Raw genomic sequence first — 57,671 nt, 5'->3', positions numbered from 1 at the left:
ATGGCGGGCGGCGAGCCCGGCGCGCTGGGCGCCAACCGGGTGGAACGGGCCGACGGCACCGTCACCGCGCTCGCCGGCAGCGACTCCGCGGACGTCGGTCCCGGCGACGTACTCGTCATCGAAACCCCTGGCGGCGGGGGCTACGGCCCACCGTCCCACCATCCCCATCAAGCAGGAGAAGAGATCGATGATCTTCGGGCGTTCTGAGCGCGGGAAGTCTCCGGTCGAGCCCGTCACGCTCAAGATCCTGGTGGCCGGCGGCTTCGGCGTGGGCAAGACCACGCTCGTCGGCGCGGTCAGCGAGATCCGGCCGCTGCGCACGGAGGAGCTGCTCACCGAGGCAGGACGCCCGGTCGACGACACGACCGGAGTGGAGGGCAAGCGCACCACCACGGTGGCCATGGACTTCGGCCGCATCACGCTGCGCGAGGACCTGGTGCTGTACCTGTTCGGCACGCCCGGCCAGGAGCGGTTCTGGTTCATGTGGGACGAGCTCTCCGAGGGCTCCCTGGGTGCCGTCGTGCTCGCCGACACGCGCCGCCTGGAGGACTCCTTCGCCGCCGTCGACTACTTCGAGCGGCGCTCCATACCCTTCGTCGTCGGCGTCAACTGCTTCGAGGGAGCCGCCCGCTACCCGGTGGAGGACGTCCGGCGGGCCCTCGACCTCGATGCGGACGTGCCGCTGCTGCTGACCGACGCCCGCGACCGGGAATCGGTCAAGGAGGTCCTGATCGGCGTGGTGCGGCACGCGATGGCCCAGGCGTCGGAGCGCCGGGAGACGGTCGGCACCTGACGGATGCGCGCGAGCGCGGCCCGTACCCCCGCCGACCGGGGTACGGGCCGCTGTCATCGGCACGCGCGTGTGTCTAGTCTTCGTCCTCCGCCCAGCCGAAGCTCTTCTCCACGGCCTTGTGCCAGTTGTGGTACTCGCGGTCCCGCACCGACGCCTCCATGGAGGGCGTCCACTCGGCGTCCTTCTGCCAGTGGGCCTTCAGCTCGTCGAGGTCGTTCCAGACCCCGGTGGCCAGGCCCGCGGCGTAGGCGGCGCCCAGGCAGGTCGTCTCGGAGACCTTGGGGCGGACCACGGGGACGTCGAGGACGTCCGACTGGTGCTGCATGAGCAGGTTGTTCTTGGTCATGCCGCCGTCCACCTTGAGGGTGGTGATGTGCACCCCGGAGTCCTGGTACATGGCGTCCACGACCTCGCGGGTCTGCCAGCTCGTAGCCTCCAGCACGGCGCGGGCCAGGTGCGCCTTGGTGACGTACCGGGTCAGTCCGGTGATCACACCGCGCGCGTCGGAGCGCCAGTAGGGCGCGAACAGGCCGGAGAAGGCGGGCACGATGTACGCGCCGCCGTTGTCCTCGACGCTCGCCGCGAGCGGCTCGATCTCGTCGGCGGTGCGGATGATGCCCAGCTGGTCGCGGAACCACTGGACGAGCGCGCCGGTGATCGCGATGGAGCCCTCCAGGCAGTAGACCGGCGCCTCTCCGCCGATCTTGTAGCCCATCGTGGTCAGCAGGCCGCTCTTCGACGCCACGGGCCGGTTGCCCGTGTTGAGCAGCAGGAAGGAGCCCGTGCCGTAGGTGTTCTTCGCCGTGCCCACGTCGTAGCAGGCCTGCCCGAACACGGCGGCCTGCTGGTCACCGAGCGCCGAAGCCACCGGTACCCCCGCGAGCTGGCCCACCGCGGTGCCGTACACCTCCGCCGAGGACTTGATCTCGGGCAGGACGGCCTCCGGGATGTTCATCGCGGAGAGGATGGACGGGTCCCACTGGAGGGTCTCCAGGTTCATCAGCATCGTGCGGCCGGCGTTGGTCACGTCGGTGACGTGCTGCCCGCCGTCGGTGCCGCCGGTGAGGTTCCAGATGAGCCAGGAGTCCATGGTGCCGAAGGCGATCTCGCCGTTCTCGGCGCGCGCCCTCAGGCCCGGCACGTTGTCCAGCAGCCAGGCCGCCTTCGGCCCCGAGAAGTAGGTGGCCAGCGGCAGCCCGGTCTGCTCGCGGAAGCGGTCCTGCCCGTCCGAGCCGCCGAGCTGCCTGGTCAGCGCCGCGGTCCGCGTGTCCTGCCAGACGATGGCGTTGTGCACGGGCTTCCCTGTCGCGCGGTCCCACAGGAGCGTGGTCTCGCGCTGGTTGGTGATGCCCATGGCGCTGAGCTGGTCGGCGCGCAGCCCCGCCTTGGCGATCGCTCCGGCGACCACCGCCTGCGTTTTGGACCAGATCTCGGTGGCGTCGTGCTCCACCCAGCCCGGCTTGGGGAAGATCTGGCGATGCTCCCGCTGGTCGACGGCGACGATCGCGCCGTCCTGGTTGAAGACGATGCAGCGGCTGGATGTGGTGCCCTGGTCGATGGCGGCGACGAACTTGTCCGTCATGACGTCCCCTTCGTCGTTCCCTGCAGTACGGCGCCGGAGAGGATCAGGATCGCCGTGCCGTTGACCTCACCGACGAATGTCTTTGCGCATGGCGGCGAGCGTGCCGTCGCTGCCGAATCACCCGCGGGGGAGTGGCCTGCCCTTCAGGCTGTTTTGCGGTGTTTGCCTGGTTACAGCGTGTTTGTACGGCGATGTCGACCTACACCGGAAGTGTTCACCGGCACCATCAGAGCGTCAAGCGCGCGGACGGCAACGGTGACATGCTCGCGCTCCGCTCAGCCCGTCGGAGCGGGCGCCGCATGCGCGCCGCGCAGCACCTCCAGCCCCTGAAGTCCGGCCCGGCCCAGCACCCAGCTGGCCCCCCGCAACGCCTTCGCGGCCTTCTTCAGCGGCGCCAGACAGGCGGCGGCCTCCCGGTGGTCGCGCACACTGCCCGGCGGGCACAGGACGGTCGCCAGGGACAGCGTGACCGGCAGCCCGCCCGCCGACCAGGGCGCGTCCAGCACGGCCGCCGCCAGCGGCCCCAGCCGCTCCGGATCGGCGAGCACCAGGAAGTCGTCCCCGCCGATGTGCCCCACCCGGGTGGTCCCGGACGCCGCGCCCTGCAGTGTCCGGCCCACGGACCGGATCAGCTCGTCGCCCGCCGCGAACCCGGCACCGTCGTTGACCTGCTTGAAGTGATCCACGTCCAGCCAGCTGAGCGCGAACGTGCGCCCTTCGGCGATGCACCGGTCCACCTCGCCCGTGATGGCGTCCGAGCCGGGCAGCCGCGTCAGCGGATTCAGCCCGACCGCCTCCTCGACCCGGCTCTCCGCCAGCGCCCGCACCAGGTCGGCCAGGCGTACGACGCCCACGCACCGCCCGAACGAGTCGACCACCGCCACGTCGTCCGAGGTGCGCTCCCGCCCGCCGACCGCCAGCACGTCCAGGACCTCCCACGCGGTGGCGTCCGCGCCCACCGTGCGGGGCGGGTCACCGAGCCTCGCGGCGGGCCGGTCGGCGTACAGGGCGTGGCCGTAGCGCCCCGACATCGACAGCAGGAAGCGCGAGCGGTGCACGGACCGCACCGGCACCCCCTGGGCGTCCACGAGGAGGACTCCGGAGACGTCGGGCGAGCCGGTCAGCAGCGCCCGCACCTGCCCCGCCGAGGCGGTCGCCGGCAGCAGCGCGGCGGGCCGCACGAACTCCCGCACGGACGGCCCCGACCGCGACGACGGCGCCATGGCGCCGGGGGAGCGGGGCGGAACGTACACGTCCGCCGCGGGCAGCCGGGCCGGCGGCGCGAACAGCGCTCCCTGGGCCAGCTGGGCCCCGGCCGACACGGCCGCCGCGCACTGCAGTTCCGTCTCCACGCCCTCGACGGACAGCAGCGCTCCCAGCTGCTCGCACAGTGTCCGCATCGCCCGCGTCGCGGCCGGCCGGGACAGCAGCGAGGCGTCCAGTTTCACCAGGTCGGGCTCGAGATCGGCGAGCAGGCGCAACGGCACGTCCCCGTCGCCGACACCGTCCGCGCTGATCCGGAAACCCTGCGTCCGCAGTACGCCGACCGCCTCCAGCAGCGCCTGCTGCGGCACATGCGTGTACGGCGGTCCGATGTCGACGGTCACCTCCCACGGCAGTCGCCCCACCGCCCGAACGGCGTCGTGCAGCGGGGTCAGGCCGCCGAGGTCGGCGAGGGTGCCCGCGAACACGTTGACGTGCAGCGGCAGCAAGGTCTCCCGGCGCGCGGCCGCCCGGACCGCCAGCACCGCGAGGCGGCCGTCGAGTTCGGGGTCGCGGCGGGCCTCGGCCAGGATGTCTCCGGTCTCGGGGCGGGCGAGTATCTCCAGCCCCGCGACCCCTCCGGTCGCCAGGTTGACCACCGGTTGGAAGGCGAAGCGGAGAGTGTCCGTCCAGGAGCGCACGGGAGCATGATGGCTCCGCGGGCGTGCGCGCACAGGCCCAGTTCATGAGACGTTCACGCAGGATTCCCGGGTGATCACACAGCGTGCGGGAAAGGGCTTGCTCCGCGCCCACCACAGCGGAGGGCGTGTCGTCCGCTCACCGCACGGCGATCACCGACGACCCGTGCCCGAACAGCCCCTGGTTGGCCGTGATCCCCACGCGCGCCCCCGCGACCTGCCGGTCACCGGCCTGCTCCCTCAACTGCCAGGTCAGTTCGCACACCTGGGCGATCGCCTGGGCCGGAACCGCCTCGCCGAAGGAGGCCAGCCCGCCACTGGCGTTGACCGGTATGCGCCCGCCGAGGCTCGTCGTGCCCTCCCGCAGCAGCTTGGCGCCCTCGCCCTCCCCGCACAGCCCCAGGTCCTCGTACCACTGCAACTCCAGTGCCGTGGACAGGTCGTAGACCTCCGCGAGGGAGAGGTCCTCGGGGCCGATGCCGGCCTCCTCGTACGCCGCCCGGGCGATCGACTCCCGGAACGTGGCGTCGGAGGGCGCCACCGCCGCCCAGGAATCCGTCGCGATGTCCGGGAGGTCGAGCACGGTGTTCGGGAAGCGCGGTGTCACCGTCGACACGGCCCGGATGCGCACCGGCCGCGTCGCCCCGTGCCGGCGCGCGAAATCCATACCGGCCAGCACCAGCGCCGCCCCGCCGTCCGAGGTCGCGCAGATGTCGAGCAACCGCAACGGGTCGGCGACCACCGGGGAGGCGGCGACCTCCTCGGCGCTCACCCGGGTGCGGTAGCGCGCGTTGGGGTTCAGCGCGCCCGCGGCCGCGTTCTTCACCTTCACCTGCGCGAAGTCCGCCGGGCTGTCCCCGTGGACGGCCATGCGGCGGCGTGCGTACAGCCCGAAGTACGTGGGGTTCGTGGCCCCGAGCACCCTGAACCGCAGCCAGTCCGGATCGTCCGGCCGCTCGCCTCCCGCGGGCCGGAAGAACCCCTTCGGTGCCGCGTCGGCGCCCACGACCAGGACGACGTCCGCGAGGCCGGACAGGATCTGCGCCCGCGCCGCGCCGACGGCCTGGGCTCCGGACGCGCACGCCGCGTACACGCTGGTGACGCGGGCGCCCTGCCAGCCCAGCGCCTTCGCGAAGGTCGCTCCGGACACATAGCCCGGGTAACCGCCACGCACCGTGTCCGCGCCGACGATCGAGTCGATGTCACGCCACTCCAGTCCGGCGTCGGCGAGTGCCGCGCGCGCGGCCGCCACGCCGTACTCGACGAACCCTCGCCCCCACTTGCCCCACGGGTGCATGCCCGCGCCGAGCACCGCCACGTCCCCCGTCATGCCCGCACCCCCGTCGGCCGCCAGTGCCATGTCGTCCACGCCGTCTCCGCGTCCTCGTGCAGCACCCCGGGGACGACCTCCACCTCCATGCCCACCGCCAGATCGGCGACGGTGATGCCGGGAGCCGCCTGCCCCAGCACCACGATCCGCTCGGCCTCCAGCTCCACGGCGATCAACGCGTACGGCTCCCACGGAAGTCCGGGATCGCTCACATAGGGTGACGGAGGGCGGTACCGGCTGTCCGTGAACGACCAGACGCGCCCCCGTCGCGACAGCGGGACCTCGTCGAGATCGCCGCCGTGGCATCCGGGATTGCGGCAGTGCGTCTCCTCCCGGGGGAAGAACACCGAGCCGCAAGCCGTGCACCGGGTGCCGAGAAGCCGGAAACCCTCCCCCGCCCCGGCGAACCATCCGTCGACCACGGGCGTTCGAGTGCGAGACATGGCCCCTCCTTGCCACGACATCTGACGATGCGTCAGAAGTGTGTCACGGGCCGGCGGAATTGGGCAGTGCAGGAGACATGACACGACTCACCCGCGCAGTACGCGGTCTCGTCACCGCCCTCGCCGCCGTGCTGGCCGTCACCGCCTCTTCGGCCACCGCCCGGGCGGAGACCGGCCCCAGGGCACCGAAGGACTTCGTGGCCCTGAGAACCGTCGACCCGACGATCCTGCAGGAGATGCGCTACTTCACCCCGCACAACTTCGTCGGCGAGCGCATCGACGGCTACGAGCAACCGATCTGCATCCTCACCCGGCCGGCCGCCGAAGCCCTCCACCAGGCCCAACTGAAACTGCTGCGCAGGGGATACACCCTCAAGGTCTACGACTGCTACCGGCCGCAGCGCGCCGTGAACCACTTCGTCCGCTGGGCCGAGGACCTCGATGACCAGGCGATGAAGGGCGAGTTCTATCCGAACGTCGACAAGACCCGCCTCTTCGAGGACGGCTACATCGCGGAGAAATCCGGCCACAGCCGTGGCTCGACGACGGACCTCACGATCGTGAAGCTCCCCGCGAGGCCGACCCGGCCCTACCACCCGGGACAGCCGCTCGTGCCGTGCTACGCGCCCCAGGACGAACGCTTCCCCGACAACTCCGTCGACATGGGCACCGGATTCGACTGCTTCGACACCCTCGCCCACACCCTCGACCCCCGTGTCCAGGGCGAACAGCGCGCCAACCGCCTGCTGCTCAAGAGCACCCTGGAGGGCCTGGGATTCGTGAACCTCGCCGAGGAGTGGTGGCACTACACCTACAAGCCCGAGCCCTACCCGGACACCTACTTCGACTTCCCCGTCTCCTGGAAGTCCCTCGCCGGCCGCCATTGAGCAGCCTCCGGAAGACGCCCCTCCACTGATCGGATACAGTCCGCCGCGTGTCCGAAACTCAATCCATCCCCAACTCCGCCCCGGGCTCGCATTGTTCGAGCTGCGGAGCACCCTATGGAGAGGGCGTCTCCGGCTGGCCGCGCACCTGCCCGGCCTGCCACGCCGTGGCCTACCGCAACCCGCTGCCGGTGGCCGTCGCACTCCAGCCCGTGTACGACACCAAGGGCACGGCCCTGGTCGTCATCACCCGAACCGTCGCCCCCGCCAGCGGCGGCATCGCGTTGCCCGGCGGCTTCATCGACGACCGCGAGGACTGGCGGCACGCCGTCGTCCGTGAACTGAAGGAAGAGACGGGCATCGACGCGGCGAGCCGCGACGTACGGCTCGTCGACGCCATGAGCTCGCCCGACGGGCATCTGCTGCTGTTCGGAGTCCTTCCGGAACGCCCGGCCGACGGGCTGCCCCAGTCCGCCGCCACGGACGAGACGGAGGGCTGGCACCTCCTGCGCAGGCCGGAGGAGCTGGCCTTCCCGCTGCACACCCTGGCGGTACGCGCCTGGTTCGAAGGCCGCTACATCTGAGCTCAGCGCTCCCCGAGTCCCCGCAGACGCACCGGGTAGGGCGGTTCCGACGAGCCGCCCTCACCCGCTCGCTCGACCACCAGCCGCTTCCCCCTGCTCTTCCAACGGGCCACGTAGCGCTCCAGTTCCGGCTCGTCCCAGCCGTCGCCCGCGTCCGGGACCACCAGCCCGCCCCCGCTGCGGCCGCGAGCCGGTGCCCACACCTCCAACTCCAGCCCGCCGTCGTCCCCGCGCACGGGGATGACGGCCCCCGCGCGTGCCAGCACCGGTATGCGCGACAGGGGAGCGTCCACGAGCACCTGCGCCGGCCCCTCGTACACCTGCTCCGTGACCGTGTCGTACCAGCGCCCCCGCGGCAGCTGCACCGCACGCCGGTCGGCTCCCGGGTCCAGCACCGGCGCCACCAGCAGGCCGTCGCCCAGCAGGAACGCGTCCTCCCAGTCACGCAACGCGCGGTCCTCGGGCGCGTTCCACCACAGGGGACGCACGTACGGCGCTCCGGTGCGCCGGGCCAGATGCGCCAGGGTCACGAAGTACGGCAGCAGCCGACGGCGTTCGACGAGCGCCACGCGCGCGTGCTCCAGCACGTCGGCCCCGAACTCCCACGGCTCCCGGCGCCCCGCCCGCAGGCTCGCGTGGGTGCGGAACAGCGGCAGATACGCGCCCAACTGGAGCCAGCGCAGGTACAGCTCGGGCGACGGACTGCCGTCGAAGCCGCCCACGTCCGGTCCCGAATAGGGCACTCCGCACAGCCCGAGCCCCAGGACCAGCGACAGCGACGCCCTTAGACCGGGCCAGCCCGTCGCCACATCACCGGACCAGCTCCCGCCGTACCGCTGCATACCGGCCCAGCCGGAGCGGGAGAAGACGAACGGCCGCTCCTTGGGGGCCAGTTCGTGAAGGCTCTCGTACGCCGCCCGGGCCATGCCCAGGGCATAGACGTTGTGGGCCTCGCGGTGGTCCCCGCCGCGGCCCTCCAGGGCGTGTCTCGCCGAACGCGGCAGCGTCGACTCCCCGAACGCGGCGAACGAGGTGGGTTCGTTCATGTCGTGCCAGAAACCGGAGAACCCCTGGGTGAGCCGCTCCTCGTAAAGACCACCCCACCACTCACGCACGCGCATGTGCGTGAAGTCGGGGAAGACGACCTCCCCGGGCCACGCCACACCACGCACGAGCTGTCCCGAAGCGTCCCGCACGAACGCGTCCACGGCCGTCCCGCCGTCGTACACCGCGTTGCCCTCCGCGGCCTTCACGGCGGGGTCGACGATCGACACCAGCCGGATACCGTCGCCGCGCAGCTCCTCGGCCAGCAACGGCAGCTTGGGGAAGCGCTCCTGGTCGACGGTGAACACCTGGTGCTCGTCGAGGTGGTCGATGTCGAGGTGGACCGCGTCCAGCGGCAGCCCCCGCTCCTGGTAGCCGGAGACGATCCGGCGCACCTCCTGCTCGCTGCCGAAGCCCCAGCGCGCGTGGTGGTGGCCCAGCGCCCAGGTGGGCGGCAGCGCCGGCGCACCCGTCAGCGACGCCCAGGTGAGCAGCACGCGCGCGGGGGTGCCCACCATCACCCAGCAGCGCAGCGGACCGCCCTCCACCCGAAGCTCGCTCGTGCCCGTCCTGTCGTGGCCGGAACCGGCGCCCTCCTCGCCCTCCCGCAGGGTCACCGTGCCGTCCCACGTCGTGTCGTGGAAGACCAGGTGAGTGGCCGCGTCGGACACCACCAGCTGCACCGGCATCGTGACGTACAGCGGATCGTCGCCAGGGCCGAAGGCGCGTCCGGGGTCCGTGTTCCACAGGCGGTAGGTCCCGGCGCGCAGCCGCGGGCCGGACGCCCGTCCTCCGAGCCCGAAGAAGCGGGCGTCGGCGGGCACCTCCGAGCGCTGCATCCACCGCGCGACCCCGCCTCCGACGGGCTCCCACCACCGGGGCGGCAGATCACGGCGGAGTGTGACGCCTCCGGGCGTGCGCACCTCGACCGCGCCGTGCCGGGAGACGACCACCGTCACCCGCTCGGCCACCACACGCCAGCCGCCGTCCTTGTCCGGCTCCAGGACCGCCCGCGGGTCCGCCTCCGGGCAACGGCCCGGGAGCGCGTACGACGGCTCCGGAGCGGCCCCGTCCCAGCCCCAGAAGACCGCGCCGTTCACGGCGACCAGGATGCGCAGGTCCGAGCGGTTGAAGCGGATCACGCCGCCGCCCGGACCGGGCTCCACCTCCCGCACGGGCCCGGGCACCCGCGCGCGCTCCGGACCCCGCGGCGGCAGCGCGTCCGCGTCGGCCCGCCTCCTGCGCCACGCCGCCTTCACGGTACGCAACCTCTGGGCCGCCCCCACCGAACCGACCACCCTCACCGAACGCACCAGGTCACGACCGTCCATGCTGCTCACCCTGCCATTGACCGCGCCGAACAGGGGTGTCGTTCAACTTCCGTTCACCCGTGCTGGGACCACATCTTCACGACACGGACTATGTGGGGCGCACCCTGGTGCAGAAGTCGATCACATGGCATCGTCCGTGTCATCGCGTCACGCGCACACCCCAGCCCGTGCGCGACAGACGCACACGAAGCGCAGAGTCCGGGAGCCGCCCCATGTCGACCGTGAACCCCCAGCCGCTCTGGCAGCCAGATCCGGAACGCATCGCCCAGGCACAGGTCACGAAGTTCCAGACCTGGGCGGCCCGTGAGCACGGGGCTCCGGCCGAGGGCGGCTACGCGGCCCTGCACCGGTGGTCCGTCGACGAGCTGGACACGTTCTGGAAGGCCGTCGCGCAGTGGTTCGACGTGCGGTTCTCCACGCCCTACGCGCGCGTGCTCGGCGACCGCTCGATGCCCGGCGCCCAGTGGTTCCCCGGGGCGACGCTGAACTACGCCGAGCACGCCCTGCGCGCGGCCGCCACCCGGGCGGACGAACCGGCCCTGCTGTACGTCGACGAGACCCACGAGCCGCGCCCCGTCACCTGGTCCGAACTGCGCCGCCAGGTCGGCTCCCTGGCCGCCGAGCTGCGCGCGCTCGGCGTACGCCCCGGGGATCGCGTCAGCGGCTACCTCCCGAACATCCCCCAGGCCGTCGTCGCTCTCCTCGCCACCGCCGCGGTGGGCGGTGTGTGGACCTCCTGCGCCCCCGACTTCGGTGCCCGCAGCGTCCTCGACCGCTTCCAGCAGGTCGAACCCGTCGTCCTGTTCACCGTCGACGGCTACCGCTACGGCGGCAAGGAGCACGACCGCCGCGAGATCGTCGCCGAACTCCGCCGTGAGCTGCCCACGCTGCGTGCCGTCGTCCACATCCCCCTGCTGGGGACGGAGGCCCCCGAGGGCGCCCTGGAATGGTCGGCGCTGACCGGCGCGGACACTGAACCGGTGTTCGAGCAGGTGCCCTTCGACCACCCGTTGTGGGTGCTGTACTCCTCGGGCACGACCGGCCTGCCCAAGGCCATCGTGCAGTCCCAGGGCGGCATCCTGATCGAGCACCTCAAGCAGCTCGGCCTGCACTGCGACCTCGGTCCCGAGGATCGCTTCTTCTGGTACACGTCCACCGGCTGGATGATGTGGAACTTCCTCGTCTCCGGCCTGCTCACCGGCACCACGATCGTCCTGTACGACGGCAGCCCCGGATACCCCGACACCGGCGCCCAGTGGCGCGTCGCCGAACGCACCGGAGCCACCCTCTACGGCACCTCGGCTGCCTACGTCATGGCCTGCGCCAAGGCGGGCGTCTACCCCGGGCGCGATTTCGACCTCTCCAGGGTGCGGTGCGTCGCCACCACGGGATCACCGCTCCCGCCGGACGGATTCCGCTGGCTGCACGACGAGGTCCGCGACGACCTGTGGATCGCCTCCGTCAGCGGCGGCACGGACGTGTGCTCCTGCTTCGCGGGAGCCGTACCGACCCTGCCCGTGTACATCGGCGAACTCCAGGCGGCCGGCCTGGGCACCGACCTGCGGTCCTGGGACCCGAACGGCGAATCCCTGACCGACGAGGTCGGCGAGCTCGTCGTCACCAACCCCATGCCGTCCATGCCGATCCGCTTCTGGAACGACCCCGACGGCAGCCGCTACCACGACAGCTACTTCGACACCTACCCCGGCGTGTGGCGCCACGGCGACTGGATCACCATCACCTCGCGCGGCTCAGTCGTCATCCACGGCCGCTCCGACTCCACGCTCAACCGCCAGGGCGTGCGCATGGGCTCCGCCGACATCTACGAAGCCGTCGAGCGACTGCCGGAGATCAAGGAGTCCCTCGTCATCGGCATCGAACAGCCCGACGGCGGCTATTGGATGCCCCTCTTCGTGCACCTCGCCCCCGGTGCCACTCTGGACGATGCGCTCCTGGACCGCATCAGGCGGACCATCCGCGAACAGCTCTCACCGCGTCACGTGCCGGACGAGATCATCGAGGTTCCCGGAGTCCCGCACACGCTCACCGGCAAGCGGATCGAGGTCCCGGTCAAACGCCTCCTCCAGGGCACGCCGCTGGAGAAGGCGGTCAACCCGGGCTCCATCGACGACCTCGACCTGCTGCACTTCTACGAGGACCTCGCCCGCAAGCGCTCCTGAGGCGGCGCCTCAGCCCCCGTAGGTGGCCTCGGACTCGCCGAGCACGGCGGCGAAGTCCGAGGCCAGCCGCGCCGCGTCGGCCGGCTCGAGCTCGGCGACGGAGATCCGCACGCCCGGCGCCGACGACAGCCGGAACCTCGCCCCTCCGGCCACCCACCAGCCGTACGACCGCAGCCCGTTCACCACGGCCGACTCGTCCCGCACGGGCACCCATACGTTCATCCCGCTCGAACCGTGCGCCCCGATCCCACGCCCCCCGAGCTCGTCGACGAGAGCCCCGCGGCGCCGCGCGTACGTCTCACGCGCGCGCGCCACCAACGCCCGCGTGTCGTCGTCGGTCAGCAACCCGTGGACGATCTCCTGAAGGAGATGGCTCACCCAGCCCGAGGTCAGCAGCAGCCGGCCGTCGTGGCGGGCCAGCGTGGTCGCGTCGCACGCCGCCGCGGCCCACCGCAGATCGGTGCCGAGGAACTTGCTGACCGTGCGCACATGCACCCAGCGACGCAGTCCTCCCGCGGTGAGTGTGTGCAGCGGCGCGTTCGCGACGGCGGAGGCATGGTCGTTCTCGACGACCAGCACATCCGGCCGCTCCCGCAGTACGCCGACCAGCGCGTCCCGGCGTGCCGCGGAGAACCGGCCGCCGTACGGATTCTGCGCCCGCGGACTGCACACCACGGCACGCGCACCGGCCCGCAGCGCCTCGTGCAGGGCATCGGGGCGCATCCCCTCGTCGTCCACGGCCACCGGTACGCTGCGCAGCCCCAAAGCCGTGACCAGATCGAGGAGATGGTGATAGCCGGGGTCCTCCATCGCCACGGCGTCGCCGGGACGCAGCTCCACGGAGAGCAGCCGCCCGATCAGATCGAGTGCCCCATGGGCGAACGTCACGTGTTCCACCGGCACACCGTCAGGCCCGATCCACTCCCGAACGGCCTCCTCCAGCCGCGTCAGCCTGGGCGCCGAGCGGTGCGCCCGCACCCCGGGAGACAATCGCGAGGGCGGTACGAGAGCGGGAAGCCGCGCGGGATCGGGGTGACCGCCGGAGAGGTCCCGCAGACCCTCCGGGACTCTCGGGGGCCGCCGCGACGCCACGGCAGGAGCCGGGGCCACCACGGTCCCGCCCCTCCCGCGCGTGACCACGATCCCGCGCTGCCGCAGTTCCTTGTAGGCCGTCGCGACCGTGCCGGGACTGACCCCGAGGTCGTCCGCGAGCCGCCGCACGGGAGGCAGCGCGGCCTCCGGCCCCAAGGCGCCCTCGGACACGGCCCGTTCCACGGACGCCGCAATCCCCTTGGCTGTCGTACCGGTGATCCCATATTGTGTTGCCACGTTGGAAATTATGTATCGATACATAATCGAAGGCAAGGGGGAGCAGTGCATCCGATGTGCCGCGCAGCCGCATGGTCGAGCCGGATACCCGGAGGGCGGGACGGGCGCAGAATGCTCGTCATCGCCCTCGTGGACCGCGTCGGCAGCGGCCTGTGGGCCTCCGTCTCCGTCCTGTACTTCACCTACGTCTCAGGGCTCTCCCTCGGCCAGGTCGGCACGCTCGCCGCGACCGCCGGAGCCATCGGTATCGCCGGAGCGCCGCTCGGCGGCCGCGTCGCCGACAGGTTTCCGCTCACCCGGGTCCTGATCACCGTCCAACTCCTGCGCGCCCTCAGCTCCCTGGCACTGCTGACCACGCACGACTACACCCTCCTGGTCGCCTTCGCCGCCGTCGGCGGCCTCGGAGACCGCGCGTCCAGCGTCCTCACCAGGCTCTACGCCACCCGGGCAGCCGGACCGCAACGCGTCCGCTACCAAGCCGTCCAACGAACCGTGGCCAACGCCGGCTGGGCACTCGGCGGCCTCACGGCCGCAGCCGCCCTGGCCCTCGGCAGCACCGCCGCCTACCAGTGGCTCCTCGCCGGCGACGCGCTGTCCTTCCTCGTCTCCGCGCTCCTCACCCTCCGCTGCGCGGAACCCCCTTCCGCCTCGCGCACCGTCGCCACCTCGAAGGACCCGGCCCCCAGGACCAAGACGCCCAGCCCCTGGCGTGACCGCACCTACCTCGCCTACGTCGCCACCGAGACCGTCCTCTTCCTCGACGACTCCGTCTTCAAGGTCGGCCTGCCCCTGTGGATCGCCCACGCGACCCACGCGCCGCACGGCCTCGCTCCCTTGCTGCTGGTCCTCAACAACGTGATGGTGGTGGCCCTCCAGGTCCCCCTCGCCCGGTTCGGAACCACGACCACGGCCGCCCGCGCCCTCCTCCTCCCGCTCGCCGCCGCCTTCGCCCTCGCCGGCGTCGCCATGACCCTGTCGGCCACCGGCGGAACCGTGACCGCCGCCCTGCTCCTCACCGCGGCCGCCACCGCCTTCACCCTCGCCGAGATCCTGCACGCCACCGTCTCCTGGGAACTGTCCGTCGCCCTCGCCCCCGACACCGCGCAGGGCACCTACCTCGGCGTCCACGGCCTGGCACAGTCCGCCCAACGCAGCGTCGGCCCACTCGCCGTCACCGCGGCCATCGCCACCGGTCCCGTCGGATGGAGCGTCTTCGGCGCCGGCATCGCCCTGACCTGCGCCATCCAGCACCGCCTGGTCCGCGACCGCCTCACCCGAACCGCGTTGTCAGTGCCCCCGGTTACTGTGAGTGAGCATTGATCGACCGTGCTCAGGGGGAAACATGGCGCACACCGACCACCAGACCCTGCGACGCGTCCTGCGCCGCGAAATCGCCGGAACCATCGGCCTGCTGACCGACGAACACGACTTCCGAGCCATGCGGCGCTACCGCAGCTTCACCTTCGACGACCACCAGATCTACCTGCGACAGGTGGAAGCCCTCCTGAAAACCCGCGCCTCCCAGGGCAGCCACACCACCGTGGCCCTCTTCGACCCCCAGGAGTACGCCGACTACTGCGCGGAGACAGGCCTCGACCCCGACACGCCGTCCAGCCGCACCCGCTTCACCGCCGAACTGGCGACCACCGGCCCCACCGTCCCCTACCGGGGCCAGCCCCTGGCCGACCTCGTACCGGTCCTCGTAGACGAAGCGGTCCGGCAGGCCACCTGGGAGTACGCCTCCACGCTGCTGGCCCGGCTCGGCGCCTGCGCCTCCTGCGGCGAGGACATCGGCCGCGCCGCCTTCACCCGCGCCTCCGACCTCCTCGTCCGCATCCTCGACACCGCGGGACCGGGCAACCGACACCTCGTCTGCAGCGTCTCGGCGATCCCGGAAACACTCCTCGCCGTCCTCCACGCGGACCAGGACAATGACGGCGCTCTGCGACTGGACGACGCAGAGGCCCTCGAATTCACCACCGTCCTGGCACTGGGCATCGCCACCAAGAGCCCCGGCGGACTCGTCATGCGCACCAGTGCCCCCGGCACCGGCGACCGCGTCTACGGCTGGCGCCTGCGAGGCGAAGGCCTGACCCCGCTCACCGCCGGCGAGGTCTTCGACGCCTACTGCACCGACGTCGAGACCGGCGACCTGATCTCACCGGAGTCCGACGTCGACTACTGCGTACCGCCGGACCTCGGAGAGGAGCGAGAGACGGGCGGCCACCACCACTGAACGCCGAAGGGGCGCCCCACCCGCAGGTGGAGCGCCCCTCAGGAACCGAAGAGCCGGACCCTACTCGCCGGACAGCACCGCCTGAGCCGCGCTGCGCGCCTCCTCGGCGCTCTCCGTGGCACGAGCCGCGGCAGCCGCACGCTCGCACTGGGCCAGCGTGTACTTGGCCAGCGTCGCCCGGACATAGGGAATCGACGCCGCACCCATGGAAAGCGAGGTGACACCGAGACCCGTCAGCACGCACGCCAGCAGCGGGTCGGACGCGGCCTCACCACAGACGCCGCAGCTCTTGCCCTCGGCCTTGGCGGCCTCCGCCGACAGCGCGACCAGATCGAGCAGCGCGGGCTGCCACGGGTCCTGCAGACGGGACACCGCACCCACCTGACGGTCGGCGGCGAATGTGTACTGCGCGAGGTCGTTGGTGCCCAGCGACAGGAACTCGACCTCCTGCAGGATCGAACGCGCCCGCAGCGCGGCCGACGGAATCTCGACCATCGCTCCGAACTTCGCCCGCAGCCCCGCCTCACGGCACGCGTCGGCGAACGCCTTGGCGTCGGCACGGTCCGCCACCATCGGTGCCATGACCTCGAGATAGACCGGAAGCCCCTCGGCGGCCTTCGCCAGCGCCGTCAGCTGAGTGCGCAGCACCTCCGGGTGGTCCAGCAGGGTCCGCAGACCACGCACGCCCAGCGCCGGGTTCGGCTCGTCGGCCGGGGTGAGGAAGTCCAGCGGCTTGTCCGCGCCCGCGTCCAGCACGCGCACGACGACACGCCCCTCGGGGAACGCCTCGAGCACCTGACGGTAGGCCTCGACCTGCTTCTCCTCCGACGGCGCGTTCTTGCTGTCGTCCAGGAAGAGGAACTCGGTGCGGAACAGACCCACACCCTCGGCCCCGGCCTCCACGGCGGCGGGCACATCCGCTGGGCCACCGACGTTGGCCAGCAGCGGCACCTTGTGCCCGTCGGAGGTCGCCCCCGGCCCGGTCGCGGCGGCCAGCGCCGCCTTGCGCTCGGCGGCCGCGGCCTGAAGCTGCGCCTTCTTCTCCGCACTCGGGTTCACGAAGATCTCACCGGTGCTGCCGTCCACCGCGATCACCGTCCCCTCGGCGAGCTCACCGGCACCCGGCAACGCCACCACGGCCGGCACCCCGAGGGCCCGCGCAAGAATCGCGCTGTGGCTCGTGGGCCCACCCTCCTCGGTGACGAAGCCGAGAACCAGCGTCGGGTCGAGCAGAGCCGTGTCCGCCGGCGCGAGATCGCGCGCGATGAGCACGTACGGTTCGTCACTGTCGGGGACGCCCGGCATCGGCACCCCGAGCAGCCGGGCGACGATACGGTTCCGCACGTCATCCAGGTCGGCCACCCGGCCGGCGAGGTACTCCCCGGCACCGGCCAGCAGCGCCCGGTACGCGGCGAACGCGTCGTACACGGCACGCTCCGCCGTGCTCCCGACGGCGATGCGCCGCTCCACATCCGCCATCAGCTCGGGGTCCTGGGCCATCATGGCCTGTGCCTCGAGCACCGCCTGGGCCTCGCCACCCGCCAGATTGCCCCGCGCCATCAGATCGGCCGCCACGGCTTCCACCGCCTGGCGGGCACGCCCCTGTTCGCGCTCCGCGTCCTCGGGCGGTATCTGCTTGGCAGGCGGCTCGAGCACCGCCGTTCCCATGTGCCGAACCTCGCCGATCGCCACCCCGTGGCTCACGCCGACGCCTCGCAGCGTTGTCTCCATCTCACCCGTCTCCGATAGTGCGGCGGGTCCCGCCGCCGCGGTGGTTGTCGTACTTGCCGTCATAGGACGGTGCTGACGTCACTTCCAGAGGAAGAGACTGTCGCCGGCCTTCACGTCGCCGTCGTCGCGGAGATCGAAGAGCGCCTCCGCCGTGGCCTCCAGCGCCACGACCGGGCAGATCGCGGACTTCCCGGAGGCCTCGACCGCGGCCGGGTTCCAGCGCACGACGCCCTGGCCGCGGGTGACGGTGTCGCCCTTGTTCACGAGCAGCTCGAAGCCCTCACCGTTGAGCTGCACGGTGTCGATGCCGAGGTGGGTGAGGACTCCGTGCCCGTGCTCGTCGACGATGACGAAAGCGTGCGGGTGGAGGGAGACGATGACTCCGTCCACAGGAGCGACCGCGTCGGAGGGCTCACGGACGGGATCGATGGCTGTGCCCGGGCCGACCATGGCGCCGGAGAAGACAGGGTCAGGCACAGCCGCCAGCCCGATGGCGCGTCCTGCCAGAGGGGACGTCACGGTGGTCATGGGAGCCTCCCAGGGGTGGAGATTCATATACATGTCGTCACTTTCTGTCCCTGACGACGCACTGTGCAGCAGCGTATGTCAGATGAAGTGACGGTTCCGCATGGAAGATACCGGCAAGAGGTCTAGACCACCAGCCCAATGGATTTGCACCGGCTTCCGGGCCCCATGTACAGTCGTACTCCTGCTTGAGACCGAGCGGCGCGACCAAGCGTCCTTGATCGGCAGGACCCATAACTCGTCAGATCCTATCCAGGGATCACCTTCTGCATGTCCGCAGGACGGTGGTCAGGGAGACGGAAAAACACTGATAGAGTTTGGAACACCGAAGGGGAGCCCGGAGGAAAGCCCGAGAGGGTGAGTACAAAGGAAGCGACCGTTCCTTGAGAACTCAACAGCGTGCCAAAAGTCAACGCCAGATATGTTGATACCCCGACACCGGGATTTCCTGGTGGCGAGGTTCCTTTGAAGAAAACACAGCGAGGACGCTGTGAACGGTCGGGCCTATTCCGCCTGACTGTTCCGCTCTCGTGTGTGTCGACCGGATTACCGGTAAACATTCACGGAGAGTTTGATCCTGGCTCAGGACGAACGCTGGCGGCGTGCTTAACACATGCAAGTCGAACGATGAACCACTTCGGTGGGGATTAGTGGCGAACGGGTGAGTAACACGTGGGCAATCTGCCCTTCACTCTGGGACAAGCCCTGGAAACGGGGTCTAATACCGGATAACACTCTCGCAGGCATCTGTGAGGGTTAAAAGCTCCGGCGGTGAAGGATGAGCCCGCGGCCTATCAGCTTGTTGGTGAGGTAATGGCTCACCAAGGCGACGACGGGTAGCCGGCCTGAGAGGGCGACCGGCCACACTGGGACTGAGACACGGCCCAGACTCCTACGGGAGGCAGCAGTGGGGAATATTGCACAATGGGCGAAAGCCTGATGCAGCGACGCCGCGTGAGGGATGACGGCCTTCGGGTTGTAAACCTCTTTCAGCAGGGAAGAAGCGAAAGTGACGGTACCTGCAGAAGAAGCGCCGGCTAACTACGTGCCAGCAGCCGCGGTAATACGTAGGGCGCAAGCGTTGTCCGGAATTATTGGGCGTAAAGAGCTCGTAGGCGGCTTGTCACGTCGATTGTGAAAGCCCGAGGCTTAACCTCGGGTCTGCAGTCGATACGGGCTAGCTAGAGTGTGGTAGGGGAGATCGGAATTCCTGGTGTAGCGGTGAAATGCGCAGATATCAGGAGGAACACCGGTGGCGAAGGCGGATCTCTGGGCCATTACTGACGCTGAGGAGCGAAAGCGTGGGGAGCGAACAGGATTAGATACCCTGGTAGTCCACGCCGTAAACGGTGGGAACTAGGTGTTGGCGACATTCCACGTCGTCGGTGCCGCAGCTAACGCATTAAGTTCCCCGCCTGGGGAGTACGGCCGCAAGGCTAAAACTCAAAGGAATTGACGGGGGCCCGCACAAGCGGCGGAGCATGTGGCTTAATTCGACGCAACGCGAAGAACCTTACCAAGGCTTGACATACACCGGAAACGTCTGGAGACAGGCGCCCCCTTGTGGTCGGTGTACAGGTGGTGCATGGCTGTCGTCAGCTCGTGTCGTGAGATGTTGGGTTAAGTCCCGCAACGAGCGCAACCCTTGTTCTGTGTTGCCAGCATGCCCTTCGGGGTGATGGGGACTCACAGGAGACCGCCGGGGTCAACTCGGAGGAAGGTGGGGACGACGTCAAGTCATCATGCCCCTTATGTCTTGGGCTGCACACGTGCTACAATGGCCGGTACAATGAGCTGCGATACCGTGAGGTGGAGCGAATCTCAAAAAGCCGGTCTCAGTTCGGATTGGGGTCTGCAACTCGACCCCATGAAGTCGGAGTCGCTAGTAATCGCAGATCAGCATTGCTGCGGTGAATACGTTCCCGGGCCTTGTACACACCGCCCGTCACGTCACGAAAGTCGGTAACACCCGAAGCCGGTGGCCCAACCCCTTGTGGGAGGGAGCTGTCGAAGGTGGGACTGGCGATTGGGACGAAGTCGTAACAAGGTAGCCGTACCGGAAGGTGCGGCTGGATCACCTCCTTTCTAAGGAGCACTTCTTACCGAGTTCGCTCGGTCAGAGGCCAGCATGCGGGCGAACGTCTCGCACTGGTTGCTCATGGGTGGAACGTTGACTACTCGGCACACTTGATCGTCTTCTCCTTCTAGTACTGCTCGCAAGAGCGTGGAACGTCGAGGGGAGCGGGGAGTGTGTCGGGCACGCTGTTGGGTGTCTGAGGGAATGGTTTTCCTCAGTCGCCGGCCCCAGTGAACTCGAGTGGAAGCTCGGGGTGATGGGTGGCTGGTCGTTGTTTGAGAACTGCACAGTGGACGCGAGCATCTGTGGCCAAGTTTTTAAGGGCGCACGGTGGATGCCTTGGCACCAGGAACCGATGAAGGACGTGGGAGGCCACGATAGGCCCCGGGGAGTCGTCAACCAGGCTTTGATCCGGGGGTGTCCGAATGGGGAAACCCGGCAGTCGTCATGGGCTGTCACCCTTGCCTGAACACATAGGGCAAGTGGAGGGAACGCGGGGAAGTGAAACATCTCAGTACCCGCAGGAAGAGAAAACAACCGTGATTCCGGGAGTAGTGGCGAGCGAAACCGGATGAGGCCAAACCGTATGCGTGTGAGACCCGGCAGGGGTTGCGCATGCGGGGTTGTGGGATCTCTCTTCTGTCGTCTGCCGGCGACAGGACGAGTCAGAAACCGTTGATGTAGGCGAAGGACATGCGAAAGGTCCGGCGTAGAGGGTAAGACCCCCGTAGTCGAAACGTCAGCGGCTCGTTTGAGAGACACCCAAGTAGCACGGGGCCCGAGAAATCCCGTGTGAATCTGGCGGGACCACCCGCTAAGCCTAAATATTCCCTGGTGACCGATAGCGGATAGTACCGTGAGGGAATGGTGAAAAGTACCGCGGGAGCGGAGTGAAATAGTACCTGAAACCGTGTGCCTACAAGCCGTGGGAGCGTCGGACATCAGCTTGCTGGTGTCTCGTGACTGCGTGCCTTTTGAAGAATGAGCCTGCGAGTTTGCGGTGTGTTGCGAGGTTAACCCGGGTGGGGAAGCCGTAGCGAAAGCGAGTCCGAATAGGGCGATTCAGTAGCACGCTCAAGACCCGAAGCGGAGTGATCTAGCCATGGGCAGGTTGAAGCGGAGGTAAGACTTCGTGGAGGACCGAACCCACCAGGGTTGAAAACCTGGGGGATGACCTGTGGTTAGGGGTGAAAGGCCAATCAAACTCCGTGATAGCTGGTTCTCCCCGAAATGCATTTAGGTGCAGCGTCGTGTGTTTCTTGCCGGAGGTAGAGCACTGGATAGGCGATGGGCCCTACCGGGTTACTGACCTTAGCCAAACTCCGAATGCCGGTAAGTGAGAGCGCGGCAGTGAGACTGTGGGGGATAAGCTCCATGGTCGAGAGGGAAACAGCCCAGAGCATCGACTAAGGCCCCTAAGCGTACGCTAAGTGGGAAAGGATGTGGAGTCGCACAGACAACCAGGAGGTTGGCTTAGAAGCAGCCACCCTTGAAAGAGTGCGTAATAGCTCACTGGTCTAGTGATTCCGCGCCGACAATGTAGCGGGGCTCAAGCGTACCGCCGAAGTCGTGTCATTGCAGCAAATACTCCCAACGGAGGCTGTGATGGGTAGGGGAGCGTCGTCTGCCGGGTGAAGCAGCACCGGAAGGTAGTTGTGGACGGTTGACGAGTGAGAATGCAGGCATGAGTAGCGATTCACACGTGGGAAACGTGTGCGCCGATTGACTAAGGGTTCCTGGGTCAAGCTGATCTGCCCAGGGTAAGTCGGGACCTAAGGCGAGGCCGACAGGCGTAGTCGATGGATAACCGGTTGATATTCCGGTACCCGCTGTGAAGCGTCAAACATTGAATCCAGTGATGCTAAGCCCGTGAAGCCGCCGGCTGAGTCTTCGGACGAGGTCGGAGTGGTGGAGCCGGTGACCCGAGCTGGTAGTAGGTGAGTGATGGGGTGACGCAGGAAGGTAGTCCATCCCGGGCGGTGGTTGTCCCGGGGTAAGGGTGTAGGCCGTGATCTAGGCAAATCCGGATCACTTAAGGCTGAGACCTGATGCCGAGCCGATTGTGGTGAAGTGGATGATCCTATGCTGTCGAGAAAAGCCTCTAGCGAGTTTCATGGCGGCCCGTACCCTAAACCGACTCAGGTGGTCAGGTAGAGAATACCGAGGCGTTCGGGTGAACTATGGTTAAGGAACTCGGCAAAATGCCCCCGTAACTTCGGGAGAAGGGGGGCCACACTCGGTGATCCGTTTTACACGGTGAGCTGGGGGTGGCCGCAGAGACCAGCGAGAAGCGACTGTTTACTAAAAACACAGGTCCGTGCGAAGCCGTAAGGCGATGTATACGGACTGACGCCTGCCCGGTGCTGGAACGTTAAGGGGACCGGTTAGTCACATTTCGGTGTGGCGAAGCTGAGAACTTAAGCGCCAGTAAACGGCGGTGGTAACTATAACCATCCTAAGGTAGCGAAATTCCTTGTCGGGTAAGTTCCGACCTGCACGAATGGCGTAACGACTTCTCGACTGTCTCAACCATAGGCCCGGTGAAATTGCACTACGAGTAAAGATGCTCGTTTCGCGCAGCAGGACGGAAAGACCCCGGGACCTTTACTACAGTTTGATATTGGTGTTCGGTTCGGCTTGTGTAGGATAGCTGGGAGACTTTGAAGTCCATACGCCAGTATGGGTGGAGTCGTCGTTGAAATACCAGTCTGGTCGTGCTGGATGTCTAACCTGGGTCCGTGATCCGGATCAGGGACAGTGTCTGATGGGTAGTTTAACTGGGGCGGTTGCCTCCTAAAGAGTAACGGAGGCGCCCAAAGGTTCCCTCAGCCTGGTTGGCAATCAGGTGTTGAGTGTAAGTGCACAAGGGAGCTTGACTGTGAGACCGACGGGTCGAGCAGGGACGAAAGTCGGGACTAGTGATCCGGCGGTGGCTTGTGGAAGCGCCGTCGCTCAACGGATAAAAGGTACCCCGGGGATAACAGGCTGATCTTCCCCAAGAGTCCATATCGACGGGATGGTTTGGCACCTCGATGTCGGCTCGTCGCATCCTGGGGCTGGAGTCGGTCCCAAGGGTTGGGCTGTTCGCCCATTAAAGCGGTACGCGAGCTGGGTTTAGAACGTCGTGAGACAGTTCGGTCCCTATCCGCTGCGCGCGCAGGAATATTGAGAAGGGCTGTCCCTAGTACGAGAGGACCGGGACGGACGAACCTCTGGTGTGCCAGTTGTTCTGCCAAGGGCATGGCTGGTTGGCTACGTTCGGGAGGGATAACCGCTGAAAGCATCTAAGCGGGAAGCCTGCTTCGAGATGAGTATTCCCACCCACTTGATGGGGTAAGGCTCCCAGTAGACGACTGGGTTGATAGGCCGGATCTGGAAGCACGGTAACGTGTGGAGGTGACCGGTACTAATAGGCCGAGGGCTTGTCCTCAGTTGCTCGCGTCCACTGTGTTAGTTCTGAGGCAACGACCGTGTTTTTTCCGGTCTAACTTCATAGTGTTTCGGTGGTTATAGCGTGAGGGAAACGCCCGGTTACATTCCGAACCCGGAAGCTAAGCCTTACAGCGCCGATGGTACTGCAGGGGGGACCCTGTGGGAGAGTAGGACGCCGCCGAACTTCTTTTAGAGCTCTGGCTCTTGGGCAATCAAGCCCAAGAGCCAGAGCTTTTTTGCGTTGAGGTAGGGTCAGGGGGCATCGTTGGCTCGTTTCCCACAGGAGGCCCCCGGGTGGAGGTCCAGGAGACCCGTGTTCAGACGGACCGGGTCCTCACCATCCCCAACATCCTCAGCATGGCGCGTCTCGTCGGCGTGCCGATCTTCCTGTGGCTGATCCTGAGGCCTGAGTTCGGAGGCCCGCAGAGTGACGGGTGGGCGCTGCTGGTACTCGCTCTGAGCGGCGTCAGCGACTATTTGGACGGCAAGCTGGCACGACGCTGGAATCAGGTCAGCAGCCTTGGCCGGCTCCTGGACCCCGCGGCCGACCGGCTCTACATTCTCTCGACATTGGTCGGTCTCACCTGGCGCGAGATTCTCCCGATCTGGTTGACCGCTGCACTTGTCGCGCGAGAGCTCCTCCTGCTGGTGATGGTGGGCATCCTCAGGCGGCACGGCTATCCGCCGCCGCAGGTGAACTTCCTCGGGAAGGCCGCCACCTTCAACCTGATGTACGCCTTCCCGCTGCTCCTGCTCAGTGACGGAACTGGCTGGCTGCCGTCACTCGCTGCTATTTTCGGATGGGCGTTCGCCGGATGGGGTACAACGCTGTACTGGTGGGCAGGAGTCCTCTACGTGGTACAAGTCCGCCGCCTGGTCCGTGCGGACGCCATGGCCGACTGAACTCACTGATTGCTGCCGCCCTAGCGGCTGGATGGCCCCCGCCGGGAAAGTGCGGGACAATCTGGACGGGTGAAGTCGGCTAGACCGTCGTCTCTTGAGGAGGACGCTTCCGACATGAAGGCCGTCGTGATGGCCGGAGGCGAAGGCACCCGCCTTCGCCCCATGACTTCGAGTATGCCCAAGCCGCTCCTGCCCGTGGCGAACCGCCCGATCATGGAGCACGTGCTGCGGCTGCTCAAAAGGCATGGGTTGAACGAGACCGTCGTAACTGTCCAGTTCCTGGCCTCATTGGTCAAGAACTACTTCGGTGACGGCGAAGAGCTCGGTATGGAGCTTTCCTATGCCAACGAGGAGAAGCCACTCGGTACCGCCGGGAGCGTGAAGAACGCCGAAGAGGCGTTGAAGGACGATGCTTTCCTTGTCATCTCCGGCGATGCGCTGACCGACTTCGACCTCACGGAGCTGATCAATTTCCATAAGGAAAAGGGCGCGCTCGTCACCGTGTGTCTGACGCGTGTGCCCAATCCGTTGGAGTTCGGCATCACGATCGTCGACGAGGAAGGCAAGGTCGAGCGTTTCCTCGAAAAGCCGACCTGGGGTCAGGTCTTCTCCGACACCGTGAACACCGGGATCTACGTGATGGAGCCCGAGGTCTTCGACTACGTCGACCCCGATGTGCCCGTCGACTGGTCCGGTGACGTCTTCCCGCAGCTGATGAAGGAAGGCAAGCCGATCTACGGCTATGTCGCCGAGGGCTACTGGGAGGACGTCGGCACGCACGAGAGCTATGTGAAGGCGCAGGCCGACGTCCTGGAGGGCAAGGTCGACGTCGAGATCGACGGCTTCGAGATCTCCCCGGGCGTCTGGGTCGCCGAAGGTGCCGAAGTGCATCCTGACGCGGTTCTGCGCGGGCCCCTGTACATCGGCGACTACGCGAAGGTCGAAGCCGGCGCGGAAATCCGTGAACACACGGTCGTCGGTTCCAACGTCGTCGTGAAGAGCGGCGCCTTTCTGCACAAGGCCGTCGTGCACGACAACGTGTACGTGGGACAGCACAGCAATCTGCGCGGCTGTGTCGTCGGCAAGAACACCGACATCATGCGTGCTGCACGCATCGAGGACGGCGCCGTCATCGGTGACGAGTGCCTGATCGGTGAAGAATCGATCGTGCAGGGCAATGTGCGGGTCTACCCGTTCAAGACGATCGAGGCCGGTGCCTTCGTCAACACCTCGGTCATCTGGGAGTCCAGGGGCCAGGCGCACCTGTTCGGCGCCCGTGGCGTCTCGGGCATCCTGAACGTCGAGATCACCCCCGAGCTCGCCGTCCGCCTCGCCGGCGCCTACGCGACGACCCTCAAGAAGGGCTCGACGGTCACCACGGCCCGCGATCACTCCCGCGGTGCCCGGGCACTCAAGCGCGCGGTGATCTCGGCGCTGCAGGCCAGCGCCATCGACGTACGCGACCTGGAGAACGTGCCGCTGCCCGTGGCCAGGCAGCAGACGGCGCGGGGCAGTGCCGGCGGCATCATGATCCGGACCACGCCCGGAGTGCCGGACTCGGTGGACATCATGTTCTTCGACGGCAACGGCGCGGACCTGTCGCAGGGCAGCCAGCGCAAGCTGGACCGGGTGTTCGCGCGGCAGGAGTACCGGCGGGCGTTCCCCGGCGAGATCGGCGACCTGCATTTCCCCGCCAGCGTGTTCGACTCCTACACGGGGTCGCTGCTGCGGAACGTCGACACGACCGGCATCAGCGAGTCCGGGTTGAAGGTCGTCGTGGACGCGTCCAACGGCAGTGCGGGGCTCGTACTGCCCAGCCTGCTCGGCAAGCTGGGCGTGGACTCGCTGACCATCAATCCCGGTCTCGACGAGGCCCGGCCCACGGAGACCGGCGACCAGCGGCGGTCCGGGCTGGTGCGGCTCGGCGAGATCGTGGCCTCGTCCCGCGCGGCGTTCGGCGTGCGGTTCGACCCGGTGGGCGAGCGGCTCTCCCTCGTCGACGAGAAGGGCCGGATCATCGAGGACGACCGGGCCCTGCTGGTCCTGCTCGACCTGGTCGCCGCCGAGCGGCGCAGCGGGCGGGTGGCGCTTCCGGTGACCACGACGCGGATCGCCGAGCAGGTGGCGGCGTACCACGGGACGCAGGTGGAGTGGACGACGACCTCGCCCGACGACCTCACCCGGGTCGGAGGCGACGAGACGACCATCTTCGGCGGTGACGGCAAGGGCGGATTCATCGTCCCGGAGTTCAGCAGCGTCTTCGACGGCACGGCAGCCTTCGTCCGGCTGATCGGGCTGGTGGCGCGGACACAGCTCACACTGAGCCAGATCGACGCGCGGATCCCGCGTGCGCACGTCCTCAAGCGGGACCTGGCGACTCCGTGGGCCGTCAAGGGACTGGTGATGCGGCGGGTCGTTGAGGAGGCCGGAGACCGCTTCGTGGACACCACGGACGGCGTGCGGGTCGTCGAGACCGACGGCCGCTGGGTGATGGTGCTGCCCGACCCGGCCGAGGCCGTCACCCATCTGTGGGCGGAAGGACCGGACGACGCCTCCGCGCAGGCCCTGCTCGACGAGTGGTCGGCGGTCGTGGACAGCGCCGGACGCTGAAACACGCTGCACGAGTGCGTGCCGGACAAGTGTCCCCAAGGGGGCCTGTCCGGCACGCCGGTGGGGCCATTCGGAGGTAGTGGCCGCAACGTGCGACGATGTGCGGCATGCCGCAGCAGCCCCCCATTCGGAGCACACCGACGCGCCCTTCGCGGCCGGACGCGTCCATGTTCCTCCTCACCAACGTCATGGACCACAGCCTCGACGACGGCTACGCCGAGGCGGCCGCCCGGAAGAAGGCCGCGGGCGCCGGAGGTATGCCCAGGACGCTGCGGGCCAGACTCGGCCTCGCGGCCGGGCTGGTGCTCGCGGCGCTGGTCGTGACGGTGGGGGCGGCGCAGGCGCGGGTGGCGGCTCCCGTCGTCGCCAAGGAGCGCGAGGAACTGATCGACCGCATCGACCGTGAGACGGCGACCGCGGACAAGCTGGAGCACTCCGTCGACACGCTGCGCGACGACGTGAACGCCCGGCAGCGGGAAGCCCTGAAGAAGAGCGGCGACGACGACCAGGCGGAGCTGGTGGGGTTGCTCTCGGGCGCGGTCGAGGTGCACGGACCCGGTGTGCGGCTGGTCGTGAACGACGCCAAGGAAGCGACCTCCGGGGGCAACGGCAACCCGCGAGAGACCTCGGACTTCTCCGACACCGGCCGGGTCCGCGACCGGGACATGCAGCGAGTGGTGAACGGTCTGTGGGAGTCGGGGGCGGAGGCCGTCTCCATCAACGGGCAGCGGCTGACCGCGCTGTCGGCGATCAGGGCCGCGGGTGACGCGATACTGGTCGACAACCGGCCGCTGGTGCCGCCCTATACCGTGCTGGCCGTGGGCAACGGGAAAAAACTGAGCACCAGGTTCCAGAACAGCGCCGACGGGTTGTACCTGCACGCCCTGCAGGAGAACTACGGCATCAGGACCAACATCTCGGTGCAGGGCGATCTTCGGCTGCCCGCCGCGCCGAGTGTGATCGTACGTACAGCACAGCCGAAGAACGAGAAGACGGAGAAGGGCACATCGTGATCGCCGTACTGGGCCTCGTCGTGGGAGTCGTGGCCGGATTGTTGGTCCGGCCTGAGGTTCCGGCGGTCGTCGAGCCTTATCTGCCGATCGCCGTGGTCGCGGCGCTCGACGCCGTCTTCGGCGGTCTGCGGGCCATGCTGGACGGCATCTTCGACGACAAGGTCTTCGTCGTGTCGTTCTTGTCCAACGTGGTCGTGGCCGCGCTGATCGTGTTCCTGGGCGACAAGTTGGGCGTGGGAGCCCAGCTGTCCACCGGCGTCGTCGTGGTGCTCGGAATCCGCATCTTCTCGAACGCCGCGGCGATCCGTCGGCACGTGTTCCGGGCGTGAGGCCGATGAGCGACGAGAAGGACGCGAAGGACGCGAAGGACGAGCCCGGGAACAGGCTGCGCAAGGAGCTGCCCGAAGAGGTGCCCGCGACGGCCCCCGAGGCAGCCGCGGAGACGTCCGAGGAGAAGCCCCGCCTTACCGGCCGGCAGCGGTTGGTGCAGGGGCTGTGGCCGCCGCGGGTGAGCCGTGCCCAACTGATCGTCGCGGTGCTGCTGTTCGGCCTCGGCTTCGGCCTCGCCGTGCAGGTGGCGTCGAACAGCGACAGTGACAGCGCGCTGCGCGGAGCGCGTCAGGAAGATCTTGTTCGCATCCTCGATGAACTCGACGACCGTACTCAACGTCTTGAGGACGAGAAGCAGGGGCTGCAGAAACAGCGCGACGAGTTGGAGAACAGCTCCGACCAGGCCGAGGAGGCCCGCAAGCAGACGGTCGAGAAGGAGAGGCAACTCGGCATTCTGGCGGGCACGGTGGCGGCGCAGGGGCCCGGCATCACGATGACGATCGACGACACGAAGGGGACGGTCCAGGCGGACATGCTGCTCGACGCGGTCCAGGAGCTGCGCGCGGCCGGGGCGGAGGCGATCCAGGTGAACGGCGTACGCGTCGTGGCCAGCACCTATCTCTCGGACTCCGGCAAGAGCGTGAGCGTCGACGGGAACAAGATCAACGCGCCCTATCGTTTCAAGGTCATCGGCAAGCCGGAGGACCTCGAGCCGGCGCTCAACATCCCTGGAGGCGTGGTGCAGACTCTCGAGAAGGAGCAGGCCACCGTCACTGTCGAGCGATCGAACAAGATCGTCGTGGACGCCTTGCGAGCGGCGAAGCGGCCTGACTACGCTCGGTCGTCCTCCCAGTGAACCGGCGGTGCATGGGGGGCGACCGGCAGGGGCATCAGGTTGCGGGGGGTCGGCGCACCGATTGGGTGGTGCGTGGTGGAAACTGTCTGGTGGATACGGACGTTGTGAGGATGTCCGGGTCGGCCGGCGTATTGAGTCAGGGTTCGTCCTGCCCCACGGGCGGGTCTGTTTCGGTCAAGGGGAATCGCCCGTGAAGTTGTTTGCGAAGTTGTTCGGCAAGAGCGCGCGAGAGGGCAGCGACAATGCCACTGCTCGTCATCGCGCACAGCCCGACGCGGAAGGCCAGCGTCCCCTCTTCCGGGACCAGGTCGCTGGGCCGGGCGGTGACATTTCCGGAGGTCAAGGCGCGCCGTCGGTTGACCCTGCGCAGTCCGGCGGCATAGGTTTCGGGCAACCGTCAACCTCAAGTACGGGTGGAGGGTTTTCCCCTATGTCGGCCCTGGTGTGTACGAGGTGCGGTAACCGCAACGCGGAGAACAGCCGCTTCTGCTCCAACTGCGGTGCCCCGCTGCGCGGTGGAGCCGCGGCCGAGCGGCCGTCCGAGACGACCTCCACGATCTCCATCTCCGGCATCGAGGCCTACGACGCCGAGGTGACCGGACAGACGCAGTTGCCGGCGCTCTCTCCCGAGGCGCAGGCGGCCGTGGACGCGCTGCCGCTTGGTTCCGCCCTGCTGGTGGTGCGCCGCGGACCGAACTCGGGCAGCCGCTTCCTGCTGGACGGTGACCTGACCACGGCGGGCCGCCATCCGCAGAGCGACATCTTCCTCGACGACGTGACGGTCTCGCGTCGTCACGTGGAGTTCCGCCGCGGCGCGGACGGCACGTTCACGGTGGCCGACGTGGGCAGCCTCAACGGCACGTACGTCAACCGAGAGCGGATCGACCAGGTCGCCCTGAACAACGGCGACGAGGTGCAGATCGGCAAGTACCGGCTGGTCTTCTACGCGAGCCAGCAGGGCTACTGACCACTCCCGGACTCCGTCCGGGGGACCCCAGGGAATGTCCATGCTGCAAACACCGAGCGGTGGTGCCGGCCACGGCACCGCCGCCACGGACCGTGGTCTGATGAGCATCGGCGCAGTGCTGAACGTGCTGCGCGAGGAGTTTCCCGAAGTCACCATCTCCAAGATTCGCTTCCTGGAGTCGGAAGGGCTCATCGAGCCCCAGCGAACCCCGTCCGGGTATCGCAAGTTCACGGTGGGCGACGTCGAGCGCCTCGGTCACGTGCTGCGGATGCAGCGCGATCACTACCTGCCGCTCAAGGTGATCCGTGAGCACCTGGACGCCATGGCGCGGGGAGAGGCCGTGGCGCTGCCCGCGGTGGGCCGTCAGCGGGAGGGTGAGGCCCTCCTGGAGCCCCTGGAGGGGCCGACGGCCGCCCGCATCGGACGGGACGAGCTGCTCGCCGCCGCCGAGATCGGCGAGGAGCAGCTCAAGGAGTGGGAGTCGTACGGGCTGCTCACTCCGATGGCGGACGGGGCGTACGACGCCGAGGCGGTCACCGTCGCCTCGCTCGTCCTGGAACTGGGGCGGTTCGGCATCGAGCCGCGGCACCTGAGGGCCATGAAGGCCGCCGCCGACCGTGAGGCGGGGCTCGTGGACCAGGTGGTGGCCCCGCTGAAGCGGCACCGCAATCCGCAGACCAGGGCCCACGCGGAGGCCCGTACGAAGGAGCTCGCGGCGCTCACGGTGAAGCTGCACGCGGCTCTCGTGCAGACCGCGCTCGGCGTGCGACTGCCCTGAACCCGGCACGCGTCGCGAGGCCGGATCGTCCCCCCGTTTCCTGCCCGACTACCCAAACGTCCCGGGCACGTCCTAGGGTTGCTGTGTGAACGAGCTCGATGTCGTAGGTGTCCGGGTCGAAATGCCCTCCAACCAACCGATCGTGCTCCTGCGTGAAGTGGGAGGCGACCGCTACCTCCCCATCTGGATCGGGCCGGGGGAGGCGACGGCGATCGCCTTCGCCCAGCAGGGCATGGCCCCCGCCAGGCCGCTGACGCACGACCTGTTCAAGGACGTGCTGGAGGCCGTAGGCCAGGAGCTCACCGAAGTACGCATCACCGACCTGCGTGAGGGCGTCTTCTACGCGGAGCTGGTGTTCGCCAGCGGAGTCGAGGTGAGCGCCCGTCCGTCGGATGCCATAGCGCTGGCGCTGCGCACCGGAACGCCGATCTACGGCAGTGACGGCGTGCTCGACGACGCGGGCATCGCGATCCCGGACGAGCAGGAGGACGAGGTGGAGAAGTTCCGCGAGTTCCTCGACCAGATCTCGCCGGAGGACTTCGGCACCAGCAGCCAGTGAGCCGGAACCGGCCCGGCGGGCCCCGGTGTTCCGTGCGCGGCCGGTTCGCAGGCGATCACGGGTCAAATGCCCGCATTTGCCGGCGGCCCGTGCGAGCGTCCTGCGGCTTGCTTCGAGCGCATTCGGCTAGCCTTTCCCCGCGGTGGGGCACGGGAAACCACTCTCAGGGTGATTATCACTCGGCGTGCCGAGTGTGGCGGTCGTTGACGCACCCCTGGTGGCTGCCTACCGTCGAGGAGGCAGGTCAAGGACGGAGGTCGGCGTGAGAAGCAGCGGCGACGGTACGGCTGGGGGTGCCCCCGGACGAGGTTCCGGGGACAGCGGACCGTACCCTCCCCCAAGCTCTCAACTGCGTTCGAGTTGGGGGGACCCCCATCAGAGCAACGCGGCCGATCACGTCCCGCAGCGACCTGCGGCCGTGCCGAGCAGCGGAGGGGCGGCGTCGATGGCGTCCGAGGAGATCGGCTACCGGGGGCCCACGGCCTGCGCGGCCGCCGGCATCACCTACCGGCAACTGGACTACTGGGCGCGCACCGGGCTCGTCGAGCCGAGCGTGCGCCCCGCGTACGGGTCGGGGACGCAGCGCCTCTACAGCTTCCGGGACGTCGTCGTCCTGAAGATCGTCAAGCGCTTCCTGGACACCGGCGTGTCGCTGCAGAACATCCGCACCGCGGTGCAGCACCTGCGGGAGAGCGGCTTTCGGGACCTGGAGCGCATGACGCTCATGAGCGACGGCGCCACGGTCTACGAGTGCACCTCGCCCGACGAGGTCCACGCACTGCTCCAGGGCGGCCAGGGCGTCTTCGGGATCGCCGTCGGAGTGGTGTGGCGGGACGTGGAGAGCGCGCTGTCGCAGTTGCACGGCGAGCGCATCGACACCGGCGAGACCCTGGTGGGCCCCAACCCGGCCGACGAGCTGGCGCGGCGGCGCAACCGGGCCGTCTGAGGCGGGAGCGACGGCGGTCCGGCCGTCGTACGGGTGCATTGTCAGTGCCGTAGGGCAGCATCGGACATGTGAGAAACGCGCCCACGATCCTGCATCTCGACATGGATGCCTTCTACGCCTCGGCGGAGCAGGCGTCCAAGCCGAGTCTGCGAGGGAAGGCCGTGGTCGTCGGCGGACTGGGACCGCGCGGGGTCGTGGCGACGGCCTCGTACGAGGCGCGGGTGTTCGGGGTGCGGTCCGCGATGCCGATGGCCCAGGCGCGGCGGCTGGCGCCGAACGCCGCGTATCTGGTGCCGCGCTTCGGGTTCTACCGGGCGATCAGCGAGCAGGTCATGGGCCTCCTGCACGCCCTGTCGCCCCTGGTGGAGCCGCTGAGCCTGGACGAGGCGTTCGTGGACCTGGAGGCCGGTGAGGCGGCCTGGGACGCGACGTCGGCGCGGCTGGTGGGGGAGAGGCTGCGGGCGGACATACGGGCCGTCACGGGGCTGACCGGGTCCGTGGGGCTCGCGGCGTCCAAGATGCTCGCGAAGATCGCCTCCGAGGAGGCGAAGCCGGACGGGCTGGTGCTGATCGAGCCCGGGACCGAGCGGGCGATGCTCGGGCCGATGTCGGTGCGGACCCTGCCGGGGGTGGGGCCGGCCACCGGCGACCATCTGCGGCGGGCCGGGATCACCACGGTCGACGACCTCGCCGAGGCCGGCGAGGACGAGCTCGTACGGCTGCTGGGCAAGGCGCACGGGCACGCGCTGCACGCCATGGCCCTGGCCCACGACGACCGGCCCGTGGTGGCCGAGCGGGAGGCCAAGTCGGTGTCCGTCGAGGACACCTACGACGTCGACATCCACGACCGGCTGCGAGTGGGGCTGGAGGTGCAGCGGCTAGCCGACCGGTGTGTGCGGCGGCTGCGGGCGGCGGAGCTGTCGGGGCGGACCATCGTGCTGAAGGTGCGGCGGTACGACTTCTCCACGCTGACCCGGTCGGAGACGCTGCGGGGGCCGACCGACGATCCCGCGGTGGTGCGGGAGGCCGCCGCCCGCTTGCTGGATTCCGTGGACACGACCGGGGGTGTGCGGCTGCTGGGGGTCGGGGTGAGTGGGCTCGCCGACTACACGCAGGAGGACCTGTTCGCCCAGGCGGCCGGGGAAGGGGCTGTGGAGCAGGTCGCGGAGGAGGGGGACCGGCCGGAGGAGCCGGCCGAGGAGCAGGCGGTCGTCGAGCGGCGGTGGCCCGCGGGGCACGATGTGCGGCACGCCGAGTTCGGGCACGGGTGGGTGCAGGGGAGCGGGCTGGGCCGGGTGACCGTGCGCTTCGAGACACCCGTGTCGGAGCCGGGGCGGGTGCGGACGTTCCGGGTCGACGATCCCGACCTGGAGCCGGCCGATCCGTTGCCGCTGGTCGAGGATGCGGCGGGGGTCTCCGCGGAGGGAGTCGGTGCGTGACGGGGCGCGTGGCCGGCTTCAGGCGTCCGCGTCCTCCGTTCCCGCCAGCTTGCCGAAATCGTGGTCCGGGAAGGGAGGCGGGGGTGCCACGTCAAGGCCGTAGTGGTGGTAGAGCTGCAGTTCCTGTTCCGGGGACAGGTGGCGGCCCACGCCGAAATCGGGGGCGTCCTTGATGAGGGAGCGCTCGAAGGGGATGTGGAGGATGCCCTCGACGAGTTCGCTGGGCGCCAGGGGGACGAAGGCATCGCGGGAGAACACGCCGGTGCGTATCGCCGCCCACTCCGGCACGCCGGTCGCGTCGTCGAGGTAGACCTCGTCGACGGTACCGATCTTGGTTCCGTTGCGGTCGAACGCCTTGCGGCCGATCAGGTTGCGCGGATCGATGTCGGTCTGCACGTGCCCTCCTGTTGCTCGCAACTCGTCCTAAGCACTACAAAAGAGCACAACGGGACGTGCGGCCACTCGAAAACACCTGCGACGTGCCCGCTGGTAGGCTGGCAGTGGCTGCTGACCCCGTGCGGGAGAGTCCTCCGGTGAACACCGGAGGCGCCGAAGGAGCAAATCCTCCCCGGAATCTCTCAGGCTCACGTACCGCACGGACGAGGTCACTCTGGAAAGCAGGGCGGGTGTCGACGGCTTCCGCTCTCACCGACGGTGAAAACCGGGCGCCCTCGGGTGGTCCGGTGAAGCTCTCAGGTTGAGATGACAGAGGGGGAGGCCGTCCGGGTACCCGAGCCGTGGTGCCCCTCGAAGGTCGCGTCAGACCAGGAGGCCTCCGCAATGACCGCCCACCGCATTCCGCTCTCCGAGCTCGAACAGGGAATTCCCTTCGAGCAGCGCCACATCGGCCCCGACCACGAGGCACGGGCCAAGATGCTCGCGCAGGTCGGGTACGGCTCGCTGGACGAGTTGACCGCCGCCGCGGTACCGGACGTGATCAAGAACGCCGACGCGCTCGATCTGCCGGGCGCGCGGACCGAGGCCGAGGTGCTCGCCGAGCTCCGTTCGCTCGCCGACCGCAACCAGGTCCTCGACTCCATGATCGGCCTCGGCTACTACGGCACCTTCACCCCGCCGGTGATCCTGCGGAACGTGATGGAGAACCCCGCCTGGTACACGGCCTACACGCCGTACCAGCCGGAGATCTCCCAGGGCCGCCTGGAGGCCCTGCTGAACTTCCAGACCGTGGTCGCCGAATTGACCGGACTGCCCACCTCCGGTGCCTCCCTGCTCGACGAGGGGACGGCGGCCGCCGAGGCCGTGGCGCTGTCCCGGCGCATGGGGAAGAACAAGAAGGGGCTCTTCCTCGTCGACGCGGACACGCTGCCGCAGACCATCGCGGTCATCGAGACCCGTGCCGAGCCCGCGGGCGTGGAGGTCGTGGTCGCCGACCTGAGCGACGGCATCCCGGCGGAGATCGCCTCGCGCGAGATCAACGGCGTGCTGCTCCAGTACCCCGGCGCCTCCGGTGCCGTACGTGACATCAAGCGGGTCATCGACCAGGCGCACGAGCTCGGCGCGCTCGTCACCGTGGCCGCCGACCTGCTCGCGCTGACGCTGCTGAAGTCGCCCGGCGAGCTCGGGGCGGACATCGCCGTCGGCACCACGCAGCGCTTCGGTGTGCCGATGGGCTTCGGCGGGCCGCACGCGGGCTACATGGCCGTACAGGAGAAGTTCGCGCGCAGCCTGCCCGGGCGGCTCGTCGGCGTGTCCGTGGACGCAGACGGGCACAAGGCGTACCGGCTGGCGCTGCAGACCCGTGAGCAGCACATCCGCCGGGAGAAGGCCACCAGCAACATCTGCACGGCACAGGTGCTGCTCGCCGTCATGGCCGGCATGTACGCCGTCTACCACGGGCCGGACGGCCTGAAGGGCATCGCGCGGCGCACCCACCGGTACGCGGCCGTCCTGGCCGAGGGGCTGAGGGCCGGAGGCGTGGAGGTCGTGCACGCCTCCTACTTCGACACCGTGACCACGCGCGTCCCCGGGCAGGCGGCCGAGATCGTCGCCGCCGCGCGGGAGAACGGCGTCAACCTGCGGCTCGTCGACGCCGACCACGTCTCCGTCGCCTGCGACGAGACCACCGGCCGGGCCCAGCTGCGCGCCGTGTGGAGCGCGTTCGGCGTCAAGGGCGACATCGAGGCGCTGGACGCCGTCGTCGAGGACGCCCTGCCGGGCGAGGTGCTGCGCGACGACGACATCCTCACCCACCCCGTCTTCCACCAGCACCGCTCCGAGACCGCGATGCTGCGCTACCTGCGCCGCCTCGCCGACCGGGACTACGCGCTCGACCGCGGCATGATCCCGCTGGGCTCCTGCACCATGAAGCTCAACGCGACCACCGAGATGGAGCCGGTCACCTGGCCCGAGTTCGGGCAGCTGCACCCCTTCGCGCCCGCCGAGCAGGCCCAGGGCTACCTGACGCTCATCCGCGAGCTGGAGGAGCGGCTGGCCGAGGTCACCGGGTACGACAAGGTGTCGCTCCAGCCCAACGCCGGCTCGCAGGGCGAGCTGGCCGGCCTGCTCGCCGTCCGCGGCTACCACCGGGCCAACGGGGACGAGCAGCGCACCGTCTGCCTGATCCCGTCGTCCGCGCACGGCACGAACGCGGCCAGCGCCGTCATGGCGGGCATGAAGGTCGTCGTCGTCAAGACCGCCGAGGACGGCGAGATCGACGTCGAGGACCTGCGGGCGAAGATCGAGCAGTACCGCGACGAGCTGGCGGTGCTGATGATCACCTACCCGTCGACGCACGGTGTGTTCGAGGAGCACGTCGCGGACATCTGCGCCCAGGTGCACGACGCCGGCGGCCAGGTGTACGTCGACGGCGCCAACCTCAACGCGCTCGTCGGGCTCGCCAAGCCGGGCCACTTCGGCGGCGACGTCTCGCACCTCAACCTGCACAAGACCTTCTGCATCCCGCACGGCGGCGGCGGCCCGGGCGTCGGCCCGGTCGGTGTGCGCGCCCACCTGGCGCCGTACCTGCCCAACCACCCGATGCAGCCGGCCGCCGGGCCGGAGACGGGCGTCGGCCCGATCTCCGCCGCGCCCTGGGGCTCGGCCGGCATCCTGCCGATCTCGTGGGCCTACGTCCGGCTCATGGGCGGCGAGGGGCTGAAGCGGGCCACTCAGGTGGCCGTGCTCTCCGCCAACTACATCGCCAAGCGGCTCGAACCCCACTACCCGGTGCTCTACACCGGCCCCGGCGGGCTGGTCGCGCACGAGTGCATCATCGATCTGCGGCCGCTGACCAAGGCGACCGGCGTGAGCGTGGACGACGTCGCCAAGCGGCTCATCGACTACGGCTTCCACGCGCCGACGATGTCCTTCCCGGTGGCCGGCACCTTGATGATCGAGCCGACCGAGTCCGAGGACATCGGCGAGCTGGACCGGTTCTGCGAGGCCATGATCGCCATTCGCGCGGAGATCGAGAAGGTCGGCGCGGGCGAGTGGCCGGCGGACGACAACCCGCTGCGGGGCGCTCCGCACACCGCCGCCGCGCTGGGTGGGGAGTGGGAGCACGCCTACTCGCGTGCGGAGGCCGTCTTCCCCGCCGGGGTCTCGGCCGCCGACAAGTACTGGCCGCCGGTGCGCCGGATCGACCAGGCCCTACGGCGACCGCAACCTGGTCTGCTCCTGCCCGCCGCTCGACGCGTACGAGGACTGAGCCGACAGGCTTGGAGGAGGGCCCCGCTCCGGCGGGGCCCTCTCGCATGTGCGGGGGTCTCGTGTATGTGGCCGTCAGGTGGTGGCGAGCGAGATCTCCGTCGCCTTGATCAGGGCGACCACCGAGGTGCCGGACGCCAGGCCGAGGTCCTGTGCGGCGTCCGCCGTGATCGCGGACGTGAGTTCGGCGCCCTGGACGGCCACCTTGACGGAGGCCATGGCGCCGCCGGTGGCGAGGCCGGTGACCGTCCCGGGCAGCTGGTTGCGGATGGACAGGCCCGAGACCGGGGCGGTGGCCAGGGAGATCTCGGTCGACTTCACCAGGGCGCGGACGGCGGTGCCGTCAGCGAGGCCCAGGTCCTCGACGGACTCCCGGGTGATCGCCGCGGTGATGTCCTGGCCGCCGGTGAGGCGCACCTTGACGGTCGCCATCACTTCGCCGGGGGTGACGGCGGTGACCGTGCCGGGGATCTGGTTGCGGATGCTCAGGGTCATGGGCAAACCCTAGGGCCGGACGTCCGTCATGCCGGGTATGCGTGCGTCTGCGTCGCCTTGACCGTCGCCCAGACTACCGAGCCGGGGTGCAGGTCGAGTTCGGCCGCGGCGACCGTGGTGAGGTCGGCGGCCAGCGGGACTTCGCCGGTGAGGTCGGCGCGGATCTGGTCGCCGTGGGTCTCCAGGCCGGCCACCTCGCAGCGCCAGTGGTTGCGGGCGCTGGAGCCGGTGGGCGGGTCGCGGAACAGGGTGACGGCGCTGGGCGGGAACGCGACGAAGACCGGGCCGGACAGGTCCTCGGTGGTCGTGATGGCGGGCCCGGCGTCCAGGCGGACGGTGTGCCCCTCTGCCCGGCCCTTGTAGAGGTTCAGGCCGACCAGCCGGGCGATGTAGTCGGTACGGGGGTGACGGGCGATGTCGGACGGGCTGCCTTCCTGGACGACTTCGCCGTGCTCGACGACCACCAGCCGGTCGGCGAGCACCATGGCGTCCAGTGGGTCGTGCGTGACGAGGACCGCCACCGCCTCGAACTCCGCCAGGTGGCGGCGCAGTTGCGCGCGTACGTCGAGTCGGGTGCGGGCGTCGAGGGCGGCGAGGGGTTCGTCGAGGAGGAGCAGGCGGGGGTCGGTGGCGAGGGCGCGGGCGAGGGCGACGCGCTGGGCCTGGCCGCCGGAGAGACGGCGGGGTCTGGCGGTGAGGTGGTCCTCCAGGCCCATGCGGGTCAGCCATTCCGTGGCCCGGGCACGGGACTCGGCCTTCGAGGCGCCCTGGCAGCGGGGGCCGAAGGCGACGTTGTCCAGGGCGGTGAGGTGGGGGAAGAGCAGGTAGTCCTGGAAGACGACGCCGACGGGGCGGTTCTCGGGGGGTGTGCGGGTCAGGTCGGTGCCGTCGAGGCGGAGGTGGCCGTCGGTGAGGGGGGTGAGGCCGGCGAGGGCGCGCAGGGCCGTGGTCTTGCCGGCGCCGTTGGGGCCGAGGAGGGCGAGGACCTCGCCGGGGGCGGCGGTGAGGGTGATGTCCAGACGGAAGCGGGGGCGGGCCACCTGGAGGTGGGCGTCCAGGGCGGTAGGGGTGGAGTGCGGGTGCGGGGGTGGGCGTTTTGATCCCTGAAGGGGCTGAGCGCCGTCGGCGGCTGCGGGGTGGGGCTTTCGCATCAGGTGGCCGGCCCTCGGGTCCGGCGGGTTCTCGGGGACGAGTGGGCTTTCGTAGGTCATGACGGCGTCATCCAGCGATCCCGGAGCCCCGCCAGTACCGCGATCGAGACGGTCAGGAGGACCAGGCTGAGGGCGATGGCCGCCTCCGGGTTGTTCTGCAGGGCCAGGTACACCGCCAGGGGCATCGTCTGGGTGCGGCCGGGGAAGTTGCCCGCGAAGGTGATCGTCGCGCCGAACTCGCCCAGCGCCCGTGCCCAGGCGAGGACGGCGCCCGCGGCGATGCCGGGGGCGATGAGGGGGAGCGTGACGCGGCGGAACGCGGTGAAGCGGGAGGCGCCCAAGGTGGTGGCCGCCTCCTCGTAACGGGGATCCGCCGCGCGCAGGGTGCCCTCGACGCTGATGACGAGGAACGGCAGCGCCACGAAGGTCTCCGCGACCACGACGCCGGTCGTGGTGAAGGGCAGCGCGATGCCGAACCAGGAGTCCAGCCACTGGCCCACGATGCCGTTGCGGCCGAGGGCGAGGAGCAGGGCGACGCCGCCGACGACCGGCGGCAGGACGAGGGGCAGGGTCACCAGGGCGCGCACCAGACCGCGGCCGGGAAAGTCGGTGCGGGCCAGCAGCCAGGCCAGCGGTACGCCGAGGACCAGGCACACCAGGGTCGCCGACGTGGCGCACACCAGCGACAGACGCAGCGCCTGCCACACCTCGGCGCTGGTCAGCTGGTCGGGGAGGGCGCTCCAAGGGGCCCGGACGAGAAGCGCGAGCAGCGGCAGGAGGAGGAAGGCCAGCCCGAGGAGGGCGGGGAGCAGGAGGGGCAGTGGGACTCCGCGGCCTCGCGGGTAGGGGCCGTACGACGTCCGGCTGCGTGGGCTGCGTGGGCTGCGTGGGCTGCGCGGGCCACGCGGGGCGCGTGAGCTGCGCGGGCCGGAGCCGGTCCCGTCCCGGCGGCCTTCACGCCGGGACGGACCGGTCTTGCGGACACGGCCGGGCCCCGGGCCGCCCTCGAGGGTGTCGGCCGCGGGGTCGGGCTCGTCGTCGGTGGTCATGGCTTGAGGAACCCCGCGGTGCTCAGGACCTTCTGGCCCTCCGGTGACCTCACCAGTCGAATGAAGGCCTGAGCCGCGGCGGCGTTGGGCGCGTTCTTGAGCAGGGCGATTGGGTAGTCGTTGACCGCGTCGGCGGACTCGGGGAACTCCACACCCTCCACCTTGTCACCAGCGGCCGTCACGTCCGTCTTGTAGACGACGGCCGCGTCGGCCTCCTTCAGCTCGACCTTCGTCAGGGCGCTCTTCACGTCCTGCTCGTAGGAGACAGGGGCCAGCTTCAGCTTGCTCGCGTCGAGGGCCTTCTGAGCCGCGGCGCCGCAGGGGACCATCTTGTCGCACAGGACGACCTTGAGACCCGACCTGGTGAGGTCCTTCAAGGAAGAGACCTTCTGGGGGTTGCCCGGCAGGGTGGCGATCTCCAGCTGGTTGCGGACGAAGGTGGCCGGGGTGCCAACCACGTCCTTCTCGCCGGTCACGATCGCCATCGTCTTGGGGCTCGCGGCGGCGAAGACGTCGGCCGGGGCGCCGCCGGTGATGCTCGCCGCGAGGGTGTCGCTGCCGCCGAAGTTGAAGGTGACCTTCGTGCCGGGGTGCTCCTTCTCGAACTCCTTGCCCAGGGTCGTGAAGCTCTCCTGAAGGGAGGCGGCGGCGAAGACGGTGACCGTGCCGGACAGCTTCCCCGACGAGGACGGTGAGGACGCGGTCTTCGTGTCGTTCGAGTCGGAGGACGAGCAGGCGGTCAGGGCCAGCAGCGCGGCGGCTCCAGCGCCGGCCGCCTGCAGGATGCGGCGGGGCCGGTGCACGGAACGGGTCATCACGGGGTCCACTCCCTTGGTTGCCTCCGTGGAGGAGCCCGAGCTGCCCGGGCCCCTCCCATGTGTCGATCATACTGACGCATATGCGAGGCGTAAGTCCCCTGTTGCTTTGCATGAGCAGGCCCTATTCACGCTGGGGTGCGCATGTGCGTTTGTACGGGACTGGCGGGACTGGCGGGGCGGACGGGACCGGACGGGCAGGAGGGGCCGTAGGGCAGGGGTCGGCGGGGTGGAGGAGTCAGGTGCGGTCGATGTGGACGTTGGTCGACTTCACGCGGGCCGTGGCCTCCATGCCGACCTCCAGGCCCAGTTCCTCCACCGCCTCGCGGGTCAGGAGGGAGACCAGGCGGTGCGGGCCGGCCTGGATCTCGACCTGGGCGGCGACGTCCCCGAGCTTGATCGCGGTGACGATCCCGGGGAAGGCGTTGCGGACCGAGGTGTACGGGGCCTCGTCCTCGGCGCTGCCGGCCTTGGCGAGTTCGACGGAGAAGGCCGCCAGTGCCCGGCCGTCGATGAGGCGGCGTCCGCCCTCGTCGCGGTGCGTCGCGACCCGGCCGGCGTCGGCCCAGCGGCGTGCGGTGTCCGGGCTGACGCCGAGCAGCCGCGCTGCCTGGCCGATCGTGTAGCTCTGCATGCGGTCACGATAGGGCGGAGAGCGGAGCCTGGCGGAAAGCCGGGAGCGGATCTCGGTGGAAAGCCGGAAGTGGATCTCGGTGGAAAGCGGGGACGGGATCTGCGTGTGTAAGCCGTTGGGGGGTCTCGGCGAGAAAAGGGTTGAACCCGAGCTGTAACGCGATATAGCGTTAGTTCTGTCAGGGTGGTCGACCGGAGTACCGGCCGCCTTCGGATTGGTGGGCGGATCGGGGGGACGTATGTCCAATGAGCCGGCATCGAGGGGTGCGGTCTCCGTCGAGCTGAGGGCCTCGCATACGGATCGGGACCGGGTCGTGGATGTCCTGCGCACGGCGGCGGGGGACGGCAGGCTGACCGTGGACGAGCTCGACGAGCGCGTGGAGGCCGCGCTGACCGCCCGCACGCTCAAGGAGCTCGACATCCTGACGGCCGATCTGCCGGTGTCGGGCGGCGGCACGCCCGGGGCGCAGGACGTCGTCCGTATCGAACAGCGGGGTGCGTCCACGCTGCGGGGCGAGGGCTGGACGGTGCCCCGGCAGTTGGAGATCGACTCCGAGTGGGGTGATGTGACCCTCGACCTCGCCGACGCGGTGATCACGCACGACACCCTGCGCATACGGCTCGACATGCGGGGCGGCACGCTGAAGCTGCTGACCCGGCCGGGGATCGTCGTGGACACGGACGCGCTGACGCTTCAGTTCGCCGAGAGCAAGGCCCGTCCGGGGGACGGCTCGGGTGTCCCCGTCGTGCTGCGCGTCGAGATACGGGGCCGGTTGAGCCTCGGCCGGGTGGTGGTGCGTCCGCGGCGTCGGCGGATCAGAAGAGCCCCGACCCCCTGAGGACCGCTCGTGCGGTCTCGTCGTCGATGCGGTGGCCGAGGCGCCGCAGGACGTCGAAGCCCTGGTGCAGGGTGCCCCGTTCGAGCGAGCGGCGGGCCCCTGTGTCCAGTTCGTGCCACAGCACAGGGTTGGCGATCAGGATTCGGGGGTCGAGTTCCAGGCGGTGGCCGTGGACGTCTCGGAGCACCAGGTGGGAGGAGACGCCATCGTATTGCGTCACCGCCACGAGGGCGTCCGTGTGGATCGTCCGCCGGTGCAGGGGGCCGCGTGCCGTGAGACGGCCCGCGTCCGCGGTGACCTGCGGCGGAAGCAGGACGATGAGGACCGCGAGGGAGAGGGCGAGCCAGACCAGGGCGCGCAGCGGGGTCAGGGTCCGGGCGTCCCAGTCGACCAGTTCGGTCATGGCGCAGAAGACGAGCGCGCAGCACCTTGCCAGCCGTGCACTGCCACGCCAGTGGCGGTCGCCGGCCGGGCTCGGCGGCCCGCTGCCTCGCATGGGAAGACCGTAGGCCGGGGCGCGAGCGACGACGACGGGCCTTGACGAGGTCCTGACGGCGGAAGGGGCGGTCTTGACACGATCCTGACGCGTACGTCAGCCCGTGTGGACGCGGGGCCGGCGGGCGCGGTCCGGCTCGGCCTCGCGCAGTACCTCCCGGGTGACCGGGGCGACCTCGCCCTGGCCGAAGAGGAAGAACCGCAGGAAGTTCGCGAAGGGGGTGCCCTCGGTCCACTCGAAGTAGATGTGGGGGATGCAGCCCGTGGTGTCACGGGCGTGGAGGAGGAGGGCGGCCAGGGCGTTGGGGATGGAGGAGGACTCCAGGGTCAGCACGCGGTAGCGGTTGTGCAGGACTTCGCCGCGCACGGTGAGGCCGGCCTCGAACTCGGAGGGGTCGGTGACCGTGACCTCGACGAAGACGAAGTCCTCGGCCTCGGGCATGTCGTTGTCGGCGCGGATCTGCTCGATCTTGTCGCGGTACTCGGCCTTGTCCCGCTGATCGGGCTCGTTGGCGATGAACCGCATCCTCCGGCTGGCCATGTCCCGGATGAACCGCTCCGCCATCGCGTCCAACTGGACTTCGGTGACGCGCAGTTCGAAGGCGCGGGCCAGCCGGGAGAGCAGGGAGACCAGGATGATGCCGGCGATGAAGCAGGCGCCGATCTTGACACCGTCGGGGCGTTCGACGACGTTGGCGCCGGTGACGTAGAGCAGGACCGCCGAGACGACGCCGAAGCCGATCGTCCAGCCGCGCTGCCCGGCGCGGCGGGCGGCGATGGTCACCGCGATCGCCGCGGAGGACATCAGGACGAGGACGCCGGTGGCGTAGGCGCCGCCCTGGGCATCGACGTTGGCGTCGAAGATCCAGGTGACCAGGAAGGCGATCAGGGTGAAGACGAGGACCATGGGCCGGACGGCGCGGGCCCAGTGCGGGGCCATGCCGTAGCGGGGCAGGTAGCGCGGCATCAGGTTGAGCAGACCGGCCATCGCCGAGGCGCCCGCGAACCACAGGATGGCGATGGTGGAGACGTCGTAGACCGTGCCGAAGGCGTTGCCCAGGTATTCATGGGCGAGGTAGGCGAGGGCGCGTCCGTTGGCCTGGCCGCCGGGCTCGAACTCCTTCGCGGGGATCAGCACGGTGGTGATGAAGCTGGTGACGATCAGGAAGACGCTCATGATCAGGGCGGCGGTCGTCAGGAGCTTCTTGGTGTCGCGGATGCGGCCCTTGGGGTGGTCCTCGGTGTCGCCGTGGTCGCCCTGGACGTGCGGCATGACGGCCACGCCGGTCTCGAAGCCGGACAGGCCGAGGGCGAGTTTGGGGAAGACCAGCAGGGACACGCCGATCATGGCGAAGACGTTGCCGTGCTCGGCGGTGAGGGCGGCGGTCCAGTCGGTGACGAGGTGCCCGGCGGTGATCACGTGCCACAGGCCGACGGCCACGACGACCGCGTTGAGTCCGAGGTAGGCCACCACCAGGGCCACCGCGACGCCGATCGCCTCCAGGAAGCCCTTGAGGAAGACCGCGCCGAGCAGGGCGACGAGGACCAGCGTGATCAGCATCTGCCGGCCGTGCAGCACGCCGGTCAGGTGCGGGTTCTCCACCATGTGGGTGGCCGCGTCCGCCGCGGAGAGGGTGATGGTGATCAGGAAGTCGGTGGCGGCGAAACCGAGCAGCGCCAGGACGAAGAGCTTGCCCTTCCAGAAGGACAGCAGGCGTTCCAGCATGGCGATCGAGCCCTCGCCGTGCGGGCTCTCCTCGGCGACGCGGCGGTAGACGGGCAGTGCGCCGGCGAGGGTGACGATCACGAGCACGACGGTCGCCACCGGTGACAGCAGGCCGGCGGCGAGGGCCGCGATGCCCGGCTGGTAGCCGAGGGTCGAGAAGTAGTCGACGCCGGTCAGGCACATCACCCGGTACCAGCGCTGGCCCTTGTGCGGGGGTTCCGGCCGGGCGTGCGGCGCCTGCTGGACGCCCTTGCCCATGTCGGAGAGACCCTCCAGCATCCAGGCGCGCAGGCGACTGGGGGGCGGGTGCTCGGTGGTGGCCATCGACGTGCTCCTGAGGTGCGGCTCGGCGCGTGGTGGGGGCCATCACGCGGACGGCGGCACCAGCGTAAGCGGAGCGTGACGTACGGGCCCACGGATGAGGGGGGTGAGGCCGTCAAGCTTGCGTTAAGACCGGCCTGGTGAGAGCCCTCCGTACGACGAGCGCGAAGCGCAGGACGGTGGCGGATGGCGGAAGGGCCGGCCGGGCGAGGGGCGAGGCGAACACCCAGCGTCATCGCCGGATGCCCGGCATGCCCAGCCGTTTTGGCGCGTCCTTGACGCAATCTTGGACCCTGTCAGGTACACGGCCGGAACGTGTCGGACGGTCCGCGCCGTTGGCCTGGTGTGACGTCGACCCACCCCGCTCGTACGGAGCCCGGCCTGAGATCCCGGCACATGGTGATCTGCGGCGACGACGGACTCGCCCACCGTCTCGCCGTCGAACTGGACGCCGTGTGCGGTGAGATCGTCACCGTCGTGCTGCCGTCGGCGAGCGACCAGCACGGCGCCCAGGTCGCCGCCCTGCACCACGACCCGCGGTCGCCGGTCGAACTGCATGTCTCCGCGCGCCCGGACGAACGCACCCTGCGCGCGGCGGGCGTGGAGCGGGCGGTGGCACTCGCCCTCACCTACCGCGACGACCAGGTCAACATGACCGCCGCCCTGCTGGCCCGCACCGTCAACCCCGCTGTGCGGCTGGTCGTCCGGATGTTCGACCGCGAGCGCGGCCGGCATCTGGAGCGGCTGCTGGACCGGGCGGCCGGGCTGTGCGAGGACCTCGCGCAGGACACCTCCACGACGGTGCTCTCCGACGCCGACACCGCCGTGCCGGAGCTCGTGGCGGCCGCTGCCCTGGGCCGCGGACACACCCTCCAGGTCGAGGGCAGGGTCTTCCGCGGTGTCGTACGCCCCGCGGGCACCCCGTCGCACGCCACCGACCTGGCCACGCTGGCCGTCCTGTCCGGTGCCCACGAGGACGACCCGGCCAGCCAGGACAGTGCGGAGACGCCGGGGGAGGAGGGCACCCAGCTGCTGCCCGACACCGCGACCGCGGGGGACCGGCAGGGTACGCACGGCCGGCTGGTGCTGGAGGAGGTAGGCCGGCATCCGGCCGAACCGGCCGTCCGCAACCGGCACCTCCGCCCCCGCAGATGGTTGCGGGCGCGTCTGGCGCGCCTGCCGTGGAAGGTCTTCCTCTCGCACCAACTCATCGCCGTGTACGGGGCGTTGGCGGCCGTCGTGGTGGCCCTGTCGATCGCCACCGCGCTGTTCGCCGACGAGCATCCCTGGTGGAAGAACTTCTATCTGCCGCTGCTGGACATCTTCACCATGGGCGACCCGGCCACCGAGGAGTCCCCCGCCCGCCGTGTGCTGCAACTGCTGGCCGGATTCGTCGGGCTGGCCGTGCTGCCGCTCGTGGTCGCCGCCACCATGAACGCCAGCGAGGCCTTCCGCACCGCCTCAGCGAGCCATCCCCCCGACGAGGACGTCAACGGCCATATCGTCCTGGTCGGTCTCGGCATGGTCGGCACCAGGGTGCTGGCCCGGCTGCACGGCACCGGGCACCAGGTCGTGGCCATCGAATGCGACCCGCACGCCCGCGGTATCGCCCTCGCCCGCGAACTCGGCGTACCGCTGATCCTGGACGACGCCACGACTCCCGGGGTGCTCGAACGGGCCCGGGTCCGGCAGAGCCGCTCGCTGCTCGTCCTCACCCGCGACGACGGCCGCAACCTCGACATCGTCATGGCGGTGCGGGAGACCGACCCCGCGGTGCGCGTGGTGACGCGGTTGTACGACGACGGGTTCGCGGCCACCGTCCAGCGCACGCTGCGCGCCTCCTACCCGGACGCCCTGACCCGAAGCCGGAGTGTCTCCGCGCTGGCGGCGCCCTCGTTCGCCGCGGCGATGATGGGCCGTCATGTGCTGGGGGTGATGCCGGTGGAACGCGGGTCGCTGCTGTTCACCTGCGTCGACGTGGCCGGGCATCCGGAGCTGGAGGGGCGTTCGGTGCACGAGGCGTTCCGTGAGAACGAGTGGCGCGTGCTGGCCGTGGGCGCCGCCGCCGGGCCGCTTCCGCAGCCCGCGGCCGCGGACGCCCCGGGTGGCGCCAGGGGCGATCTGGCCGGCTTCGACTGGCGTCCTGAGCAGGGGCGTCTCCTGCGGGCGGGGGACCGGGTGGTCCTCGCGACCACGCGGCGCGGCCTGGACATCCTCCTGGCGGACGTGCACCCGTAGCCCGGCATCGGGTTCAGGGCGCCGGCGCGTCGCGCGGCGCAAAGATCCCGGCAATCGGTGTGCCGGGTTCCTGCCGGGACACCCGCACGACAGCCGGGCGTGGTAGACAACGCCGAAGACGGTACGGAGCGTCAGGCCGTGGTGAGAGGACTGGGTGACCGGTGATGCTGAAGACCTTCCGTTGGGCGTTCGCGGCCACCGCGCTCGGTCTGGCCGCAGGGGTGCTCTACGGAGGCTGGACCGCGTTCGGCATCGTGGCGATCCTGGCCGTGCTGGAGATCTCGCTGTCGTTCGACAACGCGGTGGTCAACGCCGGAATCCTAAAGAAAATGAGCGCCTTCTGGCAGACCATCTTCCTCACGGTCGGCGTGCTCATCGCCGTCTTCGGCATGCGGCTGCTCTTCCCGGTGGTGATCGTCGCCATCACCGCGAAGCTGAATCCGTACGACGCCGTCCACCTGGCCCTGACGGAGAAGACCCGCTACGAGCAGCTGGTCACCGACGCGCACCCGGCGATCGCCGCCTTCGGTGGCATGTTCCTGCTGATGATCTTCCTGGACTTCATCTTCGAGGATCGTGACATCCAGTGGCTGGGCTGGATCGAGCGGCCGCTGGCCAGGCTCGGCAAGGTCGACATGCTGTCGGTCTGCATCGCGCTGATCGTCCTGCTGATCACGTCGTTCACCTTCGCCGCACACGCCCACCAGCACGGCGGCGCGCATGTCGACAAGGCGCAGACCGTCCTCGTCTCCGGCATCGCGGGCCTGGTCACCTACCTGGTCGTCGGCGGTCTGTCCGGCTACTTCGAGAACAGGCTGGAAGACGAGGAGGAGCGGGAGCAGCGTGAGCCCTCGGCGGGCACCCTCGTGGGCCGGGCCGCGTTCTTCATGTTCCTCTACCTGGAGGTCCTGGACGCCTCCTTCTCCTTCGACGGCGTGATCGGCGCGTTCGCCATCACCAACGACATCGTGCTCATGGCCCTGGGCCTGGGTATCGGCGCCATGTACGTCCGTTCACTGACGGTCTACCTGGTGCGCCAGGGCACGTTGGACGACTACGTCTACCTGGAGCACGGCGCCCACTACGCGATCGGCGCCCTGGCCGTGATCCTCATGGTCACCATCCAGTACCAGATCAACGAGGTCATCACCGGCCTGGTCGGCGTCGTCTTGATCGCGTGGTCCTTCTGGTCCTCCGTCCGCCGCAACCGCGCGCTCGCGGCCGCCGAGGGCGCGACGGAGCGAGCCGACTCGGTCTCCGTGCGGTAGCACTGCCTGATCGGCTCCGTAATGTTCGCGTGCTGAGCCGAATGTTTCGACCGGTCGCGAGGTGACGGGCGGGGTTCGCCGCCCGAACCATACCGGGCCTGGGTCCCCCGCTGTCGCCGCTGTGCGACGTCGCGCGCAGATTCACCGCGTTCAAGGGGTTGCCACCGTTTGGGAGCTGTCTCTAGGGTGCGGCAACAGCGAAGCTTTCTGGATCATCTCCGAAACTTTCGGTCCCAGCGGACGGTCGTGGACGCGCCGTCCCTACCCCAAGGAGCACACAATGGGCGACCGGGCACTGTCCCGCCGCGGGTTCCTGGCGGCCTCCGCCGCGGCCGGTCTGGGCATGACGGCTCTGAGCGCATGCGGCGGCGACTCGGACGGAGGGTCGGCCGACGGGAAGACCACCATCGAGTGGTGGAACATCTCCACCACCGAACCCACCAAGACGGTCTGGGCGGGTCTGGCCAAGAAGTTCGAGGCGCAGAACCCCAAGGTCAAGGTGAAGATCGTCCAGATGGAGAACGACGCCTACAAGTCGAAGATGACGGCGCTGACCGCCTCCGGGAAGCTCCCGGACATCTTCCACACCTGGGGCGGCGGCGTGCTCCAGCAGCAGGTGGACGCCGGGCTCGTGGAGGACCTCACCGACCGGACCAAGCCGTGGGCCGACGGCATGCTGTCCGTCGCGAAGCAGGCGTACATCCTGGACAACAAGACGTACGGCATCCCGTTCGACATCGGCATGATCGGCTTCTGGTACAACAAGGCGCTCTTCAAGCAGGCCGGCATCGCCACCCCGCCCACCACCTGGAGCGGCTTCCTCGACGCCGTCAAGAAGCTCAAGGCGAAGAACATCACGCCCATCGCCCTGGCCGGCAAGGAGAAGTGGCCCGGGATGTACTACTGGGCCTACCTCGCGATGCGCACGGCCGGCATCGACGCGCTGAAGAAGGCCAACGACGACAAGGACTTCACCGCGCCCGGACTCGTCCAGGCCGGACAGCACCTCCAGGACCTGGTCAAACTCCAGCCGTTCCAGAAGGGGTTCCTCGGCGCCGCGTACTCCACGCCCACCGGCCAGGCGGCCACCATGGGCAACGGCAAGGCGGCCATGGAGCTCATGGGCCAGTGGGCCCCGGTCGTCGAGGCCGACTCCGGCAAGGGCCTCGGCTCGAACCTCGGCTTCTTCCCCTTCCCGGCGGTCGAGGGCGGAAAGGGCGCCATCACCGAGGTCTTCGGCGGCGGCGGCGGACACGCCCTGCGCAAGGGCGCCCCGCAGGCGGCCGTCGACTTCCTGAAGTTCTTCGCCTCCGAGGCCACCGACCTGGTGCTGGTGAAGAAGACCAACACCCTCCCCGTAGTCCCCGGCGCCGAGAAGGGTCTCTCCGACCCCAACACCAAGGCCGTACAAGCCCAGTTGAAGGCGGCCACCGGCTTCCAGCTGTACCTCGACCAGGCCTACGCGCCCGCCGTCGGCCAGGAGGTCAACGACAGCGTCGCGGCACTGATCTCCGGCTCCAAGTCGCCCGAGCAGGTCACGCAGTCGATCTCCAAGACCGCGAAGGAAGAGCAGTAACAGGCGATGACCTCCACTTTCCTTCCGGACAAGCGGACGGGGCCGGGCGTCGCCCTCCCCTCCCCGGCGGCGACGCCGGGGCGGGGGCGGGCGCGCCGGCGCCTGGTGAACTGGCTCACCGCGGTCGGCTTCCAGGTGCCCGCGCTGGTGCTGTTCATCGGGCTGGTCCTGCTGCCGATGCTGTTCGCGCTGTACGCCGCGTTCTTCCGCTGGGGCGGCTTCGGCATGCCCTCCGACTACATCGGCGGCGACAACTTCACCCGCCTCTTCCAGGACGACGTCTTCCTCGGCGACCTGTGGCGCTGCGCCCTCCTGGTCGGGCTCTCGCTGCTGCTGCAACTGCCGTTCGCACTGGCCATGGCGGTGGCGCTGAACCAGCGGCTGCGCGGCCGGGCCGTCTACCGCATGCTCTTCTTCGCGCCCTACGTCCTGTCGGAGGCCATCACCGGCGTGCTGTTCAGCATGGTCTTCGCCCCGGACGACGGGCTCGCCGACCATGTCCTGGGCGCCGTCGGGCTGGACGGCGTGGGCGGCGAGTGGTTCGCCGACCCCTCCTACGTCATGGCGACCCTCTTCCTCGTCATGACCTGGAAGTACTTCGGCTTCCACATGATGCTGCTGCTCGCCGGACTCCAGTCGATCCCGGCCGAGTTGACGGAAGCGGCACTGATCGACGGCGCCAACCCCTGGCAGCGCTTCCGCAACGTCACCCTGCCGCTGCTCGCGCCCACGATCCGCATCAGCATCTTCCTGTCCGTCATCGGGTCCATCCAGCTCTTCGACCTGGTCTGGGTGATCACTCAGGGCGGCCCCGACCATCACTCCGAGACGATGGCCGTGACCATGTTCCAGTACGGCTTCAAGCGCTACCAGGTCGGCTACGCCAGCGCGATCAGCGTGGTCATGTTCGGCATCTGCCTCGTCTTCGCCCTCGCCTACCAGCGGTTCGTGCTCCGGCGCGACCTCGAGGGCGCCACCACGAACATGAGGGGAGACGGCAGGTGAAGACGCTGCGTCAACTGCCGCTGCACGTGGTTCTCGTCGTGGTCGGCTCGGTGATCGTCGTACCGCTGCTGTACGCCGCGCTGTCCGGTTTCAAGTCCACCGACGAGCTCTCCCGCAACCCCTTCGGGCTGCCGGAGCGCTGGCTGACCGGCAACTACACCGACATCCTCGGCTCCGGCGACTTCTGGCGGCTGCTGGGCAACAGCACGCTCGTGGCGGTCGCGACGTGCGTGCTCGTGGTCGCGGTGTCCGCGCTCGCGGCGTTCTCCTTCGCCCGGTTCGCCTTCCGCGGCCGGGAGCTCATGTTCACCTTCTTCACGATGGGCCTGATGTTCCCGCCCGCGGTGGCCGCCCTGCCCCTGTTCCTGCTGCTGCGCTCCCTCGGTCTGCTGGACAACCCGCTCGGCGTGATCCTGCCGCAGGCCGCCTTCGGCCTGCCGATGACGATCATCATCCTGCGGGGCTTCTTCCGGCAGATCCCCGGCGAGCTGGAGGAGGCGGCCACGCTCGACGGCTGCAGCGCCTTCGGCTTCTTCTGGCGGGTGCTGCTGCCGATGGCCCGGCCCGCGCTCGGCACGGTCTCCGTGCTCGCGGTGGTCACCAGCTGGAACAACTACATGCTGCCGCTGCTGGTCTTCACCGACTCCAAGTGGTGGACGCTGCCGCTCGGCGTCGCGCAGTTCCAGGGTCAGTACTCGGCGGAGTACGCCCGTGTCTTCGCCTACCTCGTCCTGGCGATGGTCCCCGCCCTCGCCCTCTACTCGGTCGCCGAGCGCCAGCTCGTCGGCGGCCTCACCGCCGGCGCGACGAAGGGATGACGCGCGCCGCCGGACGTACGGCCCCACACCCCACCCCCGTGAGGAGTCGCACCATGCCCACGACCCGTCTCAGACTCGTCGGCGCCCTCGCCGCCGTCCTGGTCGCCGCCGGCGTCACCACCGGCACCCCCGCCCAGGCGCACCCGCGGCCCGCCACCCTGGCCGAACTCGCCCACCGCCACGGCCGCTACTTCGGCAGCGCGACCGACAATCCCGAACTCACCGACACCGCCTACACCTCCGTGCTGGGCAGCGAGTTCGACATGATCACGCCCGGCAACGGCATGAAGTGGTACGCCACCGAGCCCCAGCAGGGCGTCTTCGACTGGACCAACGGCGACGAGATCGTCGACCTCGCGCGCGCGAACCACCAGCGCGTGCGCGCCCACACCCTGGTCTGGCACAGCCAGCTGCCGGACTGGCTCACCGGGCGTGACTGGACGGCGGCCGAGCTCAGGGCCGTACTGAAGAAGCACATCCAGACCGAGGTGCGGCACTACCGCGGCAAGGTCTACTCCTGGGACGTGGTCAACGAGGCGTTCAACGAGGACGGCACCTACCGCGACACCCTCTGGTACCGCACGCTCGGCCCCGGTTACATCGCCGACGCCCTGCGCTGGGCCCACCAGGCCGACCCGCACGCGAGGTTGTACCTCAACGACTACAACATCGAGGCCGTCGGCCCGAAGAGCGACGCCTACTACCGGCTCGCCCAGGAGCTGAAGGCGCAGCGCGTCCCGCTCGACGGCATCGGCCTGCAGGCCCATCTGGCCCTGCAGTACGGCTATCCGACCAGCCTGGAGGACAACCTGCGCCGCTTCTCCCGGCTCGGGCTCGACACCGCGCTCACCGAGGTCGACGTCCGCATGATCCTGCCGGCGACCGACGAGAAGCTGGCCCAGCAGGCTGACTGGTACCGCGACCTGACGGCGGCGTGCCTCGCGGTGCGGCGGTGCGTGGGGATCACGGTGTGGGACTACACCGACAAGTACTCCTGGATCCCGGGGTTCTTCCCCGGGGAGGGCGCCGCGCTGCCGTACGACGAGCAACTGCGGCCCAAGCCGGCGTACTTCGCGATCCGGCAGGCGCTGGGCGGCAAGTAGCGCCGGCGAGAGGGGTTTCCCGAACGCCCCGGCGGTGCCTTGGGGAGCACCGCCGGGGTCTCGGCACCCCCGGTCAGTCAGGGTGCCGGGGGTGCCGTGCTGGACCGCACGACCAGTTCGGTGCCGAGTTCGACGCGCGGGGAGTCCGGCTGCTCGCCGCGGGCCAGGCGCAGGACCGTACGGACGGCCAACTTGCCCATGTCGGCGAGCGGTTGCCGGACCGTGGTGAGGGGCGGTGCCGACCAGCGGACCTCCGGAAGGTCGTCGAAGCCGACCACGCTCAGGTCCTCCGGCACCCGCAGACCCCGCCGGCGCAGTGCCTCGATCGCGCCCAGGGCCATCTGGTCGCTGGCGGCGAATAGCGCGGTCGGTGGTTCCGGCAGGGCGAGCAGGGCGTTGCAGCCGGTGAAACCGGACTCCGGGTGGAAGTCACCGGGGACGACGAGGGAGCCGTCGGGGGCGATGCCGGCGCCTTCCAGGGCGGCGCGATAGCCGTCGAGGCGGGCGCGGGAGCACAGCAGCCGCGGCGGGCCGGCGATCAGGCCGATCCGGCGGTGACCGAGGGAGAGCAGGTGCTCGGTGGCCGCCAGGCCGCCCGGCCAGTTGGCGGCGCCGATCGTCGGGACGTCCAGGGCGGGGGAGCCCGCCGGGTCGACGACCACCAGGGGGACGCCCAGGGCGCGCAACTCCTCGTGCAGCAGCGGTTCCAGCGCCGAGGTGACCAGGATGACGCCGTCGGAGGCGCGGGCCCGGAGGTTGCGCATCCATTCCCGCGCGTCGCCGGAGCGCCCGTGGATCGCCGACACCACCGTGCCGACCCCCGCGGCGTGGGCGACCTCCTCCACCCCGCGCAGGATCTCCACCGCCCAGGGGCTGTCGAGGTCGTTGAAGACCAGGTCGAGCAGTGCGGCGCCGCTCCCCGAGGCGTGGGCGCGCTTGCGGTAACCGTGCCGGAGGAGCAGGTCCTCCACCCGCGCCCGGGTCCGCGGCGAGACGTCCGAGCGGCCGTTGACGACCCGGGAGACGGTCGGCACCGATACCCCTGCCTGCCGGGCGATCTCCGTGATCGTGATCTTCCCCCGGCTCTCGGGCACCCCCTCGGCACCGGCCTCGTCTGCTGCCAATTCCCCCACCTCCGTGGACACTCGCCGCGAGACGTCCAGAAGTCTTCCGGAAGCCGCGCGCCCGTGGGAAGAGTGATCACCACCGGGTTGGCGCGCGGGACTGCCCCTATGACCCTCGCAGACCCGGGTCACTACGGGGAGTGATCGGTGCCGAACGTGCGTCGGGGCCGGCCCGCGGCGTGTCTCCGCGACCGGCCCCAAGTATGCGCCGGGCAGCCGTCCGGCCGCCCGGGTGCCGCCTCAGGCGGCCGTCATCACCTGGCTGGCGCCCAGTGGGCGGTGCGGGGCGATGATCTGGCCGTCGGGCAGCAGCTCACCGGTGTCCTCGAAGAGCAGGACGCCGTTGCACAGCAGGCTCCATCCCTGCTCCGGGTGGTGCGCCACGAGTCGGGCGGATTCCCGGTCGGCGGAGTCTGCTGTAGGGCACGGCGGCTGATGCTGGCACATTGGTGGGATCTTTCGCTCTGTCGTGATGTCGGAGATGGCTGTCGAGTCTGTGCTGCGGCGTGACGCGTTGTCCATGGCCGCCCCCCGTTGGTTTAAGTCGGTCCCGTCCAGTGTTGCCCCACGGAGGTGAATCCGCAGGCATTTCGGCGCACCACTTCTTCACAGGTTGATGACGCGCCGCCCGCCTGGACGGTTCAGTCCAACCGCACTGTCCCTTCGGGTGGTTCGCCGTGGCCGGATGGGGCTAGTCCATACAGGTCGAGCACGTTTTCCGGCTCGTACGAGCACTATTTCGCTCGTACGAGCGAAATGCTTCCGGGTAAAGCGCCAGGGAAAACGCCGTGCCCCGCCGTCGGTGAATTCGACGGCGGGGCACGAGATCTTTCGTCAGGCGATCTGGCCGAGCAAGGGGGCCGGAGTCACCCGATGGGTCAGCACCGGGAGCAGCTCGGCGACGCGGTGCGGGCGATGCGCCGCGATGCCGGGAGGGGCCGGGGCCAGCGGCACGAGCAGGTCCGTGGCCACCGGGTGGCCGTCCGCCCCGTCCGCCGCGCAGTCGCCGTGCAGCCAGAGGGTGAGCATGTACAGGCTCGGCACCGACAGCAGGCGCGCCTGGTAGGGCTGTTTCATCGTCTCGGCCTGACGCAGCGCCCGCTCGGTGGAGGCGATGTAGGGGCCCTCGAAGAAGTGCGAGAAGGCCCAGCCGTCCGGGGTCAGCATGGTCTCGGCCGCGGCCACCGCGCGGTCGCCGCAGCGGATCAGGAACCGCCAGCCGGCCAGCCGGCTGGCGGAGGCGCCCTCGGGGGTGAGCTCGTCCAGGACGTGCACGGGAAGTGGCAGTTCCGGGGTGGCGGGTCCCTGGGAGCGCAGCAGGGAGGGTGTTCGGGCCTCGCGAACCGCGGTGGGCGAGCCGAGCGCGGTCAGGACGGTGCGAAGTGCGGGCGCGGGAGCCGGGGGGACATGCAACGGCATGGTGGGTCGCCTCTCATTCGACAGGCACGGTGGCGCGAGGGCGGGGGCGGACGGCGCTGTCTGCTCACGGGGCGAGAGAGACGGGGCGGAATCCGGGTACGTGGGATGTGGATGAGACCTGTCGCGCGTCGCCTGACGGCAGGTCTCGAAGACCGGGGGCGCCGACCCTCTGCCTGTTCGCGGAGTTTATACGACATGTGTTCAGACGGTGTTTCGTCTAGCCGTTTCCGGAGCACCCGGCAAGAGCGAATCCGGTCGATGAAACGCGGGAATCACCCCGATTCCGCTCGGCTCGGAGGCGGTGACCTCGGGAAATGCCGGGGGTGCGGTCGGCCAATTCTCGTCGGCGTTTTTCACGAGTTCGTCGCGTACATGAAACTGCGCCGTGCCGCATGCCCGGTGAATGTGCCCGCGGTCACATGTGACCAGAGTAGCGCGCGACCCGCCCGTGCGGGGACGTTACCGATCGCCGACGCTGGGCATTATCCCACGTGACCCGACACCGGCGGCCGGGATCCAAGACGCCGCCCGATCGAGGAGGGACGCTCCGATGGGGGAGAAGGTCGTGGCAGGTCGATTCGATCTGTCCGATCGGCAGCTCTACCGCGACAAGCTCCGCAGGTGCCTGACGGGGCTGGAGCGGCTCCTGGCCGAGAAGCGCTTCGACCGCCCCAGGAACCTGATGGGGCTGGAGATCGAATTGAATCTCGCCGGTGCCGACGGCATGCCGAAAATGCTCAATGCGCAGGTCCTGGAACGGATCGCGAGCCGAGATTTCCAAACAGAACTCGCCATGTTCAATCTGGAAGTGAACATAGCCCCACACCGCTTGCAGGGGCGGGTATTCGACCGGCTCGGAGAGGAACTCAGGACCTCTCTGGCATATGCCGACCGAAAAGCCGGAGAGGTCGATGCGGGAATCGTGATGATCGGCATTCTGCCGACCCTCGACCGGGACGACCTGGTCTCCTCGAACCTTTCCGCGGTCGACCGCTACGCCCTGCTCAACGATCAGATCGTCGCCGCCCGCGGCGAGGACTTCGTGCTCGACATCGACGGCGTGGAGCGCCTGACCTGTACCTCGAAGTCGATAGCGCCGGAAGCGGCCTGCACCTCAGTGCAACTGCACCTGCAGGTCACCCCGGACCGCTTCGCCGACGTGTGGAACGCCGCCCAGGCGGTCGCCGCCGCCCAGATAGCCGTGGGCGCCAACTCGCCCTTCCTGTTCGGCCGCGAGCTGTGGCGCGAGTCCCGGCCCCCGCTGTTCCAGCAGTCCACCGACACCCGGCCGCCCGAGCTGCAGGCCCAGGGGGTGCGCCCGCGCACCTGGTTCGGTGAGCGCTGGATCACCTCCGCCCACGACCTCTTCGACGAGAACCTGCGCTACTTCCCGGCGCTGCTGCCCCTCTGCGACGAGGAGGACCCCCTGGAGGTCCTCGACGCCGGCGGCGTCCCGAACCTGCACGAACTCGTCCTGCACAACGGCACGATCTACCGCTGGAACCGCCCGGTCTACGGCATCGCCGACGGCGTGCCCCACCTGCGCGTCGAGAACCGCGTCCTGCCCGCCGGCCCCAGCATCATCGACGTCATCGCCAACGCGGCCTTCTACTACGGCCTCGTCCGCGCCCTCGCCGAGGAGCCCCGCCCCGTGTGGACCCGGCTGCCCTTCGAGGCCGCGGCCGACAACTTCGACGTCGCCTGCAAGCACGGCATCGACGCGCGCTTCCAGTGGCCGCGGCGCGGGCGCTACGGCGGCATGGCCGAGGTGGACGCGGTCAGCCTCGTCCGCGACGAGCTGCTGCCGCTCGCCGAGGCCGGTCTGGACGCGTGGGGCATCGAACCCGCCGACCGCGATCTCTACCTCGGCGTCATCGAGGAACGCTGCCGGCGCCGGGTCAACGGCGCGTCCTGGCAGGCGGCCACCTTCCACCGGGCCCTGGAGACGGGCATGTCCCGGGACGCGGCGCTGGCGGCCACCACCCGCCGCTACAGCGAGCTGATGCACATGGGCGATCCGGTGCACACCTGGCCGGTGGGCATGCCGGAGCCGGTGCCGCTGGGGTGAGCCGGCGCCTCGGGCGGGAGTCAGCTCGTGCTGCCGCCCTGGGCGCCCGCTGCCACGAT

The 57,671-nt window shown here is 69.3% G+C and carries 45 protein-coding genes, 3 rRNA genes, 1 pseudogene and 1 riboswitch (2 of these 50 running past the window's edge); of the genes and pseudogenes, 29 read left to right on the top strand and 20 right to left on the bottom strand.

Features of this window, described 5'->3' with window-relative positions; translation table 11 throughout:
* Positions 1–207 carry the final stretch of a hydantoinase B/oxoprolinase family protein gene (locus LN251_RS00530; protein ID WP_458242604.1) on the top strand. It extends 3,411 nt beyond the left edge of the window, so only the last 207 of its 3,618 coding nucleotides appear in the window; the start codon falls outside the window, past its left edge; it ends in the stop codon at positions 205–207.
* On the top strand, positions 188–793 hold the full coding sequence (locus tag LN251_RS00525; protein ID WP_362988799.1) for a GTP-binding protein: 606 nt from the start codon (positions 188–190) through the stop codon (positions 791–793). The genes LN251_RS00530 and LN251_RS00525 overlap by 20 nt, the downstream gene beginning before the upstream one ends.
* A gap of 73 nt (positions 794–866) precedes the next feature.
* On the opposite strand, the gene glpK is transcribed toward LN251_RS00525, so the two are convergent.
* The 4 genes from glpK to LN251_RS00505 form a co-directional block, all read right to left on the bottom strand.
* Complete coding sequence (glpK, locus tag LN251_RS00520; RefSeq protein ID WP_458242603.1) at positions 867–2,375, bottom strand: glycerol kinase GlpK; 1,509 nt, start codon at positions 2,373–2,375, stop codon at positions 867–869.
* 275 nt (positions 2,376–2,650) lie between these two features.
* A complete protein-coding gene (locus tag LN251_RS00515; RefSeq protein WP_458242602.1) occupies positions 2,651–4,279 on the bottom strand; it encodes an EAL domain-containing protein in 1,629 nt (542 codons plus the stop codon).
* 136 nt (positions 4,280–4,415) lie between these two features.
* The gene (locus tag LN251_RS00510) at positions 4,416–5,606 is read right to left on the bottom strand and encodes a lipid-transfer protein (RefSeq protein WP_458243235.1); all 1,191 of its coding nucleotides are present in this window, start codon (positions 5,604–5,606) and stop codon (positions 4,416–4,418) included.
* Positions 5,603–6,028 carry a Zn-ribbon domain-containing OB-fold protein gene (locus tag LN251_RS00505; protein ID WP_458243234.1) on the bottom strand — a complete coding sequence of 142 codons (426 nt, stop codon included), beginning with the start codon at positions 6,026–6,028 and terminating at the stop codon, positions 5,603–5,605. Before LN251_RS00505 ends, LN251_RS00510 begins: the two co-directional genes overlap by 4 nt.
* Positions 6,029–6,126: 98 nt before the next feature.
* Between LN251_RS00505 and LN251_RS00500 the strand changes: the two genes are divergently transcribed.
* The gene (locus LN251_RS00500; protein ID WP_458242601.1) at positions 6,127–6,936 is read left to right on the top strand and encodes a M15 family metallopeptidase; all 810 of its coding nucleotides are present in this window, start codon (positions 6,127–6,129) and stop codon (positions 6,934–6,936) included.
* Between the two features lie 47 nt (positions 6,937–6,983).
* Positions 6,984–7,517, top strand: a complete 534-nt coding sequence (locus LN251_RS00495; RefSeq protein WP_058926593.1) for an NUDIX domain-containing protein — start codon at positions 6,984–6,986, stop codon at positions 7,515–7,517.
* Between the two features lie 2 nt (positions 7,518–7,519).
* Here LN251_RS00495 and LN251_RS00490 read toward each other — a convergent pair whose 3' ends face one another.
* A complete protein-coding gene (locus tag LN251_RS00490; RefSeq protein WP_458242600.1) occupies positions 7,520–9,892 on the bottom strand; it encodes a glycoside hydrolase family 31 protein in 2,373 nt (790 codons plus the stop codon).
* Between the two features lie 212 nt (positions 9,893–10,104).
* Here LN251_RS00490 and LN251_RS00485 point away from each other — a divergent pair, with 212 nt between their 5' ends.
* Positions 10,105–12,072, top strand: a complete 1,968-nt coding sequence (locus LN251_RS00485; protein ID WP_458242599.1) for an acetoacetate--CoA ligase — start codon at positions 10,105–10,107, stop codon at positions 12,070–12,072.
* A 9-nt stretch (positions 12,073–12,081) separates the two neighbouring features.
* On the opposite strand, the gene LN251_RS00480 is transcribed toward LN251_RS00485, so the two are convergent.
* Complete coding sequence (locus LN251_RS00480; protein ID WP_458242598.1) at positions 12,082–13,401, bottom strand: aminotransferase class I/II-fold pyridoxal phosphate-dependent enzyme; 1,320 nt, start codon at positions 13,399–13,401, stop codon at positions 12,082–12,084.
* A 111-nt stretch (positions 13,402–13,512) separates the two neighbouring features.
* On the opposite strand from LN251_RS00480, the gene LN251_RS00475 reads away from it, so the two are divergent.
* Both LN251_RS00475 and LN251_RS00470 read left to right on the top strand, forming a co-directional pair.
* Complete coding sequence (locus LN251_RS00475) at positions 13,513–14,721, top strand: MFS transporter (RefSeq protein WP_458242597.1); 1,209 nt, start codon at positions 13,513–13,515, stop codon at positions 14,719–14,721.
* 22 nt (positions 14,722–14,743) lie between these two features.
* A complete protein-coding gene (locus tag LN251_RS00470; protein ID WP_458242596.1) occupies positions 14,744–15,637 on the top strand; it encodes a hypothetical protein in 894 nt (297 codons plus the stop codon).
* Positions 15,638–15,697: 60 nt separating this feature from the next.
* Here LN251_RS00470 and ptsP read toward each other — a convergent pair whose 3' ends face one another.
* Together ptsP and LN251_RS00460 are read right to left on the bottom strand one after the other, a co-directional pair.
* A complete protein-coding gene (ptsP, locus tag LN251_RS00465; RefSeq protein ID WP_458243233.1) occupies positions 15,698–17,368 on the bottom strand; it encodes a phosphoenolpyruvate--protein phosphotransferase in 1,671 nt (556 codons plus the stop codon).
* A 78-nt stretch (positions 17,369–17,446) separates the two neighbouring features.
* The gene (locus LN251_RS00460) at positions 17,447–17,896 is read right to left on the bottom strand and encodes a PTS sugar transporter subunit IIA (RefSeq protein ID WP_458242595.1); all 450 of its coding nucleotides are present in this window, start codon (positions 17,894–17,896) and stop codon (positions 17,447–17,449) included.
* Between the two features lie 556 nt (positions 17,897–18,452).
* Here LN251_RS00460 and LN251_RS00455 point away from each other — a divergent pair.
* The 13 genes from LN251_RS00455 (at position 18,453) to LN251_RS00395 (ending at position 33,803) form a co-directional block, all read left to right on the top strand.
* A 16S ribosomal RNA gene (locus LN251_RS00455) occupies positions 18,453–19,978 on the top strand.
* A gap of 299 nt (positions 19,979–20,277) precedes the next feature.
* Positions 20,278–23,400, top strand: a 23S ribosomal RNA gene (locus tag LN251_RS00450).
* 69 nt (positions 23,401–23,469) lie between these two features.
* Positions 23,470–23,586 (top strand): 5S ribosomal RNA (gene rrf, locus LN251_RS00445).
* Together the 16S, 23S and 5S rRNA genes form the textbook arrangement of a ribosomal RNA operon.
* 110 nt (positions 23,587–23,696) lie before the next feature.
* Positions 23,697–24,305, top strand: a complete 609-nt coding sequence (locus tag LN251_RS00440) for a CDP-alcohol phosphatidyltransferase family protein (protein WP_458242594.1) — start codon at positions 23,697–23,699, stop codon at positions 24,303–24,305.
* Positions 24,306–24,419: 114 nt separating this feature from the next.
* Entirely contained in the window at positions 24,420–26,915 is a 2,496-nt protein-coding gene (locus LN251_RS00435) for a sugar phosphate nucleotidyltransferase (protein WP_458242593.1), read from the top strand.
* Between the two features lie 107 nt (positions 26,916–27,022).
* Entirely contained in the window at positions 27,023–27,928 is a 906-nt protein-coding gene (locus LN251_RS00430) for a DUF881 domain-containing protein (protein WP_458242592.1), read from the top strand.
* The gene (locus LN251_RS00425; RefSeq protein WP_003988855.1) at positions 27,925–28,257 is read left to right on the top strand and encodes a small basic family protein; all 333 of its coding nucleotides are present in this window, start codon (positions 27,925–27,927) and stop codon (positions 28,255–28,257) included. Before LN251_RS00430 ends, LN251_RS00425 begins: the two co-directional genes overlap by 4 nt.
* A 5-nt stretch (positions 28,258–28,262) precedes the next feature.
* Positions 28,263–29,114 (top strand): DUF881 domain-containing protein, encoded by an 852-nt coding sequence (locus LN251_RS00420; protein WP_458242591.1) that lies wholly within the window; start codon positions 28,263–28,265, stop codon positions 29,112–29,114.
* Between the two features lie 61 nt (positions 29,115–29,175).
* Positions 29,176–30,081 carry an FHA domain-containing protein gene (locus tag LN251_RS00415; protein ID WP_079078211.1) on the top strand — a complete coding sequence of 302 codons (906 nt, stop codon included), beginning with the start codon at positions 29,176–29,178 and terminating at the stop codon, positions 30,079–30,081.
* Between the two features lie 40 nt (positions 30,082–30,121).
* Positions 30,122–30,859 (top strand): transcriptional regulator FtsR, encoded by a 738-nt coding sequence (gene ftsR / locus LN251_RS00410; protein WP_458242590.1) that lies wholly within the window; start codon positions 30,122–30,124, stop codon positions 30,857–30,859.
* A gap of 85 nt (positions 30,860–30,944) precedes the next feature.
* Positions 30,945–31,418 (top strand): bifunctional nuclease family protein, encoded by a 474-nt coding sequence (locus tag LN251_RS00405; protein WP_004002801.1) that lies wholly within the window; start codon positions 30,945–30,947, stop codon positions 31,416–31,418.
* Between the two features lie 262 nt (positions 31,419–31,680).
* Entirely contained in the window at positions 31,681–32,364 is a 684-nt protein-coding gene (locus LN251_RS00400; RefSeq protein ID WP_458242589.1) for a MerR family transcriptional regulator, read from the top strand.
* A 68-nt stretch (positions 32,365–32,432) separates the two neighbouring features.
* The gene (locus LN251_RS00395) at positions 32,433–33,803 is read left to right on the top strand and encodes a DNA polymerase IV (RefSeq protein ID WP_458242588.1); all 1,371 of its coding nucleotides are present in this window, start codon (positions 32,433–32,435) and stop codon (positions 33,801–33,803) included.
* Positions 33,804–33,821: 18 nt separating this feature from the next.
* Here LN251_RS00395 and LN251_RS00390 read toward each other — a convergent pair whose 3' ends face one another.
* A complete protein-coding gene (locus tag LN251_RS00390; protein WP_458242587.1) occupies positions 33,822–34,199 on the bottom strand; it encodes a PRC-barrel domain-containing protein in 378 nt (125 codons plus the stop codon).
* Positions 34,200–34,311: 112 nt separating this feature from the next.
* Positions 34,312–34,407: riboswitch (glycine riboswitch) on the top strand.
* Between the two features lie 176 nt (positions 34,408–34,583).
* On the opposite strand from LN251_RS00390, the pseudogene gcvP reads away from it, so the two are divergent.
* Positions 34,584–37,470: pseudogene (gene gcvP / locus LN251_RS00385) on the top strand (aminomethyl-transferring glycine dehydrogenase).
* Positions 37,471–37,544: 74 nt separating this feature from the next.
* On the opposite strand, the gene LN251_RS00380 reads toward gcvP, so the two are convergent.
* The 5 genes from LN251_RS00380 to LN251_RS00360 all read right to left on the bottom strand — a co-directional run bounded on the left by LN251_RS00380 (position 37,545) and on the right by LN251_RS00360 (position 41,613).
* Positions 37,545–37,964 carry a TOBE domain-containing protein gene (locus tag LN251_RS00380; protein WP_458242586.1) on the bottom strand — a complete coding sequence of 140 codons (420 nt, stop codon included), beginning with the start codon at positions 37,962–37,964 and terminating at the stop codon, positions 37,545–37,547.
* Positions 37,965–37,990: 26 nt separating this feature from the next.
* Positions 37,991–39,175, bottom strand: a complete 1,185-nt coding sequence (locus LN251_RS00375) for an ABC transporter ATP-binding protein (RefSeq protein ID WP_458242585.1) — start codon at positions 39,173–39,175, stop codon at positions 37,991–37,993.
* Entirely contained in the window at positions 39,172–40,164 is a 993-nt protein-coding gene (locus LN251_RS00370) for an ABC transporter permease (RefSeq protein ID WP_458242584.1), read from the bottom strand. The genes LN251_RS00375 and LN251_RS00370 overlap by 4 nt, the downstream gene beginning before the upstream one ends.
* Positions 40,161–40,979, bottom strand: a complete 819-nt coding sequence (gene modA / locus LN251_RS00365) for a molybdate ABC transporter substrate-binding protein (protein ID WP_458242583.1) — start codon at positions 40,977–40,979, stop codon at positions 40,161–40,163. The genes LN251_RS00370 and modA overlap by 4 nt, the downstream gene beginning before the upstream one ends.
* Before the next feature lie 238 nt (positions 40,980–41,217).
* Positions 41,218–41,613 (bottom strand): TOBE domain-containing protein, encoded by a 396-nt coding sequence (locus tag LN251_RS00360; RefSeq protein ID WP_058926613.1) that lies wholly within the window; start codon positions 41,611–41,613, stop codon positions 41,218–41,220.
* 313 nt (positions 41,614–41,926) lie between these two features.
* On the opposite strand from LN251_RS00360, the gene LN251_RS00355 reads away from it, so the two are divergent.
* A complete protein-coding gene (locus tag LN251_RS00355; RefSeq protein WP_458242582.1) occupies positions 41,927–42,451 on the top strand; it encodes a DUF1707 SHOCT-like domain-containing protein in 525 nt (174 codons plus the stop codon).
* Here the strand turns inward: LN251_RS00355 and LN251_RS00350 are convergent.
* On the bottom strand, positions 42,429–42,947 hold the full coding sequence (locus LN251_RS00350; RefSeq protein WP_458242581.1) for a hypothetical protein: 519 nt from the start codon (positions 42,945–42,947) through the stop codon (positions 42,429–42,431). The two genes, LN251_RS00355 and LN251_RS00350, sit on opposite strands and share 23 nt — an antisense overlap.
* A 96-nt stretch (positions 42,948–43,043) precedes the next feature.
* A complete protein-coding gene (locus tag LN251_RS00345; RefSeq protein WP_458242580.1) occupies positions 43,044–44,996 on the bottom strand; it encodes an amino acid transporter in 1,953 nt (650 codons plus the stop codon).
* A 393-nt stretch (positions 44,997–45,389) separates the two neighbouring features.
* Between LN251_RS00345 and LN251_RS00340 the strand changes: the two genes are divergently transcribed.
* The 6 genes from LN251_RS00340 to LN251_RS00315 all read left to right on the top strand — a co-directional run bounded on the left by LN251_RS00340 (position 45,390) and on the right by LN251_RS00315 (position 53,001).
* Complete coding sequence (locus LN251_RS00340) at positions 45,390–47,231, top strand: NAD-binding protein (protein ID WP_458242579.1); 1,842 nt, start codon at positions 45,390–45,392, stop codon at positions 47,229–47,231.
* Positions 47,232–47,392: 161 nt separating this feature from the next.
* Entirely contained in the window at positions 47,393–48,499 is a 1,107-nt protein-coding gene (locus LN251_RS00335) for a DUF475 domain-containing protein (protein ID WP_458242578.1), read from the top strand.
* 280 nt (positions 48,500–48,779) lie between these two features.
* Positions 48,780–50,075, top strand: coding sequence for an extracellular solute-binding protein (locus LN251_RS00330; RefSeq protein WP_458242577.1), 1,296 nt, complete (start codon positions 48,780–48,782; stop codon positions 50,073–50,075).
* A 6-nt stretch (positions 50,076–50,081) separates the two neighbouring features.
* Positions 50,082–51,080, top strand: coding sequence for a carbohydrate ABC transporter permease (locus LN251_RS00325; protein ID WP_458242576.1), 999 nt, complete (start codon positions 50,082–50,084; stop codon positions 51,078–51,080).
* Positions 51,077–51,898, top strand: coding sequence for a carbohydrate ABC transporter permease (locus tag LN251_RS00320; protein ID WP_058926621.1), 822 nt, complete (start codon positions 51,077–51,079; stop codon positions 51,896–51,898). The genes LN251_RS00325 and LN251_RS00320 overlap by 4 nt, the downstream gene beginning before the upstream one ends.
* Before the next feature lie 53 nt (positions 51,899–51,951).
* Entirely contained in the window at positions 51,952–53,001 is a 1,050-nt protein-coding gene (locus LN251_RS00315; RefSeq protein ID WP_458242575.1) for an endo-1,4-beta-xylanase, read from the top strand.
* A 77-nt stretch (positions 53,002–53,078) separates the two neighbouring features.
* On the opposite strand, the gene LN251_RS00310 is transcribed toward LN251_RS00315, so the two are convergent.
* From LN251_RS00310 to LN251_RS00300, 3 genes are all read right to left on the bottom strand, one after another.
* Positions 53,079–54,125, bottom strand: coding sequence for a LacI family DNA-binding transcriptional regulator (locus LN251_RS00310; RefSeq protein ID WP_458242574.1), 1,047 nt, complete (start codon positions 54,123–54,125; stop codon positions 53,079–53,081).
* 240 nt (positions 54,126–54,365) lie between these two features.
* Entirely contained in the window at positions 54,366–54,572 is a 207-nt protein-coding gene (locus LN251_RS00305) for a DUF5999 family protein (protein WP_058926624.1), read from the bottom strand.
* Positions 54,573–54,959: 387 nt separating this feature from the next.
* Positions 54,960–55,544 carry a hypothetical protein gene (locus LN251_RS00300; RefSeq protein ID WP_458242573.1) on the bottom strand — a complete coding sequence of 195 codons (585 nt, stop codon included), beginning with the start codon at positions 55,542–55,544 and terminating at the stop codon, positions 54,960–54,962.
* Positions 55,545–56,094: 550 nt separating this feature from the next.
* Between LN251_RS00300 and LN251_RS00295 the strand changes: the two genes are divergently transcribed.
* Positions 56,095–57,612, top strand: coding sequence for a glutamate-cysteine ligase family protein (locus LN251_RS00295; protein WP_458242572.1), 1,518 nt, complete (start codon positions 56,095–56,097; stop codon positions 57,610–57,612).
* A 20-nt stretch (positions 57,613–57,632) separates the two neighbouring features.
* Here LN251_RS00295 and LN251_RS00290 read toward each other — a convergent pair whose 3' ends face one another.
* Positions 57,633–57,671 carry the end of a substrate-binding and VWA domain-containing protein gene (locus tag LN251_RS00290; protein ID WP_458242571.1) on the bottom strand. It continues 1,734 nt past the right edge of the window, so the window shows 39 of its 1,773 coding nt (coding positions 1,735–1,773); its start codon lies beyond the right edge, outside the window; it ends in the stop codon at positions 57,633–57,635.

This window comes from Streptomyces sp. MAI_2237 (assembly GCF_054189285.1).
Note: the sequence above shows the minus strand (reverse complement) of the source record. Positions and strands in the feature narration are given on the sequence as shown.

Coding starts and splice junctions, on each gene's coding strand:
- LN251_RS00525 (WP_362988799.1), top strand. CDS start 188: ATGATCTTCGGGCGTTCTGAGCGCGGGAAGTCTCCGGTCGAGCCCGTC.
- glpK (WP_458242603.1), bottom strand. CDS start 2,375: ATGACGGACAAGTTCGTCGCCGCCATCGACCAGGGCACCACATCCAGC.
- LN251_RS00510 (WP_458243235.1), bottom strand. CDS start 5,606: ATGACGGGGGACGTGGCGGTGCTCGGCGCGGGCATGCACCCGTGGGGC.
- LN251_RS00500 (WP_458242601.1), top strand. CDS start 6,127: ATGACACGACTCACCCGCGCAGTACGCGGTCTCGTCACCGCCCTCGCC.
- LN251_RS00490 (WP_458242600.1), bottom strand. CDS start 9,892: ATGGACGGTCGTGACCTGGTGCGTTCGGTGAGGGTGGTCGGTTCGGTG.
- LN251_RS00485 (WP_458242599.1), top strand. CDS start 10,105: ATGTCGACCGTGAACCCCCAGCCGCTCTGGCAGCCAGATCCGGAACGC.
- LN251_RS00475 (WP_458242597.1), top strand. CDS start 13,513: ATGCTCGTCATCGCCCTCGTGGACCGCGTCGGCAGCGGCCTGTGGGCC.
- LN251_RS00470 (WP_458242596.1), top strand. CDS start 14,744: ATGGCGCACACCGACCACCAGACCCTGCGACGCGTCCTGCGCCGCGAA.
- ptsP (WP_458243233.1), bottom strand. CDS start 17,368: ATGGAGACAACGCTGCGAGGCGTCGGCGTGAGCCACGGGGTGGCGATC.
- LN251_RS00460 (WP_458242595.1), bottom strand. CDS start 17,896: ATGACCACCGTGACGTCCCCTCTGGCAGGACGCGCCATCGGGCTGGCG.
- LN251_RS00435 (WP_458242593.1), top strand. CDS start 24,420: ATGAAGGCCGTCGTGATGGCCGGAGGCGAAGGCACCCGCCTTCGCCCC.
- LN251_RS00430 (WP_458242592.1), top strand. CDS start 27,023: ATGCCGCAGCAGCCCCCCATTCGGAGCACACCGACGCGCCCTTCGCGG.
- LN251_RS00420 (WP_458242591.1), top strand. CDS start 28,263: ATGAGCGACGAGAAGGACGCGAAGGACGCGAAGGACGAGCCCGGGAAC.
- ftsR (WP_458242590.1), top strand. CDS start 30,122: ATGCTGCAAACACCGAGCGGTGGTGCCGGCCACGGCACCGCCGCCACG.
- LN251_RS00380 (WP_458242586.1), bottom strand. CDS start 37,964: ATGACCCTGAGCATCCGCAACCAGATCCCCGGCACGGTCACCGCCGTC.
- LN251_RS00375 (WP_458242585.1), bottom strand. CDS start 39,175: ATGACCTACGAAAGCCCACTCGTCCCCGAGAACCCGCCGGACCCGAGG.
- LN251_RS00370 (WP_458242584.1), bottom strand. CDS start 40,164: ATGACCACCGACGACGAGCCCGACCCCGCGGCCGACACCCTCGAGGGC.
- modA (WP_458242583.1), bottom strand. CDS start 40,979: ATGACCCGTTCCGTGCACCGGCCCCGCCGCATCCTGCAGGCGGCCGGC.
- LN251_RS00360 (WP_058926613.1), bottom strand. CDS start 41,613: ATGCAGAGCTACACGATCGGCCAGGCAGCGCGGCTGCTCGGCGTCAGC.
- LN251_RS00350 (WP_458242581.1), bottom strand. CDS start 42,947: ATGCGAGGCAGCGGGCCGCCGAGCCCGGCCGGCGACCGCCACTGGCGT.
- LN251_RS00345 (WP_458242580.1), bottom strand. CDS start 44,996: ATGGCCACCACCGAGCACCCGCCCCCCAGTCGCCTGCGCGCCTGGATG.
- LN251_RS00340 (WP_458242579.1), top strand. CDS start 45,390: ATGGTGATCTGCGGCGACGACGGACTCGCCCACCGTCTCGCCGTCGAA.
- LN251_RS00330 (WP_458242577.1), top strand. CDS start 48,780: ATGGGCGACCGGGCACTGTCCCGCCGCGGGTTCCTGGCGGCCTCCGCC.
- LN251_RS00325 (WP_458242576.1), top strand. CDS start 50,082: ATGACCTCCACTTTCCTTCCGGACAAGCGGACGGGGCCGGGCGTCGCC.
- LN251_RS00315 (WP_458242575.1), top strand. CDS start 51,952: ATGCCCACGACCCGTCTCAGACTCGTCGGCGCCCTCGCCGCCGTCCTG.
- LN251_RS00305 (WP_058926624.1), bottom strand. CDS start 54,572: ATGTGCCAGCATCAGCCGCCGTGCCCTACAGCAGACTCCGCCGACCGG.
- LN251_RS00300 (WP_458242573.1), bottom strand. CDS start 55,544: ATGCCGTTGCATGTCCCCCCGGCTCCCGCGCCCGCACTTCGCACCGTC.
- LN251_RS00295 (WP_458242572.1), top strand. CDS start 56,095: ATGGGGGAGAAGGTCGTGGCAGGTCGATTCGATCTGTCCGATCGGCAG.